General features: G+C 61.2%; 49 protein-coding genes and 2 tRNA genes (1 of these 51 only partly in view). 36 read left to right on the top strand and 15 right to left on the bottom strand.

Annotation, left to right across the window (positions count from 1 at the left end; all coding sequences use genetic code 11):
• The 3 genes from ACFOGH_RS05010 to ACFOGH_RS05000 all read left to right on the top strand — a co-directional run.
• On the top strand, positions 1 to 730 hold the 3' portion of the coding sequence (locus ACFOGH_RS05010) for a pirin family protein (protein WP_380071964.1). The gene continues 200 nt to the left of window position 1, outside the view; 730 of the gene's 930 nt are visible here — the last part of the coding sequence; its start codon lies off the left edge, out of view; it ends in the stop codon at positions 728 to 730.
• A gap of 97 nt (positions 731 to 827) precedes the next feature.
• Positions 828 to 904, top strand: a tRNA-Asp gene (locus ACFOGH_RS05005).
• 36 nt (positions 905 to 940) lie between these two features.
• Positions 941 to 1,017 (top strand) — tRNA-Asp (locus ACFOGH_RS05000).
• 137 nt (positions 1,018 to 1,154) lie between these two features.
• Here the strand turns inward: ACFOGH_RS05000 and ACFOGH_RS04995 are convergent.
• Positions 1,155 to 1,598: a GNAT family N-acetyltransferase gene (locus ACFOGH_RS04995; RefSeq protein ID WP_380071963.1), complete on the bottom strand. Its 444-nt coding sequence runs from the start codon at positions 1,596 to 1,598 to the stop codon at positions 1,155 to 1,157.
• A gap of 220 nt (positions 1,599 to 1,818) precedes the next feature.
• Here ACFOGH_RS04995 and ACFOGH_RS04990 point away from each other — a divergent pair, with 220 nt between their 5' ends.
• Positions 1,819 to 2,082, top strand: coding sequence for a DUF1344 domain-containing protein (locus ACFOGH_RS04990; protein WP_380071962.1), 264 nt, complete (start codon positions 1,819 to 1,821; stop codon positions 2,080 to 2,082).
• A 49-nt stretch (positions 2,083 to 2,131) separates the two neighbouring features.
• On the opposite strand, the gene ACFOGH_RS04985 is transcribed toward ACFOGH_RS04990, so the two are convergent.
• On the bottom strand, positions 2,132 to 3,502 hold the full coding sequence (locus ACFOGH_RS04985) for a M20/M25/M40 family metallo-hydrolase (protein WP_380071961.1): 1,371 nt from the start codon (positions 3,500 to 3,502) through the stop codon (positions 2,132 to 2,134).
• Between the two features lie 121 nt (positions 3,503 to 3,623).
• Here ACFOGH_RS04985 and ACFOGH_RS04980 point away from each other — a divergent pair, with 121 nt between their 5' ends.
• The 4 genes from ACFOGH_RS04980 to ispG all read left to right on the top strand — a co-directional run bounded on the left by ACFOGH_RS04980 (position 3,624) and on the right by ispG (position 7,915).
• Entirely contained in the window at positions 3,624 to 4,028 is a 405-nt protein-coding gene (locus ACFOGH_RS04980; protein ID WP_380071960.1) for a hypothetical protein, read from the top strand.
• A 109-nt stretch (positions 4,029 to 4,137) separates the two neighbouring features.
• The gene (gene hemA / locus ACFOGH_RS04975) at positions 4,138 to 5,361 is read left to right on the top strand and encodes a 5-aminolevulinate synthase (RefSeq protein WP_380073970.1); all 1,224 of its coding nucleotides are present in this window, start codon (positions 4,138 to 4,140) and stop codon (positions 5,359 to 5,361) included.
• Positions 5,362 to 5,476: 115 nt separating this feature from the next.
• On the top strand, positions 5,477 to 6,700 hold the full coding sequence (locus ACFOGH_RS04970) for a helix-turn-helix domain-containing protein (protein ID WP_380071959.1): 1,224 nt from the start codon (positions 5,477 to 5,479) through the stop codon (positions 6,698 to 6,700).
• Positions 6,701 to 6,790: 90 nt separating this feature from the next.
• Positions 6,791 to 7,915, top strand: coding sequence for a flavodoxin-dependent (E)-4-hydroxy-3-methylbut-2-enyl-diphosphate synthase (ispG, locus tag ACFOGH_RS04965; protein WP_380071958.1), 1,125 nt, complete (start codon positions 6,791 to 6,793; stop codon positions 7,913 to 7,915).
• Between the two features lie 35 nt (positions 7,916 to 7,950).
• Here ispG and ACFOGH_RS04960 read toward each other — a convergent pair whose 3' ends face one another.
• A complete protein-coding gene (locus ACFOGH_RS04960) occupies positions 7,951 to 10,491 on the bottom strand; it encodes a beta strand repeat-containing protein (RefSeq protein WP_380071957.1) in 2,541 nt (846 codons plus the stop codon).
• Positions 10,492 to 10,599: 108 nt separating this feature from the next.
• Positions 10,600 to 11,361: a DsbA family protein gene (locus tag ACFOGH_RS04955; RefSeq protein WP_380071956.1), complete on the bottom strand. Its 762-nt coding sequence runs from the start codon at positions 11,359 to 11,361 to the stop codon at positions 10,600 to 10,602.
• A 92-nt stretch (positions 11,362 to 11,453) separates the two neighbouring features.
• On the opposite strand from ACFOGH_RS04955, the gene ACFOGH_RS04950 reads away from it, so the two are divergent.
• The 5 genes from ACFOGH_RS04950 to ACFOGH_RS04930 all read left to right on the top strand — a co-directional run bounded on the left by ACFOGH_RS04950 (position 11,454) and on the right by ACFOGH_RS04930 (position 18,554).
• Positions 11,454 to 12,620 carry a pyridoxal phosphate-dependent aminotransferase gene (locus ACFOGH_RS04950; RefSeq protein WP_380071955.1) on the top strand — a complete coding sequence of 389 codons (1,167 nt, stop codon included), beginning with the start codon at positions 11,454 to 11,456 and terminating at the stop codon, positions 12,618 to 12,620.
• 57 nt (positions 12,621 to 12,677) lie between these two features.
• Complete coding sequence (locus ACFOGH_RS04945; protein ID WP_380071954.1) at positions 12,678 to 13,826, top strand: N-acetylmuramoyl-L-alanine amidase; 1,149 nt, start codon at positions 12,678 to 12,680, stop codon at positions 13,824 to 13,826.
• A 120-nt stretch (positions 13,827 to 13,946) separates the two neighbouring features.
• Entirely contained in the window at positions 13,947 to 16,496 is a 2,550-nt protein-coding gene (locus ACFOGH_RS04940) for a penicillin-binding protein 1A (RefSeq protein ID WP_380073969.1), read from the top strand.
• 71 nt (positions 16,497 to 16,567) lie between these two features.
• Complete coding sequence (gene prfB / locus ACFOGH_RS04935; RefSeq protein WP_380071953.1) at positions 16,568 to 17,695, top strand: peptide chain release factor 2; 1,128 nt, start codon at positions 16,568 to 16,570, stop codon at positions 17,693 to 17,695.
• An 85-nt stretch (positions 17,696 to 17,780) separates the two neighbouring features.
• Entirely contained in the window at positions 17,781 to 18,554 is a 774-nt protein-coding gene (locus ACFOGH_RS04930) for a DUF2189 domain-containing protein (protein WP_380071952.1), read from the top strand.
• On the opposite strand, the gene ACFOGH_RS04925 is transcribed toward ACFOGH_RS04930, so the two are convergent.
• The 5 genes from ACFOGH_RS04925 to ACFOGH_RS04905 form a co-directional block, all read right to left on the bottom strand.
• A complete protein-coding gene (locus ACFOGH_RS04925; RefSeq protein WP_380071951.1) occupies positions 18,551 to 20,014 on the bottom strand; it encodes an MFS transporter in 1,464 nt (487 codons plus the stop codon). The genes ACFOGH_RS04930 and ACFOGH_RS04925 overlap by 4 nt on opposite strands.
• A 10-nt stretch (positions 20,015 to 20,024) precedes the next feature.
• Complete coding sequence (locus ACFOGH_RS04920) at positions 20,025 to 20,534, bottom strand: bactofilin family protein (protein WP_380071950.1); 510 nt, start codon at positions 20,532 to 20,534, stop codon at positions 20,025 to 20,027.
• On the bottom strand, positions 20,524 to 21,852 hold the full coding sequence (locus ACFOGH_RS04915; RefSeq protein WP_380071949.1) for a DUF5930 domain-containing protein: 1,329 nt from the start codon (positions 21,850 to 21,852) through the stop codon (positions 20,524 to 20,526). Before ACFOGH_RS04915 ends, ACFOGH_RS04920 begins: the two co-directional genes overlap by 11 nt.
• 188 nt (positions 21,853 to 22,040) lie before the next feature.
• On the bottom strand, positions 22,041 to 22,832 hold the full coding sequence (locus ACFOGH_RS04910; protein WP_380073968.1) for a ferritin-like domain-containing protein: 792 nt from the start codon (positions 22,830 to 22,832) through the stop codon (positions 22,041 to 22,043).
• 17 nt (positions 22,833 to 22,849) lie between these two features.
• Positions 22,850 to 23,311, bottom strand: a complete 462-nt coding sequence (locus ACFOGH_RS04905) for a peroxiredoxin (RefSeq protein WP_380071948.1) — start codon at positions 23,309 to 23,311, stop codon at positions 22,850 to 22,852.
• A gap of 159 nt (positions 23,312 to 23,470) precedes the next feature.
• Here ACFOGH_RS04905 and ACFOGH_RS04900 point away from each other — a divergent pair, with 159 nt between their 5' ends.
• The 6 genes from ACFOGH_RS04900 to ACFOGH_RS04875 all read left to right on the top strand — a co-directional run bounded on the left by ACFOGH_RS04900 (position 23,471) and on the right by ACFOGH_RS04875 (position 32,584).
• Positions 23,471 to 26,863 (top strand): YhdP family protein, encoded by a 3,393-nt coding sequence (locus tag ACFOGH_RS04900; RefSeq protein ID WP_380071947.1) that lies wholly within the window; start codon positions 23,471 to 23,473, stop codon positions 26,861 to 26,863.
• On the top strand, positions 26,860 to 27,891 hold the full coding sequence (gene queA, locus ACFOGH_RS04895) for a tRNA preQ1(34) S-adenosylmethionine ribosyltransferase-isomerase QueA (RefSeq protein WP_380071946.1): 1,032 nt from the start codon (positions 26,860 to 26,862) through the stop codon (positions 27,889 to 27,891). Before ACFOGH_RS04900 ends, queA begins: the two co-directional genes overlap by 4 nt.
• Positions 27,892 to 27,969: 78 nt before the next feature.
• Positions 27,970 to 29,196 carry an MFS transporter gene (locus ACFOGH_RS04890; RefSeq protein WP_380071945.1) on the top strand — a complete coding sequence of 409 codons (1,227 nt, stop codon included), beginning with the start codon at positions 27,970 to 27,972 and terminating at the stop codon, positions 29,194 to 29,196.
• 64 nt (positions 29,197 to 29,260) lie between these two features.
• Positions 29,261 to 29,848 carry a DUF924 family protein gene (locus ACFOGH_RS04885; RefSeq protein WP_380071944.1) on the top strand — a complete coding sequence of 196 codons (588 nt, stop codon included), beginning with the start codon at positions 29,261 to 29,263 and terminating at the stop codon, positions 29,846 to 29,848.
• Positions 29,849 to 29,923: 75 nt separating this feature from the next.
• Positions 29,924 to 31,318: a dihydrolipoyl dehydrogenase gene (gene lpdA, locus ACFOGH_RS04880; protein WP_380071943.1), complete on the top strand. Its 1,395-nt coding sequence runs from the start codon at positions 29,924 to 29,926 to the stop codon at positions 31,316 to 31,318.
• A 90-nt stretch (positions 31,319 to 31,408) separates the two neighbouring features.
• Positions 31,409 to 32,584, top strand: a complete 1,176-nt coding sequence (locus ACFOGH_RS04875) for an MFS transporter (protein ID WP_380071942.1) — start codon at positions 31,409 to 31,411, stop codon at positions 32,582 to 32,584.
• Here the strand turns inward: ACFOGH_RS04875 and ACFOGH_RS04870 are convergent.
• Positions 32,558 to 32,866 carry a rhodanese-like domain-containing protein gene (locus ACFOGH_RS04870; protein ID WP_380071941.1) on the bottom strand — a complete coding sequence of 103 codons (309 nt, stop codon included), beginning with the start codon at positions 32,864 to 32,866 and terminating at the stop codon, positions 32,558 to 32,560. The genes ACFOGH_RS04875 and ACFOGH_RS04870 overlap by 27 nt on opposite strands.
• Positions 32,867 to 33,037: 171 nt before the next feature.
• Here ACFOGH_RS04870 and uvrA point away from each other — a divergent pair, with 171 nt between their 5' ends.
• Entirely contained in the window at positions 33,038 to 35,896 is a 2,859-nt protein-coding gene (uvrA, locus tag ACFOGH_RS04865) for an excinuclease ABC subunit UvrA (protein WP_380071940.1), read from the top strand.
• Here the strand turns inward: uvrA and ACFOGH_RS04860 are convergent, their stop codons facing one another.
• The gene (locus tag ACFOGH_RS04860) at positions 35,897 to 36,397 is read right to left on the bottom strand and encodes a hypothetical protein (protein WP_380071939.1); all 501 of its coding nucleotides are present in this window, start codon (positions 36,395 to 36,397) and stop codon (positions 35,897 to 35,899) included. It abuts the gene before it with no gap.
• Positions 36,398 to 36,598: 201 nt separating this feature from the next.
• Here ACFOGH_RS04860 and ACFOGH_RS04855 point away from each other — a divergent pair, with 201 nt between their 5' ends.
• Complete coding sequence (locus ACFOGH_RS04855; protein ID WP_380071938.1) at positions 36,599 to 38,029, top strand: NCS1 family nucleobase:cation symporter-1; 1,431 nt, start codon at positions 36,599 to 36,601, stop codon at positions 38,027 to 38,029.
• Between the two features lie 37 nt (positions 38,030 to 38,066).
• Here the strand turns inward: ACFOGH_RS04855 and ACFOGH_RS04850 are convergent, their stop codons facing one another.
• Both ACFOGH_RS04850 and ACFOGH_RS04845 read right to left on the bottom strand, forming a co-directional pair.
• A complete protein-coding gene (locus ACFOGH_RS04850) occupies positions 38,067 to 38,258 on the bottom strand; it encodes a YgaP family membrane protein (protein WP_380071937.1) in 192 nt (63 codons plus the stop codon).
• A 123-nt stretch (positions 38,259 to 38,381) separates the two neighbouring features.
• On the bottom strand, positions 38,382 to 39,881 hold the full coding sequence (locus ACFOGH_RS04845; protein ID WP_380071936.1) for a CoA-acylating methylmalonate-semialdehyde dehydrogenase: 1,500 nt from the start codon (positions 39,879 to 39,881) through the stop codon (positions 38,382 to 38,384).
• A gap of 194 nt (positions 39,882 to 40,075) precedes the next feature.
• Between ACFOGH_RS04845 and ACFOGH_RS04840 the strand changes: the two genes are divergently transcribed.
• The 8 genes from ACFOGH_RS04840 (at position 40,076) to iolB (ending at position 48,528) form a co-directional block, all read left to right on the top strand.
• Entirely contained in the window at positions 40,076 to 40,963 is an 888-nt protein-coding gene (locus tag ACFOGH_RS04840) for a LysR family transcriptional regulator (protein ID WP_380071935.1), read from the top strand.
• Positions 40,964 to 41,015: 52 nt separating this feature from the next.
• On the top strand, positions 41,016 to 41,450 hold the full coding sequence (locus ACFOGH_RS04835; RefSeq protein ID WP_380071934.1) for a CBS domain-containing protein: 435 nt from the start codon (positions 41,016 to 41,018) through the stop codon (positions 41,448 to 41,450).
• Positions 41,451 to 41,514: 64 nt separating this feature from the next.
• Positions 41,515 to 42,018 (top strand): pantetheine-phosphate adenylyltransferase, encoded by a 504-nt coding sequence (gene coaD, locus ACFOGH_RS04830; RefSeq protein ID WP_380071933.1) that lies wholly within the window; start codon positions 41,515 to 41,517, stop codon positions 42,016 to 42,018.
• A 64-nt stretch (positions 42,019 to 42,082) separates the two neighbouring features.
• Complete coding sequence (locus tag ACFOGH_RS04825) at positions 42,083 to 42,910, top strand: MurR/RpiR family transcriptional regulator (RefSeq protein ID WP_380071932.1); 828 nt, start codon at positions 42,083 to 42,085, stop codon at positions 42,908 to 42,910.
• Between the two features lie 94 nt (positions 42,911 to 43,004).
• Positions 43,005 to 44,906 (top strand): bifunctional 5-dehydro-2-deoxygluconokinase/5-dehydro-2-deoxyphosphogluconate aldolase, encoded by a 1,902-nt coding sequence (locus tag ACFOGH_RS04820; protein ID WP_380071931.1) that lies wholly within the window; start codon positions 43,005 to 43,007, stop codon positions 44,904 to 44,906.
• A complete protein-coding gene (gene iolD, locus ACFOGH_RS04815) occupies positions 44,903 to 46,726 on the top strand; it encodes a 3D-(3,5/4)-trihydroxycyclohexane-1,2-dione acylhydrolase (decyclizing) (RefSeq protein ID WP_380071930.1) in 1,824 nt (607 codons plus the stop codon). Before ACFOGH_RS04820 ends, iolD begins: the two co-directional genes overlap by 4 nt.
• 33 nt (positions 46,727 to 46,759) lie before the next feature.
• A complete protein-coding gene (iolE, locus tag ACFOGH_RS04810) occupies positions 46,760 to 47,656 on the top strand; it encodes a myo-inosose-2 dehydratase (RefSeq protein WP_380071929.1) in 897 nt (298 codons plus the stop codon).
• A gap of 56 nt (positions 47,657 to 47,712) precedes the next feature.
• On the top strand, positions 47,713 to 48,528 hold the full coding sequence (gene iolB / locus ACFOGH_RS04805; RefSeq protein ID WP_380071928.1) for a 5-deoxy-glucuronate isomerase: 816 nt from the start codon (positions 47,713 to 47,715) through the stop codon (positions 48,526 to 48,528).
• Between the two features lie 4 nt (positions 48,529 to 48,532).
• Here the strand turns inward: iolB and ACFOGH_RS04800 are convergent, their stop codons facing one another.
• Entirely contained in the window at positions 48,533 to 48,892 is a 360-nt protein-coding gene (locus tag ACFOGH_RS04800) for a hypothetical protein (RefSeq protein WP_380071927.1), read from the bottom strand.
• Between the two features lie 182 nt (positions 48,893 to 49,074).
• Between ACFOGH_RS04800 and ACFOGH_RS04795 the strand changes: the two genes are divergently transcribed.
• The 7 genes from ACFOGH_RS04795 to phoB all read left to right on the top strand — a co-directional run bounded on the left by ACFOGH_RS04795 (position 49,075) and on the right by phoB (position 56,469).
• Positions 49,075 to 50,103, top strand: coding sequence for a sensor histidine kinase (locus tag ACFOGH_RS04795; RefSeq protein ID WP_380073967.1), 1,029 nt, complete (start codon positions 49,075 to 49,077; stop codon positions 50,101 to 50,103).
• Positions 50,104 to 50,322: 219 nt separating this feature from the next.
• Positions 50,323 to 51,378: a PstS family phosphate ABC transporter substrate-binding protein gene (locus ACFOGH_RS04790; RefSeq protein ID WP_380071926.1), complete on the top strand. Its 1,056-nt coding sequence runs from the start codon at positions 50,323 to 50,325 to the stop codon at positions 51,376 to 51,378.
• Between the two features lie 84 nt (positions 51,379 to 51,462).
• Positions 51,463 to 52,911, top strand: a complete 1,449-nt coding sequence (pstC, locus tag ACFOGH_RS04785; protein WP_380071925.1) for a phosphate ABC transporter permease subunit PstC — start codon at positions 51,463 to 51,465, stop codon at positions 52,909 to 52,911.
• The gene (pstA, locus tag ACFOGH_RS04780; protein ID WP_380071924.1) at positions 52,908 to 54,263 is read left to right on the top strand and encodes a phosphate ABC transporter permease PstA; all 1,356 of its coding nucleotides are present in this window, start codon (positions 52,908 to 52,910) and stop codon (positions 54,261 to 54,263) included. Before pstC ends, pstA begins: the two co-directional genes overlap by 4 nt.
• Before the next feature lie 10 nt (positions 54,264 to 54,273).
• Positions 54,274 to 55,068 (top strand): phosphate ABC transporter ATP-binding protein PstB, encoded by a 795-nt coding sequence (pstB, locus tag ACFOGH_RS04775; RefSeq protein ID WP_380071923.1) that lies wholly within the window; start codon positions 54,274 to 54,276, stop codon positions 55,066 to 55,068.
• Positions 55,069 to 55,078: 10 nt separating this feature from the next.
• Complete coding sequence (gene phoU / locus ACFOGH_RS04770; RefSeq protein WP_380071922.1) at positions 55,079 to 55,783, top strand: phosphate signaling complex protein PhoU; 705 nt, start codon at positions 55,079 to 55,081, stop codon at positions 55,781 to 55,783.
• The gene (gene phoB, locus ACFOGH_RS04765; protein WP_380071921.1) at positions 55,783 to 56,469 is read left to right on the top strand and encodes a phosphate regulon transcriptional regulator PhoB; all 687 of its coding nucleotides are present in this window, start codon (positions 55,783 to 55,785) and stop codon (positions 56,467 to 56,469) included. Before phoU ends, phoB begins: the two co-directional genes overlap by 1 nt.
• A gap of 125 nt (positions 56,470 to 56,594) precedes the next feature.
• On the opposite strand, the gene ACFOGH_RS04760 is transcribed toward phoB, so the two are convergent.
• Positions 56,595 to 57,047 (bottom strand): NADAR family protein, encoded by a 453-nt coding sequence (locus ACFOGH_RS04760; RefSeq protein ID WP_380071920.1) that lies wholly within the window; start codon positions 57,045 to 57,047, stop codon positions 56,595 to 56,597.
• Between the last annotated feature and the right edge of the window lie 27 nt (positions 57,048 to 57,074).

Genomic DNA, 57,074 nt, shown 5'->3' with positions numbered 1-57,074 from the left:
CGTCGATGTGCGCCCGCATCCGCATATTGGTCTTTCGACTGTCACCTATCTTCTGAAGGGCCGGATGCATCACCGCGATTCGCTCGGTACTGATGCTTGGATCGCGCCCGGTGAGGTCAATCTGATGCAGGCGGGGCACGGCATCACCCATTCCGAGCGCACTGACGGGGCGTTGCCGCAGACCTTGTTCGGTTTGCAGACTTGGCTGGCACTGACTAAGGCGCAGGAAGACGCACCGCCCGCGTTTCACAATCTGGGCGTGGATGCGCTGCCGTTTCTGGAAGCCGAGGGTAAGCAGGTGCGGTTGATTCTGGGCTCTGCTTGGGGCGCGAAGGTGCCACTGGATCTGTCCTCCGAGACGTTCTACGCCGATGCAACGCTGGCACCGGGGGCGAGCCTGCCGCTGCCCGACGAGCATGAAGATCGCGGCGTCTATGTGCTGGCGGGTGAAGTCAGCCAAGGCGGGCAGACCCACGGCGTAGGCGCGATGCTGGTGTTTCGTCCCGGTGATGGCATTTCGGTGAAAGCCGGGGCCGAGGGCGCACGCATCATGCTGTTGGGTGGGGCCACGATGGATGGGCCGCGGCATATCTGGTGGAACTTTGTGGCCTCGTCAAAAGAGCGGATCGAGGCCGCGAAAGAGGCGTGGCGGGCAGGGGATTGGGCGCATGGGCGGTTTCAACTGCCGCCTGCCGACAATGCAGAATTCATCCCGGCACCAGATCATTGAAAAACCTGTCGGAACCTGCTTGACGCCGCTTGGCCCCTTGCGTAATACCCCGACACGTTCAAGAGATTGAACGCCTCGGGCAACCGGGGGCAAGGCGGCGGTGGTAGCTCAGTTGGTTAGAGTACCGGCCTGTCACGCCGGGGGTCGCGGGTTCGAGCCCCGTCCACCGCGCCACTTGCCTCTGATTGATCGTTGACCGAAGTGAAAAGCGCGGTGGTAGCTCAGTTGGTTAGAGTACCGGCCTGTCACGCCGGGGGTCGCGGGTTCGAGCCCCGTCCACCGCGCCATTTCACTCGATTTCCCAACCTCTATGCTTGATACCTTCGCTTTCTTCATGCGCGTGCGTGAGGTTTTGCACCTCACACTCCGCAGAGTATTTCTGCCAATGTGAAGCGCAATTTGAATCAAACTTTGGGCGAATTGCTTACAGTTTCATCCGATAGCGCACATGGCCGTCGCTGGGGGTAAAGCTGTCATATAGGCGGCGCGCGGTCGCGTTGCCTTCATCGGTGTGCCAATACAGCCGGTGCCAGCCGTTGGCTTTGGCCAAAGCGGCAAGGTCTTGGATCAGCGCGCGGCCGACGCCTTTGCCGCGGGCATCGGGGCTGACGAACAGATCCTCCAGATAGCAATCCTCGCCCATCACCCAGGTTGAAGGGTGGTGCAGATGCACGGCAAAGCCCAGAATCGTGCCCTTTTCAACCGCCACACGGATTCGCATCGGGCTGGCGGGGTCATGTGCGCGCGCCCAGGTGTTTGCGGTGACTTCAGTGGCAAGATCGACCTTGTAGAAGGCCAGATACTGCGCCCAGAGCGCGCGCCATTCTGCTTCATCCTCCGGCGCAGTATTACGAATTTGAAGCGTCATTTCAGGGCCTTCCGCCTAAGGGATCACGTAGAAATCTCGCAGCTTTCACAGCGCTTCACAAGCCGGTGCCCCCCGATTTCCTTTCGCTTTGGCGGGTGTATAAAACCCGTGAAGCCGGGATCTGCCGGACGGAAAAACCTCCGCCGACGCGACAGACCAAGACGGTTTCGACATATGACTGAAGGGGTGCGCCCCCGGTCCAAAATTCGGAGTTACGCAGATGCGTGCTTTTATGCTACCCGCCGCGATTGTTCTTTCCCTCGGTGCAGGCTCGATCGCCATGGCCGCGCCGACCACCACCGATGGGGTGATCAAATCGCTGGATATGAAAACCCACACCATCACTTTGGCTGATGGCACGGCCTATATGCTGCCGAAGGGCTTCAAGGATCCGGGGTTGAAGGTGGGCGAAAAGGTTGCCGTGGTTTGGGAACTGAAGGGCAAGGTCCACGAGGCCAGCGCCGTCAGCATGGTCAAAAGCTGACATCAGCCGCAGGGCTGGGGGGATGGGGGCCAGTTGGCCCCCATTTTCTTTAGGCAAGTTTCTGCAGGATGCGCGCCCATGAACGGATGCCCTTGTGGAAACATTCCAGATCATACTTTTCGTTCGGCGAATGGATCTGATCATCATCGCGGCCAAAGCCGATCAGCATCGCATCCATATCCAGATAGGTCTTGAAATAGCCCGCAATCGGGATCGAACCGCCGCAGCCGATATAAGCGGCAGGCACGTGCCATTCGTCGGTCAGGGCTTGACGCGCAGCCTCAAACGCAGGGTCGGTGATCGACATCACGCTGGCACCGCCGCCGCCGTGGCCTTTCCATTCGACCCGACAATCGGCGGGAACTTGTGCTTCGACCCAAGCGCGGAAATTGCTGCGGATCGCGTCGGCATCTTGATCACCGACCAAACGGAATGAGACTTTCGCATGTGCCTGCGCGGGCAGCACGGTTTTGAAGCCTTCGCCGGTATAGCCGCCCCAGATGCCATTGATTTCCGCCGTGGGGCGCGACCACAGCATTTCCAGCGGCGTGCGGTCTTGCTCGCCAATCGGAATCGATAGCCCGACGTCGCCGAGGAATTTCGCGTGATCGAACGACAGTGATTGCCATTGCTGGCGGATGGAATCGGGCAGTTCTGTGACGCCATCATAAAAGTTCGGGATCACGATGCGGCCTGTTGCATCGGTCAGATTGCCAAGGATTTTCGACAGAATCTTGATCGGGTTCGCCGCCGCCCCACCGTAAGAGCCGGAATGCAGATCTTTGTTGGCGGCGTGGATGGTCAATTCCTCGCCCAGCAACCCGCGCAGCATGGTGGTGATGGCGGGGGTATTGTCATCGAACAGGCCGGTGTCGCAGATCAGCGCGATATCAGCCTTCAATTCGGCAGCATTGGCTTGCATGAACGGAATCAAGCTGGGCGAGCCGGATTCTTCTTCGCCCTCAAGGAAAATTGTCAGCTTGCCGGGCAGGGTGCCATGTACGGCTTTCCAGGCGCGGCATGCCTCTAGGAAGGTCATCAACTGGCCCTTGTCGTCGGCAGCACCACGACCACGGATCACTTTGCCCGTCGGGGTATCTTGCACGGCCGGATCAAACGGGTCGCGGTCCCACAGGTTCAGCGGATCGACCGGCTGCACATCATAATGGCCGTAAAACAGCAGATGTTTGTCGCCCGATCCGCCATGCGCCACTACCATCGGATGGCCGGGGGTCGGGCGCGAAGCAGCCTCAAACCCCAAAGACTTAAGATCTTCGACCAACCAGTCTGCGGCGCGGGCGCAATCGGGCTTGAAGGCCGGATCGGTGGAAATCGACGGGATTCGCAAAAGCTCCAGCAGACGGTGCAGCGCCTGCGGCAGATCGGTGTCGATGCGGGACAGGACGGCATCCAGGCTCATCGGGCTCTCCTTGATATATCGGCAAATATTGGCACGGCAGAGCCTAACAGGACGGGGGGGACTGTCCAGTGGCGGCGGGCTGCGATAGACAGGGGCAAATTCAGACAGCCGGAGATGGGGCATGATGAAATATATCGGGGCTGGCATGGCTGTGGCCATGGCACTGGCAACTGCGGGCGCCGCCGAGGCGGTCAAGACCGAGACGGCAGAGTTGGGCGACTCGAGCATCACCCTGCATCTGCAACCGTTCCTGACCGAGACCGAACTTGCAACCCTGCGTGTGGTGTTGACCAACCCGGAAGCGCTGGCAATTTTTGTGCCCGACAGCAGCAAGGGTTACGCGGCGCTGGCGGTTTCGCCCGATGACGGCTTCCTGCCCGCAGGCGCGCCGGCCGCCTCGGCACAGGCCATCGGCGGATTGCCGGATCAGGCGACAGCGGCGAAAGATGCGCTGGCGGCCTGTGACAAATTGCGCAAGGGTGAGGCCACTTGCGTGTTGGTGTTGGAGATTGCGCCGAAAGGCTGATACATGCGGCGTGGCAAATTGCCGTCTTTCGTCCGCCGCCGATTTGACGCACATCAAGGTATCTTGCGGCCATATGTTTTAGCAGGGCAGCAGGATGATGGAGAAGATGATGAACTACGACGCCGCCCTTGATACCGCGATTGGCCGTTTGCATGACGAGGGCCGCTACCGCACCTTTATCGACATCGAACGCCGCAAGGGGGCATATCCGCATGCGGTCTGGAGCAAGCCTGATGGGGCCGAGGCCGATATCACAGTCTGGTGCGGCAATGACTATCTGGGCATGGGGCAGCACCCAGTGGTGCTGGCGGCGATGCACGAGGCGCTGGATGCTACCGGCGCAGGGTCGGGCGGCACGCGCAATATCTCGGGCACCACGGTTTATCACAACCAGCTTGAGGCCGAGTTGGCCGATCTGCATGGCAAAGAAGCGGCCTTGGTGTTCACCAGCGCCTATATCGCCAATGACGCGACGCTTTCGACGCTGCCCAAGCTGTTCCCCGGCCTGATCATCTATTCGGATGCGCTGAACCACGCCTCGATGATCGAAGGTGTGCGGCGCAACGGTGGGGCAAAGCGGATATTCCGGCACAATGACGTGGCGCATCTGCGCGAATTGCTGGCGGCGGATGATCCGGCCACGCCGAAGCTGATCGCGTTTGAATCGATCTATTCGATGGATGGCGATTTCGGCCCGATCAAGGCGATCTGCGATCTGGCGGAAGAGTTCAACGCGCTGACTTATATCGACGAAGTGCATGCCGTTGGCATGTATGGCCCGCGCGGGGCAGGGGTGGCGGAACGCGATGGTTTGATGGGCCGTATCGACATCATCAACGGCACTTTGGCCAAGGCTTATGGCGTGTTCGGCGGCTATATTGCTGCAAGTGCGAAGATGGTGGATGCAGTGCGTTCCTATGCGCCTGGCTTCATCTTTACCACCTCTTTGCCGCCTGCGGTGGCAGCGGGGGCTGCGGCCTCGGTGCGGTATCTCAAGACCGCGCAACACCTGCGCGATGCCCAGCAAACCAATGCCGCGATGCTGAAGCTGCGGCTGCGCGGTCTGGGCATGCCGATCATCGATAATGGCACGCATATTGTGCCCGTGCATGTCGGCAACCCCATCCATTGCAAGATGCTGTCGGACATGCTGCTTGAGCAATTCGGCATTTACGTGCAGCCGATCAACTTCCCGACCGTGCCGCGCGGCACCGAACGGCTGCGGTTTACCCCGTCCCCGGTGCATGATTCGAAGGCAATTGACGCAGTTGTGAAGGCGATGGACGCCCTTTGGGGGCAGTGTGCGCTAAATCGTGCCGAAGCTGTGGCGTAAATGTCTTTCTGCACATGCAGAATCGCTTGCCGCGTGCTAGGTTTTGCCCAATAGACAAAACATGAGTCGCCCTTAAGGGTGGCAGGGGATACGGGGCAGATATGGGGCTCAGCGCATGATCGGGCGGAGAGTGAAAACTCCGGCAGCCGAATTGGATAAGCCGAAGGGCTTTGATGATTTCGAGCTGCGCTTGGGCGACCTGATGCGGGGCGAACGCGCCACGCTGGGCAAAAGCCTGCTGGATATTCAGCGCGAGTTGAAGATCAAGGCCACCTATATCGCCGCGATTGAAAATGCCGATGTTTCGGCGTTTGAAACCCCCGGTTTCATTGCGGGCAACGTCCGGTCTTACGCACGTTATCTGGGGATGGACCCGGACTGGGCCTTTGCCAAATTCTGCCGTGAAGCGAATTTTGAAGTGGCGCATGGCATGTCGGCTGCGGCCTCGTCGGTGTCGATGACGGCAATGCGGGCACGGCAGGTGGCGAACGAAGGCCGCGAAGCCTTTGGCGATCTGAACACGGCGTTTATTCCACGCAACGAAGGTCTGTTTGCCCGGGTTGAACCCGGTGCGATTGGTTCTCTGGCGGTGCTGGTGGCGTTGATCGGGGCGCTTGGCTATGGCGGCTGGTCGGTGTTGCAGGAAGTGCAGCGCGTGCAGCTTGCCCCGGTAGAGCAAGCCCCGGTGGTGGTGGCCGAATTGGACCCGCTTGCAGGCGTGAAAGCCGCGCCGGAGCAGGTTGCCGATGCAAGTGGCGACGTGCAGCCGGCTGCGGATACCCAAGCAGGCAGCGATCAGTTGGATCGACTGTATCAGCCCGAGGCGCTTGAGGCTCCGGTTCTGACGGCGCGCGATGGCCCGATTGGCACGATTAACCCGCGGGTGGCAGGCGTGTTGACGGCGGATGCTGGGGCAGCAGCCGCACCGCAAGACAGCCTGCAGCAGGCGATTGACGATACAGTGCAGGTTGTGGCCGAGGCCAAACCGGGTGTTGAAGTGCTGGCCGTGCGCCCGTCGTGGGTGCGGGTGTCGGCAGCCGATGGCACCGTGCTGTTCGAGAAAATCCTAGATGCGGGTGAACGTTACGCCGTGCCGCCGTTGCAGCAGGCAGCCGTCTTGCGTTCTGGCAATTCGGGGTCGATCTATTTCGTGGTGAACGGCAAAACCTATGGCCCCGCAGCGCCCGGCGCGCAGGTGGTCAAGAACGTGGCCTTGTCGGCCGAGGCGCTGACCACTGGCTATCAGACCGCCGACATCAGCGGCGATGCCGATCTGGCGCAGTTTGTGAATGTGGCAGACGCCAGCGCCCCTGCTTCGGTCCCGGTACCCTCGGAATAGAGCAGCGCAAAGTTGATGCGGCCAATGGCCCCGGACGGTTGCTCCGGGGCTTTTGCTTGTCTATCTATAGGCCGACAGAAGGAGCCTGCGATGACCCATAATCCGATCCGCCCTTGGCGCAATATCGAGCGGCGGGTGTCGCGGCAGATCCGTGTCGGCAAGGTGCTGGTGGGGGGCGATGCGCCGATTTCGGTCCAGACCATGACCAACACCCTGACCACCGATGTGGCGGCAACGATTGAGCAAATTCAACGCTGTGCCATTGCGGGTGCCGATATCGTGCGGGTGTCGACGCCGGACGAGGGCAGCACCTTTGCGCTGCGTGAGATCGTCAAGGAATCGCCAGTGCCGATCGTGGCGGATATTCATTTCCACTACAAACGCGCGATTGAGGCGGCAGAAGCGGGTGCCGCTTGTCTGCGCATCAACCCCGGCAATATCGGCAATGCGCAGCGCGTGCGCGATGTGGTGCAGGCGGCGAAAGACCACGGCTGTTCTATCCGCATCGGTGTGAACGCGGGCAGTCTGGAAAAGCATCTGCTGGACAAGTATGGCGAGCCTTGCCCGGATGCGATGGTGGAAAGCGGGATGGATCATATCCGCCTGTTGCTGGACAATGACTTCCACGAATTCAAGATTTCGGTGAAAGCGTCGGATGTGTTCATGGCCGCTGCCGCCTATCAGCAACTGGCAATGGCCACCGATGCGCCGATCCATCTGGGCATCACCGAGGCCGGGGGGCTGGTGTCCGGCACGGTGAAATCGGCGATTGGCCTCGGGAATCTGCTGTGGTCGGGGATTGGCGATACCATTCGGGTCTCACTCTCTGCCGATCCGGTCGAGGAAGTGAAAGTCGGCTTTGAGATTTTGAAATCGCTGGGCCTGCGGCATCGCGGTGTGACGATCATCTCGTGCCCATCCTGCGCGCGGCAGGGGTTTGACGTGATCAAGACCGTTTCGGCACTGGAGGATCGGCTGGCACATATCACCACCTCGCTCAGCCTGTCGATCATCGGCTGCGTGGTGAACGGCCCCGGTGAGGCGCTGATGACAGACATCGGCTTTACCGGCGGCGGGGCAGGGTCGGGGATGGTGTATCTGGCGGGCAAGCAGGATCACAAGCTCGGCAATGAGGGCATGGTCGATCATATCGTCGCGCTGGTGGAAAAGCGCGCAGCCGAGATTGAGGCGGCCAATGCCGAGGCCGAAGCTTAGCCCCATAAGGTTTGGCCCCAGAAGGCCAGCCCCGTTCAGATGATCAGAAAATCCTCGGCCCCGATCAGCGTGTGATCAAAGTTCAGCAGCGTGACGCGTGTCGTGCCGAATATCAGCAGCGTGTCGGCACCCGAATCCTGCACGGTGACAGCGCTGAACGGGGTCGATGTGCGGATCAGGTCCAAGCCATTCTGGAAATCTGCAATCACATCCGTGCCGTCACTGCTGGTGAACACAAACAGATCACCATCAGCGCCACCCGTCAGTTGATCATTGCCGGTGCCACCGATCAACGTGTCGCCCCCGGCTCCACCAGATAGGGTATCGTTGCCTGCGTTGCCAATCAGCATGTTATGTGTGCCATTGCCGGTCAGACAATCAGCGCCTGCGCCGCTGGTGATATTTTCGATCCCCACGATCACGTCCAGCCCATAGCCCGTGTCTTGTGCCCGCGTCAGCCCCAGATTGACATTGACTGCGGTTGCGGCGGTGAACACCAGGGTGTCGATATCCGCACCGCCATACAGCGCGTCATTTCCTGCGTCACCGCGCAGGGTGTCGTTGCCTGCGCCTGCGTTCAGCGTGTCATTCCCGCCTGCGCCAAACAGATCATCATTGCCATTGCCGCTGGTCAGCACGTTATCGACGCTGTTACCCCGCAGCACATCCGCGCCGTTGCCGGATTGGACATTCTCAACGGCCGCGATCTGGTCGAAGCCAAGCCCGGTGTTTTGCGCGGTGGTAACGGCAAGATCGACCCGCACCGCGTTCTGGCCGCTGAACAAAGCCGTATCAATGCCCGTTCCGCCGTAGATCAGATCATTCCCCGCATCCCCGCGCAGGGTATCATTGCCATCGCCCCCTTGCAGCGTGTCGTTGCCTGCATTTCCCAGCAGGATATCATTGCCCGCCATGCCCAGCAGCCAATCAACCCCTGATGATCCGGTCATCTGGTTGTTCAGCGCGTTGCCGGTGCCCTTCAGGCCGGCGACAAGCAGCCGCAGATTCTCGACCTCGGCGGCCAGAGTATAGTTGACGGTGACATTTGCGGCATCAATGCCGTTGCCTGCGGTCTCGATCACCTGCGTCGTCACATCGTTGATGATATAAAGATCACCGCCCACGCCGCCCGCCAGCGTGTCATAGCTGCCAAAGTCGCTCAGAATGTTGCCACCGCTGTTGCCCGTGATCAGATTGCGCTGCGCGTTGCCACTGCCGCTGAAGTTTCCGGTGCCGGTCAGCGTCAGGTTTTCGACATTGTCGTAGAGTGCCAGCGTCATGGTATCGGCGCTGAACACCGTATCGGTGCCGCCATCGGCCAGTTCGACGACGTAATCAAGCAGAGTATAGGTGTAGGTGCGGTGGACGACATAGCTGTCATCGCCCGCGCCACCGACCAGCGTATTGATGCCGCCACGGCCATCCAGCCAGTTGGCGTCGGCATTGCCCTCAAGGCGGTTGTCCAGCACATTGCCATAGCCAGAGGCAGCCCCGGAAGCGGCAGTGAGCACCAGATTTTCAAGGTTGTAGCCCAAGGCGTAGGAGCGGTCGCTGATCACCGTGTCATTGCCTTCGCCCCAAAGCTCGACCACTTCGGCGTCGCCGTGCAGCAGATAGGTGTCGTTGCCGGTGCCGCCTGCCAACAGATCGGCAATGTAGTCGATATTGCCGTTGCCGCCTGCATCCAGCCGATCATCGCCCGCGCCGCCGTAAAGCGCATCCGCTCCGACGCCGCTGATCAGCGTATCAGCCCCGCCGCCACCTTCAAAGCTGATGCGCGCCTGATCACCCAGCGTAAACGCATTGCCCGCGCGCATCGTATCGGCCTCGGCGGTGCCTACGAAACGCTCAATGCTTTGCACGTTGTCGATGGCTTGAGTGGAGACGGTGCCGTCATAATAATCGGTGTAATAAAGCGTGGCGCGGCGTTGGGTCAGATCGACATCGACATGATAGGCGCCCGTGCCGGTAAATGCGTAATCAGCATAGCTGGTGGTATCAAAGCCCGCGCCGCCATCAAGGCTGTTGGTGCCCAAGCCACCGATCAACGTGTCATCACCATTGCCACCGATCAGCGTGTCATCACCGGATGCGATGTTGAGATCGCCTTGAGCCGACAGATCGGCATCGCCCCACAGGATATCATTGCCATCGCCGCCATCAATCTGGTCGCTGCCACCCATGCCATACAGCCTGTCATCGCCACCAAGGCCCGCGATGTAGTCATCGCCACCTGGAGCATCGCCCCAATCGCCATAAATGATGTTGGCCGATCCGTTGCCCGAATAGGCTTCGCGCCCATTCGCCCCCTGAATGTTCTCGATCACGCCGGTAAACTGCACCGGTGTATAAACCAAAAAAGGATCGGTCTGCATCCATTCCGCATAGGCGCGACCTTCCTGAAAGGTGGTGGTGGTCAGGAAGACACGCACGGCATAATTGCCGGTGTTGATGGCCGCTTGGCTGATCGTGCGCACGGTTTGCAGCGTGATCCAATCCTGCCCCGTGCCGTCATCGGTCACATAGCGCGTTCCCGCCGCAACAAGTGCGTCAAAATCATAGACGTTGTCTGCCATCTTCGGCCTCTGAGCTGGTCATTGCAAAATTAGTCGCCCGCAGGCGTTTGAATATGCAAAGACTAGCCGTCGGTTAGCCTCGGGCAAGTGACAAATCAGGTCAGGAAATCAACTTTTGCGTTCTTGCGCCACGATCTGCTGCATTCCATCCAGCGGCACATAGCCACGCAGCATCTGGCCGTCGATCACGAAAGTCGGGGTGCCGCTGATCGCCATCTTGTCGCCAAGCGCCTGATTTTGCGCGATAACGGCGCTGACTTCGGGCGAGCCCATCTTGGCCAGCACCGCTTGCACATCAAGCCCCAGATCAGTGGCAAGACGCCCCAAAGTGCTGGCATCGGGCGTCCCGCGCAGGGTGATCAGTGCGTCATGGGCTTTCTTGTAGGCGTCATTGCCATGCAGTTGCAGCACGGCGATGGCAAAGCGCGCCGAGGTGACCGAATCCTCGCCCAGGATCGGATATTCTTTCAGCACAAGGCGGATATTGCCGTCGGCTTTCACCAGATCCTCGACCTCTTGATAGGCCTTGCGGCAATAGCCGCAGCGGTAATCCATGAACTCGACGACAGTGATATCGCCATCCGGGTTGCCACCCACCCACGAGGCCTTGTCGGCAAACAGATCAGCCTTGTGGTCGATCACCAACTGCTTGTCATTGGCCTGTTCAGCTTGCGCCTGACGGTCTTGCAGCACATTCATCGCATCGACCAGCACTTCGGGGTTTTCCAGGAGGTAGGCTTTCACCTCGGCGCGGAAGGCTGCGCGCTCGGCCTCTGTCATCGACTCCAGCCCCTCGGCAAAGCTGGGGGCGACGAGGGCGCAAGAGAGCAGGGCAGCAAGAATGGGCAGGCGTTGCAGGAACGGGCGCATCGGGGAAACCTCGGGGTGGGCCGGACGGGTCGGCCGGGGTTGACGAACGCCTTCTAGGCGACACTATTGGCGGCAACAATAGGGGCAGGGCGATGGATAGATCAAGCCGGGGTCAGGTTGATCCCTTCATTGTGATGGATATGGTCGCCGAAGCCGCAAGGCTAGAGGCGGCGGGTCAGCGGATCATCCATATGGAGGTGGGCCAGCCATCTACCCCGGCTCCGCAGGGCGCGATTGCGGCGCTGTCGGCGCGGATGGGGACGGATGCCTTGGGCTATACGGTGTCGCTGGGCATTCCCGAACTGCGCGCAGGGATCGCGGCATTATATCAACGCTGGTATGGGGTTACGCTGAACCCCGACCGGGTGATCGTCACCGCCGGATCTTCTGGCGCGTTTCTGCTGGCCTTCACCGCGCTGTTTGAGGCAGGCGACCGGGTGGGCATGGGCGAGCCCGGCTATCCGTCTTACAGCCAGATCCTGAAGGCGCTGTCGCTGCAGCCCGTGGGAATTGCGACGCGGGCACAGAACCGCCTGCAACCAGTGCCTGCTGATCTGGACGGTGTGAATATGAAGGGTCTTATCGTCGCCTCACCGGGCAATCCGTCAGGCACGATGCTGTCGAAAGACGCGCTGGCGGCGTTGATCGGATATGCGCATCAGCGCGGCATCAGCTTTGTCTCGGACGAAATCTATCACGGCCTGCATTACGGCGAGCGTGCGCATTCGGCGCTGGAAATCAGCGATGATGTCTATGTGATCAACAGTTTTTCGAAGTATTTCAGCATGACCGGCTGGCGGGTGGGCTGGATGGTGGTGCCCGAGGATCACATCCGCACGGTTGAGCGGCTGGCGCAGAACATGTTCATCTGCGCACCGCATGTCAGCCAGGTGGCAGCACTGGCCGCGCTGGATTGCATTGATGAGATGGAGGCCAACCGCGCGGTTTACGCCGAGAACCGCCGTCTGATGCTGGAAGGCCTGCCGCGTGCGGGGTTTGACAAGATCGCACCGCCAGATGGCGCCTTCTACATCTACGCCGATGTCAGCGCCTTCACCGAAGATTCATTGGCCTTCGCCCGCGACATCCTGCACAACGCCGGGGTAGCGGTGACGCCGGGCTTGGACTTTGACCCTGTGCGCGGGCGGCAGACCCTGCGATTTTCTTACGCGCGCGGGACTGCTGATATCGTTGAGGGGCTTGCACGGCTGACGGCGTATATGGGGCAGAGTGCGGGCGCCTCCGGCGGGAGTATTTAGACCAAGATGAAGGCGCTTTTCGGTCTTGTTTTTTGGATATGTGCGCTTGCCTTGCCAATGCAGGCGCAGCAACTCTCTGGGCTGGCGAAGTTTCAGCCGGGAGTGTCCGAGATCGTGGATGCGGGATCGGGCGTGCAAATTGATCTTGGCCTGTCGCAGGCAGTGCCGTGGCGCGTGCGGGTGCTGGATGATCCCGCGCGATTGGTGGTCGATTTCCGCGAGGTAGATTGGACGGGCCTTGCCGATATGCCACAGGCCAGCGATGCGGTTGTCGCGATGCGGGCGGGTGTGTTCCGCCCCGGTTGGTCGCGGCTGGTGCTGGAATTGGCCGCCCCCATGCAGGTCACATCTGCCGAGATGCGCACCAAGGGCGCGGTCGGCGTGCATCTGCGGCTGGAACCCATCACCGAAGCTGCGTTTGCCGCCCTTGCAGCTTTGCCCGAGCCTGCGGAATGGACCCTGCCGCAGGCGGCGGTGTTGCAGCCCGCACCGAAGAAACCCGGCAAGCTGGTGGTGGTGCTGGACCCCGGCCATGGCGGCATTGATCCGGGGGCGGAGCGCGACGGGCAGAACGAAAAGACCTTGGTGCTGAAATTTGCCCGCGAGTTGAAAGAGGCGCTGCTGCGCGATGGCGGCTTTGACGTGGTGATGACGCGCGACGAGGATGTATTCGTTCCGTTAGAGACCCGAATTTCGATTGCGCATCAGGCTGGGGCCAGCGTTTTCCTGTCGCTGCATGCCGATGCGATTGCCGAAGGCGATGCGGTGGGGGCGACGATCTATTCGCTGGCGGCAGATGCCAGTGACGAGGCCTCGGCGGCATTGGCGGAACGCCACGACCGCGATGATCTGTTGGCCGGGGTCGATCTGAGCCAGCAGGATGATCTGGTCGCCGAAGTGCTAATGGATATGGCGCGCACCGATACCAGCCCGCGCACCGAGCGTCTGGGCATGGCGCTTGAGACCGCGATCAAGGCGCAAGGCGTGAAGATGCACCGCCATCCGCGCCAGCAGGCGAGTTTCTCGGTGCTGAAATCGGCGGATATCCCCTCGATCCTGCTGGAACTGGGGTTCTTGTCATCGGAACGCGATCTGAAGCGGCTGAATGATCCGAAATGGCGTGAAACGATGGCGGCGGCGGTGGTCTCTGGCCTCAAGGCCTGGGCCAAGCAGGATGCGGGCTTGCAGGCGCTTCCCTTGAAGTGACGGCGGCACTTCGCCCGTGATCAAAAATCGCAGCGGAGTGTTTTGACCTTTCCGCCCACCCGCGTGTATAAGCGCGCGTGCGCGGGCAGGGTGCCTGTCGCGATTGCGGGAATGACAAGCGTGCTCAGGTTTATCGGCTCTTTCTTCGGGGGCATTTTCACGACGATCACGCTTGGTCTGTTGTTCGGGGCGCTGACCTTGGGCGCAGTGTTCTGGATGTATTCGGCTGACCTGCCGAGCCATGACAGCCTTGCGCAATACTCCCCCCCGACGATCAGCCGGATTTACTCTGGAGAGGGCAAGATCGTTGACGAATTTGCCAAGGAACGTCGGCTTTTCGTGCCGATCGAAGATATTCCGGTGCTGGTGCGCGATGCCTTCATCTCGGCCGAGGACAAGCATTTCTACACCCACAAGGGCTATGACGTGCAGGGCATGATCTCGGCGGCCTGGGATGCGATCAAATCGGGCGGCCGCAATGCGCGCGGGGCCTCCACCATCACCCAGCAGGTGATGAAGAATTTCTTGCTGGATGGCTCGCGCTCGGTGGAACGCAAGGTCAAGGAATTGATTCTGGCATCCCGGCTGGAGCAGACCCTTTCGAAGGATAAAATCCTTGAGCTTTATCTGAACGAGATTTTCCTTGGCCAGAACAGCTATGGTGTAGCCGCTGCCGCCCAGACTTACTTCAACAAATCGCTGGATCAACTGTCGCCCGCCGAGGCCGCGACACTGGCCTCGATGCCAAAAGCGCCCAGCGACTATAACCCGGTGACGCAGAAAGAACGGCTGACCGCGCGGCGCAATTATGTGCTGAACGAGATGTTACAGAACGGCTACATCGACAAGCCCACCTATGAAGAGGCCCGCAATGAGCCTTTGAAATCGGTGCAGAACGGCGATTATCCGGCGTTCCGCGAGGCTTTGCCCCCGCGCGATTACTTTACCGATGAAATCCGCCGGCAACTGTCGGGCACCTTTGGCGAGGAAGAATTCTTCGGCGGTGGTCTGTCGATCCGCGCCACCGCCGACCCCGAACTGCAAGAAATCGCCGCCACCGCGCTGCGCCGGGGCCTCGAGAAATACGACCGCAATCAAGGCGTATGGCGCGGCACGGGCAAGACCCTGCCAACTGAAGTGTTGGGGGATGAGGCCGCATGGCGCAAGGCTCTGTCCGAGGTCAAGGATATGCCGCGCGATGTGACAGGCTGGCATGTCGCTGTGGTGCTGTCTTTGGGTGAAAAGACCGCCGAAATCGGCATCGAGGGCGTGGATGGCACCCAAGAAATTCCCGCGACCGACGTGACTTGGGCGCGCAAGCGGCTGGAGGGCGGCAAGCTGGGCAAGAAAGCCCGTGTGCCTTCCGATCTGGTCGACGTGGGCGATGTGGTGATGGTGCGGCAGATCACCGACGACAAGACGGGTGAATTCGTGCGTTGGTCTCTGCGGCAGGTGCCCGAAGTGCAGGGCGGTTTCATGGCGATGGACGTGAACACGGGCCGCGTCATGGCGATGCAGGGCGGGTTCAGCTATCAGGCTTCGGTGTTCAACCGGGCCACGCAAGCCACACGGCAGCCCGGCTCCAGCTTCAAGCCCTTCGTCTATGCAGCGGCTTTGGATTCCGGCTTTACCCCCGCCACCATCATCGTTGACGCCCCGATCGAGGTGGAAACCCCGCAAGGGCTGTGGACGCCGAAAAACTCGACCAACAAATTCTACGGCCCCACGCCGATGCGCACCGGGATCGAACAGTCGCGTAACCTGATGACCATTCGAATCGCGCAGGAAATCGGCATGCCGCTGGTGGCGACCTATGCCGAAAAGTTCGGTGTTTACAAACCGATGCAGCCGTTCTTGGCCAATGCCCTGGGCGCGCAGGAAACCACGCTTTACAAGATGGTCGCAGCTTACGCGATGTTCGCCAATGGCGGCGAGCGGGTAGAGCCGACCTTGGTGGACCGCGTGCAAGACCGCTATGGCAAGACGATCTATCGCCACGATCAGCGCACCTGCGAGGATTGCAACTCGCCGCGCCTGCCTAAGGGCGAGGGCGTCAAGATCGACAGCAACCGTGAGCGCGTGATGGATGCGATCACTGCCTATCAGTTGACCTCGATGATGCAAGGCGTGATCCAGCGCGGCTCGGGCACCGGCGTCAAGCTGCCGGTGCCGGTGGCGGGCAAGACCGGCACGACCAATGATGCCAAGGACGTGTGGTTTATCGGCTATACCTCGAATACGGTGGCGGGGTGCTACATGGGCTTTGACCAGCCGCGCACCCTCGGGCCGGGGGCGTTCGGCGGCACGTTGTGCGTGCCGATCTTTCAGGAATTCATGAAAGAAGTGGTCAAGCGCCGGGGTGGCACCGCGTTCAAAGTGCCGCCGGGTGGTTACTTCCAGAACATCGACCGCTTTACCGGCGCGCTGCTGGGCCCGGATGCCTCGGGCTCGAACGTGGTGGCCGAATACTTCCGCGAAGGCGAAGAGCCTTTGTTCGCCTTGGGCGAGGTGATCGACGGCGGTTTTGCCATGGGCTCGAACCTGCCGCTGTTTGCCAATGGCGAAAGCGATGCGGGGGGCGCGGATACCGTGACCACCTCGGATGGTCAGACCAAATCCGTGCCGAAGAAGGCCAATTTCGGCACGCTATCCTCGGGCGGGCTGTATTAGCGGCGCTTGCCGCTTGCAGCCGACCGCGCTATCACCGCCGCCAAATACCGATCTGTTAAGGACTCCGCCTCATGCGCACCGAGACGCAATACAATGTCGATGCCATCACCAAATCCCTCCGCCTGCTCGGTCAACGGATGGATTGGGAGACGGCTGCGCATCGGTTGGAAGAATTCGACGCGATGATCGAAGCCCCCGATCTGTGGAATGACCCCGCTAAGGCGCAAAAGCTGATGCGCGAACGTCAGGGGCTGATCGAACAGATCTCCACCTATAAGCTGATCGAAAGTGGTCTGCGCGACAATGTCGATCTGATCGAACTCGGCGAGGCCGAGGGCGATGAAGAAATCGTCACCGAGGCCGAAGAGGCGCTGAAGGGGCTGGTCGAACTGGCCGGTGCCAAGGAACTCGAGGCTTTGCTGAACGGCGAGGCGGACGGCAACGACACCTTCCTTGAAATCAACGCAGGCGCGGGCGGGACAGAGTCCTGTGACTGGGCCAGCATGTTGGCGCGCATGTATGTCCGCTGGGCCGAGAAAAAGGGCTACAAGGTGGAATTGCAGTCGGAATCGGCGGGCGATGAAACCGGCATCAAATCGGCGGGCTACAAGATTTCCGGCCTCAATGCCTATGGCTGGCTGAAATCGGAATCCGGCGTGCACCGCCTGGTGCGGATCAGCCCCTATGGCTCTGCCGACAAACGCCAGACCTCTTTTGCCTCGGTCTGGGTCTATCCGGTGGTCGATGACAATATCGAGATCGACATCCCCGACCGCGACATCCGCATCGACACCTATCGCTCATCGGGCGCGGGCGGCCAGCACGTCAACACCACCGACTCGGCGGTGCGGATCACCCACTTGCCGACCAATATCGTGGTGACAAGCTCGATGAAATCGCAGCACCAGAACCGCGAGGCCTGCATGAACGCTTTGCGCTCGCGGCTGTATCAGTTGGAGCTCGACCGCCGCAACGCCTCGATCAACGCGCAGCACGACGCCAAGGGCGATGCGGGCTGGGGCAACCAGATCCGTTCTTACGTGCTGCAGCCCTATCAGATGGTGAAAGACCTGCGCACGGGGCACGAGACCTCGGACACCGGCGGCGTGCTGGACGGTGATCTCGACAAGTTCATGGCCGCAACGCTGGCGATGGACGTGGCCGGAAAATCCCGCGCCGAGGCCAATGCCGAGGATTAAGGGTCGCCCTTAATGCCTTGTTGGAAATACATCTTCTCTGTGATCCAGTTCCGCGCATAGTCAGACCCAAAGCGGGGGGAGAAGCATGGAACAACGACAGGCAGAGCGGCCAGAGGTGATGCATGTCGAGGTCAGTGATCTGACGGCGGCCTTGCGGGCGGGGTGGCAGGACTTTCTGGCAGCCCCACATTATGGCCTGCTCTTCGCCTGTATCTACGTGATCGGTGGCTGGCTGATCTACTTTGCCGTTACCGGGGCCGGTCAGTTGTGGTGGACACTGCCCGCCGCTGCAGGTTTTCCGATTCTGGGGCCATTCATCGCCTGCGGCCTTTACGATGTCTCGCGCAGGCTAGAGGCCGGGCTGCCGCTGGATCGCCATGCCACGCTGCTGGTGATCTTCCGGCAGAAAGACCGGCAAATCCCGTCCATCGCGGCGGTGATCGTGGTGTTCTTTCTGTTCTGGAACTTCCTGTCGCATATGATTTTCGCGCTGTTTCTCGGCAATGCGGTGATGACCAATGTTTCATCCTCCTTCGCCGTGTTCGCCACGCCTGCGGGGTTGACGATGCTGGCCGTCGGCACGGCGATTGGTGCGGTGTTCTCGACGCTGTTGTTCTGCCTGACGGTGGTCAGCCTGCCAATGCTGCTGGAACGTGAGGTCGATTTCGTCACCGCCATGCTGACTTCTTGCGCGGTGGTGGCGGAAAGCCCGCTGGTGATGCTGGCTTGGGGGGCGTTCATCGCGACCGCCTTGTTTGTGGCGATGCTGCCGGGCTTCTTCGGCCTGTTCCTTGCCTTGCCGGTGCTGGGCCACGCCAGTTGGCACCTCTATCGCCGCGCCGTCAGTTGGCCTGCCTAAGCGCCCCGTCTTAATCCCCAGGCCGACACCAGCGCCGAGGCCAGCGACGCCGCTGCCGCCAGCACGGCGATATGGGCAAAGCCCACGCCAGTGGCTGCGACATGTGCAGGCGTCGCGGCAATCACACCGAATCCCGGCGTATCAGGGCCAATCGCGCCATACCCCGCCGCCGCCATCCGCCCCATCAGTGCCACTGCAAGCAGGCTTGCCGCCCGCGCCACCGCGTTGTTGATGCCCGAGGCTGCACCCTGATCGGCATCGCTGGCCGAGGTCATCACCACCGTCGTCAAGGGGGCGACCAACAGCGCCATGCCGAACCCCGATAGCCACATCAGCGGCACAGCGCGGGTCCAATACAACGCTTCATGCGCGCTTACGGCCAATCCCGCCTGCGCCAGCGCCACCAGCACAGCCCCCACCACCAGAAACCGCGCGGGTCCCAGCCGGTCGGCCAGCTTGCCCATCCGGGTGGACAGCAGCGCAATCATCAGCGCGCCGGGCAGAAACGCCGCCACCATCGCCAACGCATCCGCCCCCCAGGCCGACACAGCAGTCATCGGCAGATAAAACCCGATGCCGGTGACGGCGAAATACAACAGGAACGTCGCAAGATTGATCGCAGAAAACCTGCGCACCCGGAACATGCTCAGCCGGATCATCGGGGCAGGGCAGCGCGCCTCCCACAGCAGAAAGCCTGCCAGAACAGCAAAACCAACCGCCATCAGCTCCAGCGATTCCCCGGTTTCAGCACTCAGGCCATAGGCGACAAGACCAAAGCCCACCGTCGCCAGACCCGCACCGACAATATCAATCGGCACGCCGGGGCGGCCCGGATCGGGCAAGGCATAGCGCGCCAGCAACCACAGCGAAACACCCCCCAGCGGCAGGTTCAGCGCGAAAATCCAGCGCCAACCCGAAACCGGATCCACCATCAGGCACAACCCGGCCAAAATCGGCCCCGCTGACGCGGTGGCAATCGACGCCGCAGCCCACAGCCCAAGTGCCGCCCCGCGTTCTTCACGCGGAAACGCTTTGCCAATCAACGCCATCGACCCCGGCACCATCAGCGCCGCCGCCACACCCTGCAACCCGCGCGCCACGATCATCGTCTCGGGGCTGAACGCCAGCGCACAGCCCAGCGAGCTGACCGTGAACAGGATGATGCCCAGCCCAAAGCCGCGCGCGGTGCCAAAGCGATCCCCCAGCGCGCCGCCCACCAGAATAAGCGCCGTCAGCGCCAGCAGGTAAATGCCGCTGAACCATTGCGCCTGTGTCAGGCTGGCCCCCAGCGCCGCCCGCATCGCTGGCAAGGCATTGGCTGTCACCGAAGAATCGATGAACCCCATGGACGACGCCAGAATCGCTGCCCACAGCATCGCGCGGCGGTGTTCGGGGGCGCAAATGACAACGGGCACCAGAGATTGCTCTGGTGCCCGCCCTGTCACATCCATGTCGGACATCTGTATAAGTTCAGGCTTCTTCGCTGGAAATCGGGGTCTGCACGATGCGGCTGGCCGGGGCTGCTGCACGGCCCGTCGACAGCGGGTCATCCTGACGCTGCACCGAGCCTTCGAAATGCGCGCCCGATTCAATCGCAATGGTCTTGTGAATGATGTCGCCTTCGACCTTCGCGGTCGAGGTCAGGCGCACTTTCAAGCCACGCACACGGCCAATCACGCGGCCATTTACAACGATATCATCTGCGACAATCTCACCACGGATGGTTGCGGTTTCGCCCACAGTCAACAAATGCGCGCGGATATCGCCCTCAACCGTGCCTTCGACCTGAATATCGCCGGTGGTGCGCAGATTGCCCACCACGGTCAGATCGGCGGAAAGCACCGAAGCCGCCACTTTGCCCTTGGGCGCAGAAGGCGTAAAATCCATCGAGGGTTTGGTCACAGGTGCCTCCGGCGCTTTGGGCTTATCGGTCTCGCCCGCTTTGGGGCCCGGTTCGTTGATGCGGCTCTTAGAAAACATTGCTGGCTGCCTTTATGAAGGTCATCGGATTTATCGCGGATCCGCCGATACGGATCTCGTAGTGAAGGTGAGTGCCGGTGGACCGGCCCGAGTTGCCCATATCACCGATCCTGTCGCCGCGCGATACCCTTTGACCAACTTCGACTCTGATCTGCGAAAGATGGCCATAGCGGGTTTCGATGCCAAAAGCGTGCTGGACCTTGATCAGGCGACCATAGCCGTTTTCCCAACCGGCATAGGTCACAACCCCGTCAGCGGTGCTGTAGATCGGCGCGCCATAATCGCCCGCCATATCCTGCCCCTCGTGACGGCGAAAGCCACGCCCCAGCGGATCATTGCGCCCGCCAAAGCCAGAGGTATAGCGCACAGCGGTTTTCACCGGCATCCCGAACGGTGCCTTGAAGGCGGCAATGCGATACATGTTCATGTTATCAAGGCTTTTCAGAATCGCGTTGGCGCGGGTTTCATCTGCCGACGGCGCCATGCCCGACGTCGACAGCGAAATCGGTGTCAAAGGCCCGCCTTGGCCGCTGTAACCCTTGCGCACCGCCGACAGCAGATCATCCGGCGACAGGCCAGCGGCGCGGAACATCTTGTCCAAAGGTTCGACCGAGACATTCATCGCCTGCTCCAACTGCGCGAAGATCGCGTCGTTGCGGGCTTCAAGCTGTTGTTTCTCCTGCGCGATCTTGTTGGTGCGCGCCTCGGCCTTTTCGGCTTCGGTCTGCATCTGGTCGCGCGCCTGCGCGGTTTCGCCCAAAGAGGCGGTCATCATCTCCAGCGTCGCATCGGCATCCGCCAGACGCTCGGCTTCGGTCCGGCCTGCGGTGGGGGCGGTGGACAGCGAAGCCACCTGTTCGCGTGCCTGATCGCGTTCCTTGATCACGCCGCGCAGGGTGTTCTGGATCACGTCGATCCCAGTCTCCAGCTCGCGCCGCCGATCTTCCGAGGCCAGCAGTCGCGCCTGCATCTGGGACACTTGTGCGAGTGCAAGGTTGAAACGCCCTTGAGCCGATGCAGCCTCGTCCGCACGCAGATCGCGGTCAGCCGACAGATCGTTCAGGCGTTGTTCATAAAGCGCCTGTTGGCGGGCGACCTGCTGACGCGAGGTGCCTGCCGAAATCGAATCGAGCAACAAGATCGCGGTCGCCAGAATCGTCCAGGCCAAAGCCAAAGCGCCAAACACCAGCGCGATGGCTTGGGTGCTCGGGCGCAAGCGGATGAAGCGCGTCTCGGTATCAGATTTCAAAAACAGACGTTGCTCGGGCAGATACCGCTCCAACGTGGTATGAATCCGATAGGTGAGGCGTGTCAGCACAGCGGCGCGTTCCGGTTCTGTAAATGCTCAGGGCAAAGGGCACAGGGCGGGTGAGGGCGGATGAGAGACCCATTCGCCGGGCTGCTGACTGATTAGCCAGCGGTCGGCGCGGTCGCAACAAATTTGACCAAAACGCTGGGAACCGGGGCGGAAACCTGCCCATCTCGGCGGGATTCCGCCGATATTGCTCAGGTGTTCTCGACCAAGGGCCAATAGAAATCGGGCGGCAATCCGGCGTCGGCGCGCTTTTCTTCGTTGAACGGCGGCTTCAGATTGCCATGGAAATACTGCCGCACCAGCCGGTGAAACGCGGGCTTCGGATCATCTCCCGCGCGCCCGCACAGCCAGTTGAACCATTTCGAGCCATAGGCCACATGGGCGACTTCCTCGGCATAAATCGTGTTCAGGGCGGCAACGGCGGCGGTCTCCTTGGCTTGGGTGAACAGCGCAATCATCCCCGGTGTCACATCCAGCCCCCGCGCCTCCAGCACCATCGGCACCACGGCCAGCCGACCCAGCAGATCGCTGGCGGTATCTTCGGCGGCCTGCCACATGAAGGCATGGGCGGGCATCGCGCCGTAATGGCTGCCCAACCCCTCGAGGCAATCGCACAGCAGGTTGAAATGCTTGGATTCGTCATCCGCCGCCTGCACCCAGTCGTCATAAAACCCCAACGGCATCGGCGTATCGGTGAACCGCGCGATGATGTCCCAGTGCAGATCAACCGCGTTCAGTTCGATATGCGCCACCGCGTGCAGCAAGGCGATGCGCCCCAAAGGCGAGCCGGGGCGGCGGCGCGGCACCTCGCGCGGGTCCAGAAGGTCAGGCTTTACGGGCCGGGCAGGGCGCAGCGGCGGGCTCGCGTGGCCGATCGCCAACGGCACCCCCGCCGCCCGTGCCGCACGCCAGCTGGCGGCATGGGCGTGCGACAGCGCGGTTTTCGCGCGCCCGTCGGCGGTGGTCAAAACCTGCACCGCCATTTTCGCCAGCGAAAGCGTCAAAGCCCGCGGACCGCCGCCAGAACCGCATCGGCATGGCCCTTGACCGAGACCTTGTTCCACACCTGCGCCACTTGACCTGCGCCATCAATCAGCACGGTCGTGCGCTCGATTCCCATATAGGTCTTGCCATACATGCTTTTTTCCAGCCACACGCCATAGTCTTCGCAGGTGCTGCCCGCCTCATCCGAGGCCAGAATGATCGACAGCCCGTGCTTCTTGCAGAACTTGTCATGCGCCTTCACCGAATCCTTGGAAATCCCGATCACGGTGCAGCCCGCCGCGGTAAAATCTGCCAGCCGTGCGTTGAAATCCTGCGCCTCCAGCGTGCAGCCGGGGGTGTCGTCTTTGGGATAGAAATACAGCACCACCTTGCCGGGGCGAAAGGCTGACAGGGTGACAGTGCCACCGCCATCGCGCGGCAGGGTGAAATCGGGGGCGGTTTGACCAACGGCAATCATGCGCGGCTCCTTGCTATTTGAAGTTCAACCCTTTGCGATCTAGTTGCCTTTGGGCAAAGATAAAGGCAAGCCCTGAGCGCGCAGAGCCAAATCTGCGACAGGATCATGCAGACGGCACCGGCGGCAAACGTCGGGCATGTGGAAAGGCTTGGGGCATAGATGGTAGCTGACGCGCAAAACGAGGCAGGGGCCGATCCGGTCGCAGCCGATGTTGCGCCTGCCGCCAGCGCGTCATCTGTGCCGCCCACCAAACCGCGCAAGCGCCACCGCACCGGGCTTTTCGCCCGTCTCAGCCTGCTGCTGATCATCTTCGGGCTGATCTTTGCCGCCCTTGGCCTGAGCGGCAAACCGATTCCGATGCCGGTCTGGGTGGTGGCCGAGGTTGAACAGCGCGCCAATACCGCCCTGTCCAAAGCTTTGCCCGAGGCCGCGCTCGCCCTTGGCGGCGTTGAGATCACCGTTGAAGATTGGGTGCCGCGCCTGCGGTTGGACGATCTGCGCCTGCTGCGCGCCAATGGCCAGGCCCTGCTGACGCTGCCCGATCTGCGGTTGACGCTCGATCCCGGATCGCTGCTGCATGGCCAGATTCGCGCCCGCAGTCTGAAACTGGTCGGCGCACATGTGCAGATGACCCGCGACCGGGATGGCAACTTCGATCTCTCGCTGGGTGGCAAACCGATGCAGCCGCCAATCCGCAACCTGCCGGAATTGTTTGATGCCGTGGACAGCGCCTTCAGCAGCCCCGCCGCCGCGTCGCTCACCACCATCGAGGCCGAGGCGCTGACGCTCACCCTGCTAGACCAAAGCTCGGGGCGGCAGTTTGATCTGGGCGATGGCCGGGTGCGGCTGGAAAACCGCGCCAAAGAGGTCGCAGCCGAAGTCAGCCTGTCTCTGATCAGCGGTGCGACCCCGGCGCGCGCCGTTCTGACCATCGTGTCGCAGAAAACCGACGATCAGGCGCGGATTTCAGCCCAGATCGAAGGCGTCGCCGCCAAAGACATCGCCGCGCTGGCTGCGCCCTTTGCGTGGGCCGGTGTCCTCGATGCGCCGATCTCGGGCGAGATTCACACCACCCTGCGCGCCGAAGGGGTGGCCGCGCTGGAGGCCAGCCTCGCCTTTGGCAAAGGTGCGTTGCAGCCCAGCCCCGAAGCCCGCCCGATTGCCTTTGACAGCGCCAGCATGGCGATGCGCTTTGTGCCCGCACAGGGCCGCATCGACCTGACCGCGCTTTCGGTGCAAAGCCCGACGCTGCGGGTCAAGGCCACTGGCCACAGCTATCTGACCCGCGCCGATGGCAGCCGCATTCTGGGCGTGCTGGCGCGTGAGGTGCCGGATGCCTACCTGACCCAGCTGGAATTCAGTCAGGTGATGATCGACCCCGAAGGCTTGTTTCAGGAACCTGTCCAGTTCAGCCATGGTGCGCTTGATGCCCGGATGCGCCTGCGGCCGTTCTCGCTGGAAATCGGTCAGGTCGCCCTGACCGAAGCCGAGCGGCGGTTGTCTGCCTCGGGCCAGATCGGGGCCGATCAGCAGGGCTGGCGCGCATCGGTCGATCTGGTGCTGAACGAGATTCAGCATGACAGATTGGTCGCCCTTTGGCCGGTGACGCTGCTGCCGAACACCCGGCTTTGGGTCGACAAGAATGTGCTCAGCGGCTCGCTCACCGATGTGCGCGCGGCGTTGCGGATCGCACCGGGTGCTGCCCCGCGCCTGCATCTGGGCTATAACTTCAACGATGCCGATGTGCGCTTTCTGGCCACGCTGCCGCCGATCAAGGCCGGTGACGGCTATGCCACGGTGGATGGCCAGACCTACACGATGGTGCTGGCGCGCGGCACCGTCACCCCGCCCGAGGGCGGGCAGATCAATGTCGCAGGCTCGGTCTTTGCGATTCCTGATGTGACGCAAAAACCCGCCATCGCCGAGATCACGCTGAAAACCCAATCCAGCCTCACCGCCGCCCTGTCACTGCTGGATCAGCCACCGTTCCACTTCATGACAAAGGCCGATCAGCCGGTGACTTTGGGCGAGGGGCGCGCGCAGATCGAAACCCATCTGCGTCTGCCCTTGCAAAAGAAGATCGCGCTCAAGGATGTGGCCTATCAGGTTGCAGGCACGGTTTCGGGGTTTTCCTCGGCCACCGTTGTGCCAGGGCGCAAGATCGCCGCAGACAGCCTTGCGGTTTCCGCCGATACAAAGGGCCTCACCATCGCAGGCGCGGGCCAGATTGGTGCCGTGCCGTTTGACGTGACCTATCGCCAAGGCTTTGGTCTTGACCAAAGAGGCCGCGCCCGCATCGAAGGCGCTGTAACCCTGTCGCAAGCCACAGCGTCCGAGTTTGGCCTTGGCCTGCCCGATGGCATGGTCTCGGGGCAGGGGCGCGGGCAAGTCAAGATTGATCTGGTGCGCGGCCAGCCGGGGCATCTGTCGCTGGTGTCAGACCTCGCCGGCATCGGCCTGACCATCCCCGAGGTGGGCTGGTCAAAACCCAAAACCGCCAAGGGCACGCTGACGGCCGAGGTGCGCTTGGGCAAGCCGCCGCTGGTGGAAAGCATTGCGCTGAAGGCCGCAGGCCTTGATGCCACAGGCTCTGTCACCATGAAGGCGGGCGGCGGGCTGGATGTCGCGGCCTTCAACCGCGTCCGGCTGGGGGATTGGCTGGATGCGCCGCTGGAAATCAAGGGGCGCGGGCAGGGCAAGCCGGTGGGTCTGGCCCTGACCGGCGGCAGCGTCGATATGCGCAAGATGCCACCCGCCTCGGCGCGCAAATCCAGCGGCAAATCCGGTGGCAGCCCGCTGTCGCTGCGGCTTGAACGCTTGCAGGTCTCGGAAAGCATCGCGCTGACGGCATTCCGTGGTGATTTCTCGCTGGCCGGTGGCCTGAATGGCAACTTCATCGCCGGGATCAATGGCAAAGCCCAAGTCAAAGGCACCGTCGTGCCCGCCCGCAATGGCACCGCGGTGCGGCTGCTTTCTGATGATGCCGGGGCTGTCATGGCAGCGGCGGGCATCTTCGCCTCGGGTCGCGGCGGAAGCCTGGATGTCACCCTGCAACCCCGAGCCGAACCGGGCAGCTATGATGGCCTTGTCCGCATGGGTGCCCTGCGGGTGCGCAACACCAATGTGCTGGCCGAACTTCTGAACGCGATTTCGGTGGTGGGCATCCTTGAGCAGTTGAACGGCGAGGGGCTTTTGTTCAACGATGTCGAGGCAGGCTTTCTGCTGACCCCCAACGCAGTGCAGGTGCGCTACGGCTCGGCCATCGGCGCCTCGCTTGGGGTCTCGATGGCGGGCGTTTACAAAAGCTCCAGCGCGGAATTGTTCATGCAGGGCACGATTTCGCCAATCTACATGCTGAACGGCATCGGTGCCATGCTGACCCGACGCGGCGAGGGGCTGTTCGGCTTTAACTATGAACTCAAAGGCACCGCCGCCAATCCGCAAGTCAGCGTCAACCCGCTCTCGATCTTGACGCCGGGCATGTTCCGCGAGATTTTCCGCAGCCCCCCGCCGGTGATCGGCAGCAAAAACCCGGAAGGAAACGGCGGATGAACCTGTCGGATTTCGACTTTGATCTGCCCGAAGCGCTGATCGCCACGCGGCCCGCGCGCCCGCGCACCTCGGCACGCCTGCTGCTGGCCGAAGGCGACACCATCCGCGATCTGCACGTCTTTAACCTGATCGACATCTTCCGCCCCGGTGATCGGCTGGTGCTGAACAACACCCGCGTCATCCCCGCCCGCCTGTTTGGCACCCGCCAGCGCGGCGAGGCTGTGGCCAAGGTGGAAATCACCCTGCTAGAACCGCAGCCGCAGGGTTGGCGTGCCTTGGCCAAACCCCTGCGCAAGGTGCAGCTGGGCGAGGTGATCCGCTTCTCCGATCAGCTATCCGCCACTGTCGCCAGCAAATCCGAAACCGATCTGGTGCTGGCCTTCAACCTTTCGGGCGATGATTTCGACGCGGCGCTGAACGCAGCCGGTGCCATGCCGCTGCCGCCCTATATCGCCGCCAAACGTGCCGCCGATGCGCAGGACGCAACCGACTATCAAACCGTGTTTGCCCGCCACGCCGGGGCTGTGGCCGCCCCCACCGCCAGCCTGCATTTTGATGCCGAATTGCTGGCAGCACTCGTCGCCAAGGGTGTCACCTTCACCGAAGTCACCCTGCATGTCGGCGCGGGCACTTTTCTGCCCGTGAAGGTCGAAGATGTGACCACCCACAAGATGCACGCCGAATGGGGGCAGGTGACGCCACAGGCCGCGGCCGAGATCAACGCCACTCGCGCCGCATGTGGCCGCGTGATCCCGGTTGGCACCACAGCCCTGCGCCTGATCGAATCGGCAGCCACCAGCGGCCATGTCGCCGCGTGGGAGGGCACGACCGATATCTTCATTTACCCCGGCTACCAGTTCCGCGTCACCGATGCGCTGATGACCAACTTCCATCTGCCGAAATCCACCCTGCTGATGCTGGTTTCCGCCCTGATGGGCAAGCCGCGGATGGACCGGATCTATGCCCATGCCGTGCAACAGGGCTATCGGTTTTTCTCTTACGGCGATGCCTCGCTTTTGATCCCGTAACCGCTTGCCAGCCTGTCAAAAATAAATCACTCAGCAAGGCTTACCATGCTACCTTGCCGCCGAAACCCGGAGCCTTGAATGCTGAAAGTCCTCGCCCAATCCTGGCCCTTGCTGCTGGGTGTCATGCTGCTGATGGTCGGCAACGGCGTGCAAGGCTCGCTCTTGGGCATCCGGGGCGCGCTGGAAGGCTTCAGCACCTTTGAACTTTCCGTCGTGATGTCGGCGTATTTTCTGGGTTTTCTCGGCGGCTCGCGTCTGGCCCCCGAAATGATCCGCCGCGTCGGCCATGTGCGGGTGTTCTCGGCGCTTGGGTCGATGATTTCCGCCGTGCTGGTGCTTTATCCCTTGCTGCTGGATTGGCAGGCTTGGGCGCTGATGCGCGTGCTGATCGGGTTCTGCTTTTCCGGCGTCTATGTCACCGCCGAAAGCTGGCTGAACAACACCGCCAGCAACGAAACCCGCGGTCAGGCGCTGTCGGCCTATATGATCGTGCAGATGTTGGGCATCATCGCCAGCCAAGGCTTGCTGGCGATGGGCGATCCCAGCGGCTTTGGTCTGTTCATTATCCCCTCGGTTCTGGTGTCGGTGGCGTTCATGCCGATCCTGCTGGCGGACACACCCGCACCGACCTTCGCCACCGTCAAACGGATGAGCTTTGGGCAGTTGTTCCGCACCTCGCCCTTGGGTTGCGCAGGGATGCTGCTGACCGGCGGCGTATTCTCTGCGATGTTCGGCATGGCCTCGGTTTATGGTGCCATGTCCGCGATGACGATCGCGCAGATCGCCATCTTTGTCGCGGCAATGTATGTCGGCGGCCTTGTGCTGCAGTATCCGGTGGGATGGCTGTCAGACCGCGCCGACCGCCGCGTGTTGATCCTGTGGATGTCCACCGCCGGGGCCGTGGTGATGGCCGTCGCCGCCGCCGTGCCCTTGCCCTTCGTGCTTGAGGTGTTGGTGGCAGGCCTGCTCGGCGGCATCATAAACCCACTTTATTCGCTGCTGATCGCCCACACCAACGACTACCTTAGCAAAGAGGATATGCCCGGTGCCTCGGCTGGCCTGATCTTTCTGAACGGCTTTGGCGCGATCTTTGGCCCGCTTCTGGCCGGTTGGCTGATGGGGATGATTGGCCCGAAAGGCTATTTCCTGATCATCGGCGGTTTTTTCGCAGCCCTTGCCGCCTATGCGGGCTACCGGATGACCAAACGCGTCGCCCCCGTGCAAACCAACACCTATGCAGGTTTGACCCCAACCGCTTCGGCCCTTGCCGTTGATGCCGTGCTGCAAGAAGAACCGCGCCGCTAAGCACTCCCAAAGCGGTTGCGGAGGGCCTCTGAACCTGCCACGCTGCAATCCAAGGGGGATGCTTATGTCTGATCCGATTGAGATTCTCGATTTCTGGCTGGGCGATATCGGCCCCGACGGCTGGTATGCGGGCGGTGACGATCTGGATGCCACCATCCGCGACCGTTTCGCCGATATCTGGCAAGCAGCAGCCGATGGCGGGCTGGAACATTGGGTCGAAGGCACCGTCGGCACCTTGGCCTATCTGATCCTGTGCGATCAACTCTCGCGCAACATGCACCGCGGCACGCCCAAAGCCTTCGCCACTGATCCGCAGGCCCTTGCCGCCGCCAAACAGGCGCTGGCGCAGGGCTGGGACATGAACGCGCCCGAGCCTGAACGGCAATTTTTCTACATGCCGTTTGAGCATTCAGAGAATCTGGCCGATCAGGATCAGGCCGTGACCCTGCTGACCGAGCGGATGGCCTCTGACCCCGAAATGGCGCTGCACGCGCAGGCGCACCGCCAGATCATCGCCCGCTTTGGCCGCTTCCCTAACCGTAACGCCGCCTTGGGGCGCGAGAATACCGCGGATGAGGCCGCTTTTCTGGCCGAGGGTGGCTATGCAGCCGTGGTTCAGGCACTGAAAGACAGCCATGCAGCCAGCGCATAGGCCTGCAGCGCCCCCGTCGTTGCTGGCGGTTCGGATATAGTTTAATGGCAAACTACTTTTTCAAGGGAGGGAAAGATGGCTGCTTTGAATTTTGACGTGATCGTGATCGGCGCAGGTCCGGGGGGCTATGTCGCGGCCATCAGGGCCAGCCAGTTGGGCCTGAAAGTGGCGATTGTCGAACGGGAAAACCTCGGCGGCATTTGTCTCAACTGGGGCTGCATCCCGACCAAGGCGCTGCTGCGCTCGGCCGAAGTGTTTCACCTGATGCACCGGGCCAAGGAATTTGGCCTGTCGGTCACAGGCGCTGATTTCGATCTGAACGCCGTCGTCGCCCGCTCGCGTGGGGTGGCCAAACAGCTTTCCGGCGGCATCGGCCATCTGATGAAAAAGAACAAAGTCACCGTGTTCATGGGCACAGCGACCCTGCCGAAACCGGGCAGCGTCAGCGTGAAAACCGACAAAGGCACCGAAGAACTCACCGCCAAGTCGATCATCCTCGCCACCGGCGCCCGCGCCCGCGAGTTGCCGGGGCTGGAGGCCGATGGTGATCTGGTCTGGACCTATCGCCACGCGCTGCAACCCAAGCGGATGCCGAAAAAGCTGCTGGTCATCGGATCAGGCGCTATCGGCATTGAATTCGCCAGCTTCTTCAACACTTTGGGCGCAGATACCACCGTCGTCGAAGTGATGGACCGCGTGCTGCCGGTGGAAGATGCCGAGATTTCGGCCTTCGCCAAAAAGGCCTTCGTCAAGCAAGGCATGAAGATCCTTGAAAAAACCACGGTGAAGAAACTCGACCGCAGCCCCGGCAAAGTGGTGGCGCATCTCGAGGCCGATGGCAAAACCAGCACGCAGGAATTTGACACGGTGATTTCCGCCGTCGGCATCATCGGCAATATCGAAAACCTCGGGCTTGAGGCGTTGGGCGTCAAGATCGACCGCACCCATGTGGTGACGGATGAATTCTGCCGCACCGGAATCGAAGGCCTTTTTGCCATCGGCGACATCGCAGGCGCGCCGTGGCTCGCGCACAAGGCCAGCCATGAAGGCGTGATGGTAGCCGAATTGATCGCGGGCAAACACCCGCATCCGATCAAGCCGAACTCGATTGCCGGCTGCACCTACTGCCACCCGCAAGTGGCCAGCGTCGGGCTCACCGAAGCGCGCGCGAAAGAGGCGGGGTTTGACATCAAGGTTGGCCGCTTCCCCTTCATCGGCAACGGCAAGGCGATTGCCTTGGGCGAGGCCGAGGGTTTCATCAAGACCATTTTCGATGCCAAAACCGGCGAGATGCTGGGTGCCCATATGGTCGGCGCCGAAGTGACCGAGCTGATCCAGGGCTATGTCGTGGCACGCGGGCTTGAGACCACCGAAGAAGATCTGATGAACACCGTGTTCCCGCATCCGACCCTGTCGGAAATGATGCACGAATCTGTGCTGGACGCTTACGGGCGCGCGCTGCATATCTAAGCGCGATTTCCCGCGGAAATCAGGGGGGCTTCCGCCCCCCTCGGACTGCGTCCTCACCCCCTGAGGATATTTAAGCAGAGAGGATGACCCATGCGGGCAGTTCTGACCGTGCTGGCGCTTTGGGCGGCGGGCTTGGGGGCGGCGGCGCAGTTCGGCAAGATTTCCGTTCTGTATCAAACGCTTCAGACCACCTATGCCGCCCATGCCGGGGTCGGGATTGGGCTGATGGTGTCGATTGTCGGCATTGTAGGTCTGATCTTTGGCACCACCGCGGGTCTGCTGGTGGCGCGCATCGGTCCGCGCCGCGCCATCCTGTCGGCATTGGCTTTGGGCGCTGTGGTCAGCGCGGTCCAATCGACCTTCCCAAGCTATCCGCTGATGATGCTGACCCGCGTGCTTGAGGGCGTGTCGCATTTGACCATCGTGGTCGTCGGCCCCACCGCGATTGCGGGGGTCACTTCGGCCCGCCATCAGGGCTTGGCGATGACGCTGTGGTCGTCGTTTTTCGGCGTGACCTATGCCGCCTTGGCCTATTTCGCTCCGGGTTTGATCGCGGAACATGGTGCGGGCGCGCTGTTTCAACTGCATGGGCTTTGGATGATCGCCTGCTTTGCGGCGCTGTTCCTGCTGATGCCGCGCGACCCTGTGCATGTGCTACAAACCGGGCAGGGCAATCTGCTGGCGCAGCACGCGGCGATCTATGCATCGCCATTTATCGCCGCGCCTGCGATGGGATTCGTTTGCTATACAGTGACTTACGTGGCGGTGCTGACGCTTTTGCCCGCCATCGTCACCCCCGGTTGGGGGCCATTCGTGGGGGTGTTGATGCCGTTGGTGTCGATCACCGTATCGCTGACCTTGGGCGTCTGGCTGCTCTCAAAGCTGCCCGCCTTCCGTCTGGTGCAAGCGGGCTTTGCCGTCGCCATCCTGGCCAGTTTCGGTCTGTGGCTGACATGGGGGCAGGGCGCGGCCGAGGCCAGTTTTGCTCTGCTGATGGCCGCAGCTTTGGGCGTGGTGCAGGGCGCGAGTTTCGCTAGTCTCGCGCAGATCAATCCCACGGCCAAGGATCGTGCGCGCGGGGCTGGCGCGATTGCGCAACTGGGCAATCTGGGCACCACCACCGGCACGCCGCTGCTGGCGCTGATCATCGCGCAGGCCGGGGCGGCGGGGCTGGCGCTGTTTCTGATCTGCTTTTCCGCGCTTGGCATTGTCCTTCACAGCCTGCAAGCGCGGCGCAGATCAGCGGCTGACCGCACCGCCGGCTGAGGCCCAATCGCTGAACCCACCGATGCTTTGCGCGTCATACCCCAGATCGCGCAGCGCCTGCGCCGCCATGCCAGCCCGGCCCCCGACCGCGCAATAGACCGCCACAGGTTTGGATTTATCCAGTTTTTCCGCAGCTTGCAGCGCAACAAGTGCCAGCGGTATATGCAGCGAGCCAGCCGCCGTGCCGGTCTGCTGCAATTCGGACGCTTCGCGCACATCCAGAACGGTGATTTCGCCTGCCGCGGCTTTGGCAACGGCTTGAACGGCAGTCAGTTGGGTCATGATTTGGCTTTCCTGTTTAAACATTCATTTATATGAATGTATGGACGGTGTAAAGCCAAGCCAAGGCCGGAAAATCGCGTAACTTTCCGTCAAGTTCATACTTCGTTCACATTTTTCGGTTGGAGACTCGGCCCACACGCCCTATCTATACCGCGTCATCTGGGGTGGGTCATGGCCGAACATAAGTTCATCGAAGTGCGCGGCGCGCGCGAGCATAACCTGAAATCGGTCGATGTGGACATTCCGCGCGATCAGTTCGTGGTCATCACCGGGCTGTCGGGGTCGGGCAAATCCAGCCTGGCGTTCGATACGATCTATGCCGAAGGCCAGCGCCGCTATGTCGAAAGCCTGTCGGCCTATGCGCGGCAATTCCTTGATATGGCAGGGAAACCTGACGTGGACCATATCAGCGGCCTGTCGCCTGCGATCTCGATTGAGCAGAAAACCACCTCGAAAAACCCGCGCTCTACCGTGGGCACTGTGACCGAGATTTACGACTATCTGCGTTTGCTCTTCGCCCGCGTTGGCACCCCGTTCAGCCCGGCCACGGGCCTGCCGATCACCGCGATGCAGGTGCAGGATATGGTCGATGCCGTGATGGCGATGCCGGAAGGCAGCCGCGCCTATCTTCTGGCGCCGATCATTCGTGACCGGAAGGGCGAATACAAGAAAGAATTCATTGAGTTGCGCAAGCAGGGCTTCCAGCGCGTCAAGGTGAACGGCGAATTCTACGAATTGGAAGAACCGCCCGTGCTGGACAAGAAATTCCGCCATAACATCGACGTGGTGGTGGATCGGATCGTGGTCCGCGAGGGGTTGGAAACCCGGCTTGCCGACAGCTTCCGCACTGCGTTGAACCTCGCCGATGGCATCGCCGTGATCGAAACCGCCCCAGCCGAGGGTGAGCCTGAACGCATCACCTATTCCGAGAAATTCGCCTGTCCGGTTTCCGGCTTCACCATCGCCGAAATCGAACCGCGGCTGTTTTCCTTCAACGCTCCCTACGGCGCTTGCCCGGTCTGCGATGGCTTGGGGATGGAGCTGTTTTTCGACGAACGCCTCGTGGTGCCCGACCAGTCGCTGACCCTGCTCGGCGGCGCAATTGCGCCATGGTCGAAATCGAAAAGCCCGTATTTCACCCAGACCATCGACGCGATTTCCAAGCACTATGGCTTTGACAAGAAAGCCAAATGGAAAGACCTGCCCGAAAACGTCAAGCAAGTTTTCCTGCGCGGCTCGGGCGGCGAGGAAATCTCGTTCCGCTACGATGAAGGTGGCCGCGTCTATCAGGTCTCCCGCGTGTTCGAAGGCGTCATCCCCAACATGGAACGCCGTTACCGCGAGACCGATAGTTCCTGGAGCCGTGAGGAAATGGAGCGGTTTCAGAACAACCGCCCCTGCGGTGCCTGTGGCGGCTACCGTCTGAAACCCGAGGCGCTGGCGGTGAAGATCGGCGGCCTGCATGCGGGGCAGGTGGTGCAGATGTCGATTTCCGAGGCGCATGACTGGATCACCGCCGCCCCGGAACATCTGACCAAGCAAAAGAACGAAATCGCCAAGGCGATCCTGAAGGAAATCCGCGAGCGTTTGGGGTTCCTCGTCAACGTCGGCCTGAACTACCTGACCCTGTCGCGCAACGCGGGCACGCTGTCAGGGGGCGAATCCCAACGTATTCGCTTGGCCAGCCAGATTGGCTCTGGCCTCACAGGTGTGCTATATGTGCTCGACGAACCCTCCATTGGCCTGCACCAGCGCGACAACGACCGCTTGCTCACCACGCTGAAAAACCTGCGCGACGCGGGCAACACCGTCTTGGTGGTGGAGCATGACGAAGATGCCATCCGTGAGGCGGATTATGTGTTCGACATGGGGCCGGGCGCAGGCGTGCATGGCGGCTATGTGGTCAGCCACGGCACTCCCGCCGAAGTGGCCGCAGATGCCAACAGCTTGACCGGCCAGTATCTTTCCGGCGCGCGCGAGATCAAAGTGCCGAAAACCCGGCGCAAGGGCAATGGCAAGAAACTGACCGTGGTCGGCGCCACCGGCAACAACCTGAAAAACGTCACCGCCGAATTCCCGCTGGGCATGTTTGTCTGCGTCACCGGGGTTTCGGGCGGCGGCAAATCCACGCTCACCATCGAGACCCTGTTCAAGACCGCCGCCAGCCGCCTGAACGGCGCGCATGAAACCCCTGCGCCCTGCGAGACGATCAAGGGCTTTGAACACCTCGATAAGGTCATCGACATCGACCAACGCGCGATTGGCCGCACGCCGCGTTCCAACCCCGCCACCTATACCGGGGCGTTTACCCCGATCCGCGATTGGTTTGCGGGCCTGCCCGAGGCTAAGGCGCGCGGCTATCTGCCGGGTCGGTTCAGCTTTAACGTCAAGGGAGGGCGCTGCGAGGCTTGCCAAGGCGATGGCGTCTTGAAGATCGAGATGAACTTCCTGCCCGACGTTTACGTCACTTGCGAGACCTGCAAAGGCGCGCGCTATAACCGCGAAACTCTGGAAGTTAAGTTCAAAAACAAAAGCATCGCCGACGTTCTTGATATGACCTGTGAAGATGCGCAAAGCTTCTTTCAGGCCGTGCCCAGCATCCGCGAAAAGATGGACGCGCTGTGTCAGGTCGGCCTTGGCTATATCAAGGTCGGCCAGCAGGCGACCACGCTTTCGGGCGGCGAGGCGCAGCGGGTCAAGCTTTCCAAGGAGCTCAGCCGCCGCGCCACCGGCCGCACGCTTTATATTCTCGATGAACCCACCACCGGCCTGCATTTCGAAGACGTGCGCAAACTGCTCGAGGTGCTGCACGAACTCGTCGATCAGGGCAACACCGTCGTGGTGATCGAGCATAACCTTGATGTGGTGAAAACCGCCGATTGGGTGATCGACATCGGCCCCGAGGGCGGCGACGGCGGCGGTCAGATCGTGGCCACCGGCACGCCGGAAACCATCGCAAAAACCGCGGCCAGCCACACCGGGCGCTATCTGAAAGACCTGCTGACACCAAGGCGGGCAGCGGCGGAGTGATCAGCCGGGTGGATCACCAATGCCGATGATTTTGCGCGTTGCGGGATCAATGCGCAAATAAATATTTTCCACGCGGCAGTAGGTTTCGCCCCGCAGGCTGCGGTATTTGCCAAAGGATACAACCGGACAATCAGCGCCGACGGTGTCGCCGATACGCAGGGGATTGAACTGCGGAGTTGGTGCCACCAAGGCAGCGTCTCCACCCAACGGATCGCTCTTGCCGCAGCGGTTAAGCTCTGACACGCACAAATCCGCAAGCGGCCTGTCCTGCAGCGTGTCAAACCGCAACGCGCCGGGCACGTCGGCGAAGGCTGCGCCAGCCATCAGCGGCAGACTGAGAAGCCAGATTTCCGATATCCGCCGCTGCATCTTGGCTGCCCCTTTATTGACGATGTGTGCGTAAACGCGGCTTTTCAGCCGCCGTTCCCACAACTTTCGCTCAAACCAAGCTAATTCATCGCAGTTGACCGAAACATTTTCAATATTCTCCGAAAGGTCCATTCCAGATTAACCTGATTGTGCCAGATGCCGTTCAGGCGCAGGTTGCGCGCGGGAACTTGGCACAAGACCGGGCCCGCGACCGAAAGCCAACAGCCAGTCGGTAAACCAACACAGGGCCAAAAGGCCATCACGGTTTCGCAAATGCGACGGGCGCCTTGGCGCGCCGCGCGCGTATCTGCGCTACAGGATAGGGACAGCACAATGCAACTTACCAACCCGTCACCCTCGCTGCATAACGAGGATCTGGCACCCGCAACCGAACGAAAATGGGGCGCGTTCTCGATTTTCAACGTCTGGACTTCGGACGTTCACAGTCTGTGGGGCTATTACCTTGCCGCCAGCCTGTTTCTGCTCTGCGGCAGTTTCGTCAACTTCGTGATCGCCATCGGGGCAGGGTCATTGGTGATCTTTGTGCTGATGAGCATGGTCGGCAATGCAGGCGTGCGCACCGGCGTGCCGTTCCCGGTGTTGGCGCGGGCAAGCTTTGGCACTTTCGGGGCCAATGCCCCGGCCTTGGTGCGGGCGATTGTCGCCTGCTTCTGGTATGGCGCGCAGACTTCGGCGGCTTCAGGTGCCATCGTGGCCCTGCTGATCCGCAGCCCCGGCATGCTGGAGTTTCACACCAATTCCCACATGCTTGGCCACTCGACGCTGGAAGTGATCTGTTACTTCGTCGTCTGGTGCCTGCAACTGTTGATCATCCAGCGCGGCATGGAAACCGTGCGCAAGTTTCAGGATTGGGCAGGCCCGGCGGTCTGGATCGCCATGCTGCTGCTGGCGGTCTATCTGGTGGTCAAGGCTGGCACCTTCTCATTCGGCGCCGAAATCCCGCAAGACGTGCTGCTGGCTGCCACCGCCGATGCAGGCGTGCCCGGCGTGCCCGGATCACCCGCAGCGCTCGCCGCCGTGGCGGCAACCTGGATCACCTATTTCGCAGCACTTTACCTGAACTTCTGCGACTTCTCGCGCTACGCCACCTCGGAAGCCGCGCTGCGCAAAGGCAACCTCTGGGGCCTGCCGATCAACCTGCTGGCGTTCTGTCTGGTCGCAGGCATCACCACCACCGCCGCCTTCACCGTCTACGGCGAAGTCTTGCTGCACCCGGAACAGATCAGCGCCAAATTCGACAGCTGGTTCCTTGCTGCCCTCGCAGCACTGACCTTCGCCGTCGCCACCCTTGGCATCAACGTGGTGGCGAACTTTGTCTCACCGGCCTTCGACTTTGCCAACGTCTTCCCGCGCCACATCAGCTTCAAACGCGGCGGCTATATCGCGGCGGCCATCGCGCTGATCCTGTATCCTTGGGCCCCGTGGGAGACGGGTGCCGCGCATTTCGTCAACTTCATCGGCTCCACCATGGGACCGATCTTTGGGATCATGATGGTCGATTACTACCTGATCCGCCAAGGCAAGCTGGACGTGAACGCGCTCTATCAGGATAACGGCGAGTTCAAGTTTGACGGCGGTTGGCACGTCAAGGCCTTCGTGGCCCTCGCCATCGGCATGGTGTTCTCGTCGATCCTGCCCACCTTCACCACCATCCTGCCGGCATGGTGGGGCACCTATGGCTGGTTCTTCGGCGTCGGCATCGGCGGGGCGGTGTATTACGTCCTGCGCATGGGCGCGAGATAACGAAAAGGGGCGGGATCATCTCCCGCCCCTTTTTCATTCAGGTCCGCAGACCCAACACCGTATACAGCGGGCAAGTGCGCAGTGCCGCCGTCGCAATCGCCACAAGGCCGATCAGCTTGGCATAATGCCAAAAGCCTGTGCCTTGATCCAAAAAGAACCACAGCAACAGGCCCAGACCAATCACAAGGCGAAAGCTGCGATCCAGCGTGCCGATATTGGTTTGCAACATGGGTTTTCCTTTCAAACCGCAGCGCCAACCTCGGCGCTTGGTCAAAACGTAACCCATATCTCGCATATCTACTTTGATCTGACCCCGGATTTCCGGGATCAGATCAGCGATCAGATCAGCAGATCACTCCATCTGCTTGAAGTTGAACTCGCCACCTTCCTTGATCCCCGACGGCCAGCGCGCGGTGATCGTCTTGGTGCGGGTGTAAAACCGGAACGCATCCGGCCCGTGCTGGTTCAAATCGCCAAACGACGATTTCTTCCAGCCGCCAAAGGTGTGATAGGCCAGCGGCACCGGGATCGGCACGTTGATCCCGATCATGCCCACATTGACACGTGCGGCAAAGTCGCGCGCGGTGTCGCCGTCGCGGGTATAGATCGCGGTGCCGTTGCCATATTCATGGTCCATCGCCATGCCGATGGCTTCCTCATAGGATTTCGCACGCACCACCGACAGCACCGGCCCGAAGATTTCCTTGCGGTAAATCTCCATATCCGTCCTCACTTTGTCGAACAGATGCGGGCCGACAAAGAAGCCGTCCTCATAGCCCTGCAATTTGAAATCGCGGCCATCGACCACCAACTCCGCCCCTGCAGCCACGCCCGATTCCACCAGTTTCAGGATGTTGGCCTTGGCAGCACCCGTTACAACCGGGCCGTAATCGACATCATTGCCTGCGGTATAGGGGCCAACCTTCAGCTTTTCGATCCGCGGGATCAGCTTGGCTACCAACGCATCGGCGGTCTTTTCGCCCACCGGCACCGCCACCGAGATTGCCATGCAACGCTCGCCAGCCGCACCATAACCTGCGCCGACCAAAGCATCCGCCGCCTGATCCATATCGGCATCCGGCATGATGATCATGTGGTTCTTGGCACCGCCAAAGCACTGCACGCGCTTGCCGTTCGCCGTGCCGCGCGCATAGATATACTGCGCGATCGGGGTCGAGCCGACAAAGCCCACACCCGAAATCACCTCATTATCAAGGATCGCATCCACCGATTCCTTGTCGCCGTTGATCACCTGCAACACGCCATCGGGCAGGCCCGCTTCTTTCATCAAAGCCGCCAGCATCAACGGCACCGTCGGCGCACGCTCAGAAGGCTTCAGGATGAAGGCGTTGCCGCAAGCCAGCGCCGGGCCCATTTTCCACATCGGAATCATCGCCGGGAAGTTGAACGGCGTGATCCCCGCCGCCACGCCAATCGGCTGACGCATCGAATACATGTCAATGCCGGGGCCAGCCGAGTCGGTGAACTCGCCCTTCAGCAGATGCGGCGCACCGATGCAGAACTCGATCACTTCCAGCCCGCGCTGAATGTCGCCCTTGGCATCGGGAATGGTCTTGCCGTGTTCAATCGACAAAGCCTCGGCCAGCTTGTCCATATCGCGGTTCAAGAGGCCCACCATCGCCATCATCACTCGCGCGCGGCGCTGCGGGTTGGTAGCGCCCCATTTCACCTGCGCCTTGGCAGCATCGGCGGTGGCGGCGTCCAGCTCGGCCTTGCTGGCCAAAGCCACCCGCGCTTGCACTTCACCCGTCGCCGGGTTGAACACATCGGCAAACTTGCCCGAGGTGCCCGCAACCAGCTTGCCGTTGATCCAGTGACCGATCTCTTTCATCGCATTTCTCCCAAAAGTTGCCGCCAAAATAGCCTTGCGAAATCGCCAAGGGTAGCGGTAAGATTTCAAACAGGTTTTGCATTTTTGCAAGGGTTGCGCGATGCGTCACAACATCTGGTAGAAAGCGCCAGAAAAAGCCGCCGCAACCACAAGTCATTCCCATCTGGGAAAACAGTCTCTGAAAGGCCGCAGCGATGGATTGGGATGATTTGCGGGTGTTCTTGGCCGTGGCGCGCAGCGAAAGTCTGTCCGGGGCAGGGCGACGGTTGAAAATCGACCCCGCCACAGTGGGCCGCCGCATCGCCCGTCTGGAGGAATCGATGGATGCGCGCCTGTTCGCGAAAACGCCGCAGGGCTACAGCCTGACCGAACAAGGCACCCGCCTGCTGACCCACGCGATCCGCACCGAGGCCGCCATCGACGGCGCATCCGAGGCGCTTTCCGGCCCCGAAGGCCTCACCGGGCAAATCCGCATCGGTGCCCCCGACGGCTGCGCCAACTACCTGCTGCCCCAAGTCATCGCCCGCATCTGCGACGCCAATCCGGGGCTGGAGGTGCAGATCGTGGCGTTGCCCCGCGTCTTTAACCTCTCAAAGCGCGAGGCCGACATGGCCATCGCCGTCTCGCGTCCCGAAGCGGGTCGCCTGACCGTGCAAAAGCTGACCGACTATCACCTGCATCTGGCCGCCAGCCACGCGTATCTTGCCACACATCCGCCGATTGGCAGCCTTGCCGATCTGCAAGCCCACCGCCTTGTCGGCTATATCCCCGACATGATCTTCGACAAGGAACTCGATTACCTCACCGAAATCGGTGCCTCTGCACCGCCCTTGGCCAGCAATTCCGTCTCGGTACAACTGAACTTCCTGCGCCACGGGGCAGGGATCGGCGTTGTGCATGATTTCGCGCTGCCCGCCGCCCCCGAACTGACTCGCATTCTGCCGCAGCACATCCACCTGACCCGCAGCTTCTGGCTGATCCGCCATGCCGATGATGGCCGGGTGGAGCGGCTGAACCGCTTTGCCGCGCAACTTATGCTAGAGGTTAAGAAAGAAATGCAAAGGCTTGAAGCAATTCCTTGACAGAATCTTACGCTGCCTTGACGCTAGTCCTGACAGATAGGGAGGATTCTTCATGCTTGTCAGCCAAATCCTGAAATCGAAATCCGATGATGGCGTCGTCACCCTGCCACCCGGCACCGCAATCAGCCGCATCGCCGAAGTGCTATCCGCCCGCCGCATCGGGGCCGTGGTGATCTCGCCCGATGGCAAAAAGCTGGCCGGAATCGTGTCCGAACGCGACATCGTGCGCGAAATCGGCCGCCGCGGCGGTGCCTGCCTGAACGAAAACGTCGACACCATCATGACCGCCAAAGTCGTCGCCTGCGCGCGGAATGACAACGCCAACGACGTGCTGCAAAAGATGACCGACGGCCGCTTCCGCCACATCCCGGTCGTCGAGGGCGAAGAGTTGATCGGCCTGATCTCCATCGGCGACGTGGTCAAAGCCCGTCTGGCCGAACTGCATATGGAGAAAGACGCGCTGGAAGGCATGATCAAGGGTTTCTAGAATACCGCTTGCATCCCGGCACGCAATATTGTTGCGTGTCGCGGACTTAGGCGAGGAACATGCCATGCGTATCGGTCTCTATCCGGGCACATTTGACCCGATTACTTTGGGTCATGTCGACATCATCCAGCGCGCAATGGCGCTGGTTGATCGCTTGGTGATCGGTGTTGCCATCAATCGCGACAAAGGCCCGGCCTTCACACTGGAAGAACGGGTGGCGATGGTCGAAGCCGAATGCGCGGGCATCCTCGCCAAAACCGGCGGCGAAATCGTTGTGCATCCGTTCGAAAACTTGCTGATCGACTGCGCCCGCGATGTGGGCGCCTCGGTGATCGTGCGGGGCCTGCGGGCCGTTGCGGATTTTGAGTACGAGTTCCAGATGGTTGGCATGAACCGCGCCATGGATGCCTCGGTGGAAACCGTGTTTCTGATGGCCGATGCCCGCAGGCAAGCGATTGCCTCAAAGCTTGTGAAGGAAATCGCGCGTCTGGGCGGCGATATCTCGAAATTCGTGACCCCTCCGGTGGCCGAGGCTCTCGCCCGCCGCTATCCGCAGCCCGCGAAATAGCTGTTGGAATGTTTGTTCCACAGCGTTACCCTGTGATGACCCATCGCAGTATAAAGCCGCGCTCATGACCGTCACCGACGCAGACGACCTGACACCCCCCGCCACGATCGAGGAATTCCGCGAGCGTCTTGCCGCAATTTCCGATGGCCTGCCGCGCCGCTTGCGCCAATGCGCCGATCATATCGCCGCCAACATCGACCGGATTGCGGTCTCGACAGTGGCTGAACTGGCGGCGGGGGCCGACGTGCCGCCCTCAGCGCTGATGCGGTTTTGTCAGATCTTGGGCTATTCCGGCTTTTCCGAGATGCAAAAGCTGTTCCGCGATGCCTATGCGCCTGGATTTCCCGACTATTCCACCCGTCTGGAAAACCTCAAGCAAACTGGCACAGGCACACCATCAGCCCTGCTGGGCGAATTCATCGAAGCGGGCCGTTTGTCACTGGAAGCGCTGGCGAAATCGGCGGATGAGGCGGCTTTGGCGCAGGCCGTCAAACTGCTGGCCGCCGCCGATACTCTGCATGTGATCGGCTTGCGACGCGCCTATCCGGTGGCGTCTTATCTTGCCTATGTTTTTGATAAGATGGCGGTTCCCGCTATGCTGCACGAGGGGACCGGCAAACTTGATCACCGCCATGCCCTGCGCCCCGGCGATGCGGTGCTGGCGATCACCTTCGCGCCCTACTCTGAGGAAACCATCGCGCTTGCCGCGGATGCCCGCGCCCGCGGCTTGCCGGTTGTGGCCCTGACCGACCGGATCACCAGCCCGCTGGCCCGCACATCTGACGCGATTTTGACGGTGCCGGAGGTCGATTTCGGCGCGTTCCGCTCGCTTTCCGCCACTCTCGCGCTGGCAATTGCGCTTGCTGTTGCTGTGGGTTCAGCGCGCGGCTAAGCTTCAAAGAAATCGCTTCCCGTCGCGGCCAAAATGGAATATTTATTCCAAATAGCGCGGCGAGGTGAGTCTCGCCAATCCTCGGGAGGGGCCCATGAAGACGCTCGACACGATCACCATCGGCCGTTCCTCGGTCGATCTTTACGGCGCGCAGATCGGCGGGCGGCTGGAAGATATGGCCAGTTTTCAGAAATACATCGGCGGATCGCCCACGAATATTGCCGCTGGCACGGCGCGGTTGGGGCTGAAATCGGCGCTAATCACCCGCGTTGGCGACGAACATATGGGCCGTTTCATCCGCGAAGAACTGCTGCGCGAAGGCGTCGATGTGCGCGGTGTGAAAACCGATCCGCAGCGGCTGACCGCCCTCGTGATCCTTGGCATCCGTGACGAGACGCAGTTTCCGCTGATCTTCTACCGCGAAAACTGTGCCGACATGGCGCTGTGTGAGGATGATATTGACGAATCCTTCATCGCCGAAACCCGCTCGCTGATCGTCACCGGCACGCATCTGTCGCATGCCAACACCGAGGCCGCCGTGCTGAAGGCGCTGAAACTGGCGCGCAAGCATGGTGCCAAGACCGCTTTGGACATTGACTATCGCCCGAACCTTTGGGGGCTGGCAGGGCATGGTGATGGCGAGTCCCGCTTTATCGAATCCGCAGCCGTCACCGCTAAGTTGCAATCCAGCTTGCATTATTTCGATCTGATCGTCGGTACTGAGGAAGAATTCCACATCGCGGGCGGCTCCACCGACACCATCACCGCACTGAAAGCTGTGCGCAAAGTCTCCAACGCCACGCTGGTCTGCAAACGTGGTGCCGCCGGTGCCGCCGCCTTTGATGGGGCGATCCCCGACAGCCTTGATCAGGGCCAGACCGGCCCCGGTTTCCCGATTGAAGTGTTCAACGTGTTGGGCGCGGGTGATGGTTTCATGTCGGGCCTGACCAAAGGCTGGCTGGATGGTGAAAACTGGCCGACGGCGCTGAAATACGCCAATGCCTGCGGCGCTTTCGCGGTATCGCGCCACGGCTGCACCCCGGCCTATCCCAGCCTTGAGGAGTTGAATTTCTTCCTTGAACGCGGTGTGAAAACCCCGGCCTTGCGCAAGGATGCCGAGCTTGAGCAAATTCACTGGTCCACCAACCGCCGCAAGCAATGGTCCGAAGTGCGCGCCTTCGCCTATGATCACCGCTCGCAACTGGAAGAAATCCCCGGCGCTAATCCCGAAAACATTGGCCGTTTCAAAGAGTTGTGTCTGGAAGCTACCATATCCGTCTCTCAGGGGTGCGAAGGATATGGCCTGCTCTGCGATAACCGTCTGGGCAAATCGGCGCTGCATAAAGCCTCCGGCCAAGGCCTCTGGATCGGTCGCCCAGTCGAATGGCCCGGCTCGCGTCCCTTGACCTTGGAGCCTGAAATCGGCCCCGATTTCGGCGGCCTGTCGGAATGGGCGCTGGAGGATGTGGTCAAGGTGCTGTGCTTCTGCCACCCCGATGACCAACCTGAAATGCAAGCACAGCAAGAGGCCGTGATCACCCGGCTGTTCCACGCTTGCCGTCGTAACCGATTGGAAATGCTGCTGGAAATCATCCCGTCGAAAGTCGGCCCGGTCGATGATTTCACCAATGCCAAGCTGATCAGCCAGTTCTACGACATCGGCATCTACCCCGATTGGTGGAAGCTGGAGCCGATGCAGACGCGCGAGGCATGGGCTGCCACCTGCGACGCCATCACCAGCCGCGACGCCCATACCCAAGGCATCGTCATTCTGGGGCTGGGGCAATCCGAGGCTGAACTGGCGTCCTCCTTCAAACTCGCCGCCGATTTCCCGCTGGTGAAGGGGTTTGCGGTGGGCCGCACCATTCACGCCGACGTGGGCCGGCAATGGATCGCGGGTCAGATTGACGATGCCACCGCCGTTGCCACAATGGCCGAAAACTTCCGCCGCCTTTGCGGCATCTGGGATGCAGCCCGCGCAGGAGCAAAAGCATGAACACCATCCGTTTGACCGCAGCGCAAGCCATGGTGCGCTGGCTTTCCGTGCAGATGACCGAGGACGGTGAGCGCTTTATCGAAGGCATCTGGGCGATCTTTGGTCACGGTAACGTGGCCGGGATCGGTGAGGCTTTGCACGGCGCGAAGGACACATTCCCAACCTGGCGCGGCCATAACGAACAGACCATGGCCCACGCCGCCATCGCCTATGCCAAGGCGAAAAAGCGCCGCCGTGCGATGGCCGTGACAACCTCTATCGGGCCGGGGGCGTTGAACGTGGTGACAGCGGCGGGCGTGGCCTTTGCCAACCGCTTGCCCGTGCTGATCATTCCGGGCGATGTGTTCGCCAATCGCGCGCCCGATCCGGTGTTGCAGCAGTTGGAGGATTTCAACGACGGGACCATCAGCGCCAATGATTGCTTCCGCCCGGTCAGCCGTTATTTTGACCGTATCTCGCGCCCAGAACATATCCTGACAGCCCTGCCGCGGGCCTTGCGGGTGATGACCGACCCCGCCGACTGCGGTCCGGTGACTTTGGCCTTCTGTCAGGATGTGCAGGCCGAAGCCTTTGATTACCCCAAATCTTTTTTCACGCCGAAAGTCTGGAAAATCCGCCGCCCCGAAGCCGATGCCGATGAGTTGGCTGCGGCCATCGCTGCCATCCAATCCGCCAAATCCCCGGTGATCGTCGCCGGCGGTGGTGTGATCTATTCCGGCGCCGAGTCCGCCTTGGCCGCCTTCGCCTCCGCCCACAATATCCCCGTGGTGGAGACGCAAGCCGGGAAATCCAGCCTCGATTTCGACCACGCGCTGAACTTCGGACCTGTTGGTGTGACGGGGGCGTCTAGTGCCAACACGGTCTGCGAAAATGCCGATCTGGTGATTGGTCTTGGCACAAGGTTTCAGGATTTCACCACAGGATCGTGGTCGCTGTTCAAAAACCCGAACCGTCGCATCCTGTCGATCAACGTCGCGGCCTATGATTCCTATAAACACGGCGCTTTGAACCTTACATCCGATGCGAAGATCGCGCTGCAAGCCATTGGTAAGGCTTTGGGATCGCAGAAATGGCCTGCTATCCCCGGCCTGCAAGCCGATTGGGCGGCGGCCACCGCAGCGGTCAAGGCAGCACCTAGCAGCAACGCTTTGCCGACCGATATGCAGGTGATTGGTGCTGTGCAGCGCACCGCCAGCAAGGCCACGGTGGTGATGTCTGCCGCTGGCACCATGCCGGGCGAGTTGCACAAGATCTGGGATGCGCCTGTGGGTGGCTACCATATGGAATATGGCTTTTCCTGCATGGGCTATGAGATTGCCGGGGCGATGGGCATCAAGATGGCGCGGCCCGACGCCGACGTGATCTGTATGCTCGGCGATGGCAGCTATATGATGGCAAACTCAGAACTCGCCACCGCCGTGATGATGGGCGTGGCGTTCACCGTGGTGATTACCGATAACCGTGGCTATGGCTGCATCAACCGGCTGCAAAAGGGCACTGGTGGGGCAGGGTTCAACAACCTTTTGGATCAATCCTATCACGTCAACCACAGCCACATCGACTTTGCCGCCCATGCTGCCGCGATGGGGGCGAATGCGGTGAAAGTCACGACGATTGCGGAGTTGGAAGCTGCGCTGCATGCTGCCAAGGGCGCCAAAATCCCGCAAGTGGTGGTGATCGACACCGATCCATGGCCCGGAACCGAGGCCGGTGGTACGTGGTGGGATGTCGGGGTGCCGGAAGTTTCGACCCGCGCCGAGGTAAACGCCGCGCGGCAAAATTACGAGAATAAACTGAAAGATCAGCGGCTTGTGGACTGAAGTTCGGGCAGCGATTAAAATTTGAGGGATATCATGATCCAATACGGCACCAACCCGATCGCATGGACCAACGACGACGACCGCAGCCTTGGCGCGCATATCAGCCTGGAGCAATGTCTGGATGAAACTGCCGCAATTGGCTTTGATGGCATCGAAAAGGGCCATAAAATGCCGCTGACGGTGGACGGTTTGAACGCGTTGTTCCAACCGCGCGGGCTGAAATACATCTCGGGCTGGCACTCGACCAACCTGTTGGTGAACAGCATCGAAGACGAAAAGGCCGCGATGCAGCCCTATCTTGACCTGCTGAAAGGCATGGGCTGCAAGGTGATCATCGTTTGCGAGACCTCAAACGCCATCCACGGCGATGACGCCAAAGCGGTGAATGACCGTCCGCATCTGCCCGATGCCGCGTGGAAGAAGTTCGGACAAGGCATTGAAGCGCTCGCAGAATTTAGCGCTTCCCAAGGTATCAAACTGGTCTACCATCACCACATGGGCACCATTGTCGAGGCCGAGTGGGAGATTGATCGCCTTATGGCCGAAACCGGCCCGCACACCCATCTGCTGCTGGACACCGGCCACTGCTATTTCGGCGGCGGTGATCCGGTGCGGGTGGCGAAAAAGCACATGGCGCGCGTCGGCCATATCCACGCCAAAAACGTCCGCCCTGCCATTGCGGCAGAAGTGCGTGAGCAGGGCCTGTCCTTTCTGGAAGGCGTGCGCCGTGGCAGCTTTACCGTGCCTGGCGATGCCGAGGGGGCGGTGGATTTCTTCAGCGTTCTCGAAGTGGCGGCCCAGCACAACTATTCTGGCTGGCTGGTGATCGAAGCCGAGCAAGATCCATCTGTCCGGGTGCCGATGGAATATCAAAGTCTTGGCTTGCGCAGTCTGAAGGGGTTCGCCAAGCGGGCGGGTCTGGATAAGTAAAAGGCTGGGGGCTCGCCCCCCAGACCCCGGAGGATATTTGAGCAGAGAGGATGACCATGACTCAGTTGCTGCGGAAACCGAATGGAACTTCGGGCAAGGTGCATGACATCACGCCCGAAAGCGCGGGCTGGGGCTATGTCGGCTTTGGACTTTACCGCTTGCAACCGGGGGAATCAGCCGCCGAGATTACTGGCGACCGTGAAGTGATCCTCGTGCTGGTCGAAGGCAAGGCACATATCCGTGCCGCAGGCCAAGATTGGGGCATCCTCGGCGATCGTATGGATGTCTTCGAGAAAACCCCGCCGCATTGCCTCTATGTCCCGAACGGCAGCGACTGGCACGCCACCGCCACCACGGCCTGCACGCTGGCGGTCTGCACCGCTCCCGGTAAGTCCGGCCACAAAGCGGCGCAGATCGGCCCCGCAGGCATCACGCTAACCCAGCGCGGCATCGGCGCAAACACGCGCTTTATCAACAACATCGCGATGGAGGCGCTGGATGTCGCCGATAGCCTGTTGGTGACAGAGGTGTTCACCCCGCAAGGCAACTGGTCATCCTATCCCAGCCATCGTCACGACGAAGACGATTTCCCCCGCATGACCTATCTGGAGGAGACCTATTACATGCGCCTGAACCCGGCGCAGGGCTATGGCATCCAGCGCGTCTACACCGAGGATGGGTCTTTGGACGAAACCATGGCGGTGAAAAACCACGATGTGACGCTGGTGCCAAAAGGCCATCACCCCTGCGGCACCCCCTATGGCTATGAGATGTATTATCTGAACGTCATGGCGGGGCCCCGCCGCAACTGGCGGTTTCAGAACGACCCCGATCACGACTGGATCTTTCAGCGTGATAACCCGGCGGTATGACGCCTTAATTCAGCGGCGCGTCCGAAGTCAGCAGTTGAATCTCCATCTCGCCGCGATGGCTGCGCAGTTCGGCCTCGATCAGGTGCGGCTTCGGCAGGCGCGGCGTCAGCACCAGACAGCGGCCGCGATAGCCCAATTCATTCAAACGGGTCAGAATCACCACCGCATCCAAAGTGGCACTGAACAGCGGAAACACCACCAGATCAGGCGCGATGCGGGCAAGTTCTTCGGGGCAAAGCTGATGGAAGGGTAGGGAGAAAATCATCGCATCCGGCGATGCGGGCGCGTCCTCGCCCCCTGCGAGATAAAGGATGCGGCGGCCTGTCGGGCCTGCGTCAGCAGACTGCCCCTGTTGCGGTGGCATAGCCCCCCACTCCATTGCGGCGATTTGCTTGGCGCGCGACAAGACCTGCGCCTACAGCCAAAACGCGAAAAAATGTTACAGAACTCGCCTCATGTTAGCGCAGACACAGCCGTATGGGCAAGTGCCAACTGGCATGATCAGTTTACAACGGTTAGAGGTTTAGAAAGACCAAGGGGGCTATGATGGATCAGGCAGGCACAAAGGCCATATTGGGTGGGCTGCCCTTTCCGGTGATCCTGATCGCGGCGGATGAGCGGATCGTGCAGGCCAACACTGCCGCCATAGCGATGTTTGGCGCCGCTTTGCTGGATCGCCATCACGCGCTCAGCTTTCGCCAGCCCGAATTCCTCCGCGCCATCTCGCGCGCCATGCAGCAGGGTGAAAGTGGTCGCGTGCGCCTGACGCTGGCTGGGGCTGGGCAGGACACGATCTATGACGTGACCGTCAGTCCGCTGCCGCAGGGGGTGCTCTGCGCCTTCGAGGATCGCTCGGCATGGGAGCAGATGGACCAGATGCGGCGCGATTTCGTTGCCAATGTCAGCCACGAATTGCGCACGCCGCTGACGGCACTTTTGGGCTTCATCGAAACCCTGCGCGGCCCTGCCCGCAACGATGCGGCGGCACGGGAGCGGTTTCTGGCCATCATGGCGAGCGAGGCCGAGCGGATGAACCGGCTGGTGCGCGATCTCTTGCATCTCAGCCGGGTTGAGGCCGAAGAACGGGTTTTGCCGGGCGACGATGTTGATATCGCCGGGGTGCTGAGCGCAACGGTGGTCAGCCTGCGCCCGGTGGCCGAAGCCGCCAAAGTTTCGATTCGGGTAGAGGGCGCGGACCATCCGCTGATCATTCGCGCCGATCACGATCAGATGACGCAGGTGTTGACAAACCTCGTTGAAAACGCAGTGAAATATGGCAGCCCCGCCGGGGCAGAGGTGCGGGTGGCGCTGGCCCGGGAAATAGGCCCGCGCGGGGCACAGTTGCGCATCTCGGTCAGCGATCAGGGCGAAGGCATTGACCCCTTCCACATCCCCCGCCTGACCGAACGCTTCTACCGCGTCGATGGCCACCGCTCACGCGAGAAGGGCGGCACAGGGCTGGGGTTGGCCATCGTCAAGCATATCGTCAACCGCCACCGCGGCAGGCTGATCATCGAAAGCGAAAAGGGCAGGGGCAGCCGATTCTCGGTGCTGCTGCCGCTCGAGCCGCGCTGAATAAAGGTGCGGGTTGCGGCTTCATCTTGGCGAAAATACTCCCGCCGGAGGCTCCACCAGTGCCGCAATCCAGCCGTTTCAGACCTGCTGCGCCGCGACAACCCCGATCCGTCATATAACTGTTACAAAACTGTCGCAAAACATATGAACAACCGGCCTAGACGGGGCGGCGAAGGGCAAGCCATCCGGGCCGCCCTCGGGAATTAACTGGAGAGCAACATGTCTCTGATCAAACTGATCCCTTCCGCCGTGGCGATCCTCGCCGCTTCGACCGTCATCGCCTCGGCGCGTGACCAGTTGCAAATCGCGGGTTCGTCCACCGTGCTGCCCTATGCCACCATTGTGGCCGAGGCTTTTGGCGAAAACGGCGATTTCAAGACTCCGGTCGTGGAAGGTGGCGGTTCGGGCGCTGGCCGCAAGAAGCTGTGCGAAGGCGTGGGCGAAGCCACCATCGACATCGCCAACTCGTCGTCGCGCATCACCCAATCCGACCTTGACCTGTGCAAGACCAATGGCGTCACCGACATCATGGAAGTGCGCATCGGCTATGATGGAATCGTGTTCGCCTCTGACATCAACGGCCCGGATTTCGTGCTGACCCCGGTTGACGTTTACAACGCCATCGGTGCGCAAGTCGCCAAAGACGGCGCGCTGACCGCCAACACCGCCAAGACCTGGGCTGACGCCAACTCTGCCCTGCCGGCACAAGACATTCTGGCCTTCATCCCCGGCACCAAGCACGGCACCCGCGAAGTGTTCGACACCAAGGTGCTGCTGGAAGGCTGCAAAACCAACGGCGCTTACGATCTGTTCCTCGCCGCTTCGAAAGAAGCCGATGATGGTGCCAAGAAGAAAGACGCTGAAAAGCAGTGCTTCACCACCCGCTCGGATGGCACCTCGGTTGATATCGACGGCGACTACACGGAAACCCTGTCGCGCATCGACGCCAACAAGAACGCCGTCGGCGTGTTCGGCCTGTCGTTCTACGAAAACAACACCGACAAGCTGAAAGTCGCCACCGTGAACGGCATCGTCCCGAGCGTCGAGACGATCTCGAAAGGCGAATATCCGGTATCGCGTCCGCTGTATTTCTACGTCAAGAAAGCCCATATCGGCGTGATCCCCGGCCTGAAAGAATACATCCAGTTCTTCGTCTCGGATGATATGGCTGGCCCGGATGGCAAACTGGCTGAATATGGCCTCGTGCCCGACCCGGAACTGGCTGCGACCCAAGCGGCAGTTGACGCCGAGACCGTTATGGGCCCGCTGCAGTAAGCACCCTTACCGAAACGGCGCGCGGGTCTGCTCGCGCGCCGTTTTGTCTTGACCACGCCCGTTCCTCTCATTGGCAGGATCCCCATGAGCCTCGGCCTTCTATCTCTGATCATTCTCGCGCTTGCCGTGTTTGGCTACGTGCTGGGCCGCCGCAAGGCTGTCGGCCAAGTTGAAGGCGACATTCGCAAACTGCATTCGCTGCCGCCGTTCTATGGCCGCATTACCGCTTTGCTGACCGCCGTGCCCGCGTTCTTCCTGATCGCCGCATGGCTTTTGGCGCAGCCGCTGTTTCTGGAAACCAAGGCGCTGAGCCTGATCAACCCGGCCGAGCTTCCGGCGGGCAAATCCGCCGATCTGGTGATGGCGGATGTCCGCCGTGTCGCCAACGGACTGAATATGCTGGCTGCGCGCGGCGATGATGTAACACCTTTGCTCGCCAGCCCGTCGGCTTTGAAAACCGCGCTGAACGATGCCGGTGTGGTGCTTGAAACCGAACCGACGCCTTCTACCCTTGCCGCTTCTGCGGCGTTGCGTGATGCGGGCGCGACGTCTCGTCTGGCAATGACCGGTGCGGCATTGCTGCTGGCACTTGGCGGTCTGGCCTTTGGTCTGTCGCGTATCACCCCCGAATACCGCGCCCGTAACGCCACCGAGCGTTTTTCGATGTGGCTGCTGATGGCGTCCTCGCTGGTCGCTGTGCTGACAACCGTCGGCATCGTTGCCTCGCTGCTGTTTGAATCGATCCACTTCTTCCGGCTCTATCCGGCCTCCGAGTTCTTCTTCTCAACCGTGTGGAAGCCGCAATTCGGCGGTGGCTCCTCGCTGGGTATCCTTCCGCTGCTGTGGGGCACGCTTTATGTCTCGCTGATCGCCCTCGTGGTGGCGGTGCCGATTGGTCTGATGTCTGCAATCTATCTGGCCGAATATGCCAACAAATCCACCCGCGCTTGGGTCAAGCCCGCGATTGAGATCCTCGCCGGTATCCCGACCATCGTTTATGGCCTGTTCGCGCTGGTCACGGTTGGCCCCTTGCTGCGCGATTACTTTGCCCAGCCCTTTGGCCTTGGCAATTCGTCCTCCTCGGTGATGACGGCTGGTCTGGTGATGGGCATCATGGTGATCCCGTTCGTGTCATCCCTGTCCGACGACATCATCAACGCCGTGCCGCAATCGCTGCGCGATGGCTCGCTCGGCCTTGGCGCAACACCTTCGGAAACCATCAAGCAAGTGGTGATCCCCGCAGCGCTTCCCGGCATCGTCGGTGCCGTGCTGCTGGCAGCCTCTCGCGCGATTGGGGAAACCATGATCGTGGTGATGGGGGCAGGGGCCGCCGCCAAACTGTCGCTCGACCCGTTCGAAGCCATGACGACGGTGACAGTGAAAATCGTCAGCCAATTGACCGGCGATACCGAATTCGCCAGCCCTGAAACCTTGGTCGCCTTCGCTCTGGGCCTGACATTGTTCTGCCTGACGCTGGGTCTGAACATCATCGCCCTGATGATTGTGCGTAAATACCGGGAGCAATACGAATGACCGCTTCAGCGCCCCTGAACCCGCGCGCGGCCCATGACACCCGCGCCTCTTTGCTGGTGCAAGACAAGCGCACCAAGGCACGCAATGCCACCGAGAAACGCTTCCGCGCCTATGGCCTGACCGCCATTATCGTAGCCCTGCTGGCGCTGGTCTGGCTCTTGGTCTCTATCTTCGGCAATGGCCTGCCGGCGTTCAAGCAAACCTTCATCACCATGCCAGTCACCCTGGACGCGGCTGTGCTGGACAAAGGCGGCAAGCGTGATCCGGCTGATCTGGCGAAAGCCACCACCGTCGCCTATGGCAAACTGCTGGCCAAATCGCTGGAGGCCGAGATTGCCGCCAAAGGCCTGTCCTTGGGAGAGGTCAAAGCCAAAGACCTGGCCAAGATGATTTCCGAGGAATCTGCAGCCACCCTGCGCAATCAGGTTCTGGCCAACCCCGCGCTGATCGGCAGCACCATAACCGTCAACGTCCTCGCTTCGGGCCGTATCGACGGCTACTACAAGGGCCGAGTGACGATGGCGTCGGCTGCGCTTGACAAGAACACCTCGCCCGAACAACTGGCCCTTGCTGATCAGTTGAAAACTGCAGGCGTGATCTCGATGCAGACCAACCCGGGCTTTCTGACGATGCCCGATGCGTCGGACAAACGTCCCGAGGCCGCAGGTCTGGGCGTGGCCATCGTCGGCTCGATCTACATGATGTTCGTGGTGCTGGTGCTGGCCCTGCCGATCGGCGTGGCAACCTCGGTCTATCTTGAAGAATTCGCGCCAAAGAACAAATTCACCGATCTAATCGAGGTGAACATCGCCAACCTCGCCGCCGTGCCCTCCATCGTCTACGGCATCCTTGGCCTGTCGATCTTCATCAACTTCGCAGGTCTGCCGCAATCCGCGCCCATCGTCGGCGGCCTTGTGCTGACGCTGATGACGCTGCCGCGCATCATCATCCCGACCCGCGCGGCCCTGAAAGCTGTGCCACCGTCGATCCGCGACGCAGCCCTCGGCATTGGTGCAAGCCGTTTGCAAACGATCACCCACCACGTCCTGCCCCTGGCAATGCCCGGTATCCTCACGGGCACCATCATCGGTCTCGCACAAGCCTTGGGTGAAACCGCACCGCTTTTGCTGATCGGCATGGTCGCCTTCGTCCGCGACTTCCCCGGCATCCCGCCCGAAGGCTTGTTCGACCCGGCTTCGGCCCTGCCGGTGCAGATCTACAACTGGACCCAACGCGGCGACCCCGGCTTTGTCGAACGCGCTTCTGGTGCCATCATCGTGCTGCTGGTGTTCCTGATCGCCATGAACGCCATCGCCATCTACTTCCGCCGTAAATTCGAACGCCGCTGGTAAGGGGGCTACAATGAAAGACCAAAGATTGGAGACCCGCGTGGAAACCCAGACCGTCAAGATCGAGGCCCGCAAAGCCCAAGTCTATTATGGCACCAACCATGCCATCAAAGATGTCGATGTCGATATTCTCGACAAGACCGTCACCGCCTTCATCGGCCCGTCGGGCTGCGGCAAATCAACCTTCCTGCGCTGCCTGAACCGGATGAACGACACCATCCCGTCCTGTCGCGTCGAAGGTTCGATCACGCTGGAAGGCGAGTCGATCTACGACCCCCGCGTCGACCCGGTGCAACTGCGCGCCCGTATCGGCATGGTGTTTCAGAAACCGAACCCGTTCCCGAAGTCGATCTACGACAATGTCGCCTACGGCCCGAAAATCCATGGTCTGACCCGCAACAAGGCCGAACTTGACGCCATCGTGGAGACCTGCCTGCGCAAGGCAGCACTTTGGAACGAGGTGAAAGACCGCCTGAACGCCCCCGGCACCGGCCTCTCGGGCGGCCAACAGCAACGTCTGTGCATCGCCCGCGCCATCGCCACCTCGCCCGAGGTGCTGCTGATGGACGAACCCTGCTCGGCACTTGACCCGATTGCGACTGCACAGGTCGAGGAACTGATCGACGAACTGCGCAGCCAATTCTCGGTGGTGATCGTCACCCACTCGATGCAGCAAGCCGCGCGTGTATCGCAGCGCACCGCTTTCTTCCACCTCGGCAATCTGGTGGAATTTGGTGAAACCGGGCAGATCTTCACCAATCCGAAAGATCCGCGCACAGAATCCTACATCTCTGGCCGGATTGGCTAAGGAGCAAAACATGTTGAATGATCGCCATATCGCCACCGTTTTCGACCGTGATCTTGAAGCGGTGCAAGCCATGATCATGAAAATGGGCGGGCTTGTCGAAGCCGCCCTGTCGGATGCCGCCAAGGCGCTCGACACGCAGGATGAAAGCCTCGCCAATCAGGTACGCAACAACGACACCGCGATTGATCAGTTGGAAGAAATGATCAACACCGAATGCGCGCGCCTGATCGCCCTGCGCGCGCCGATTGCCACCGATCTGCGCACCGTGCTGACGGTGATGAAAATCGCCTCCAGCCTCGAGCGTTGCGGCGACTATGCCAAGAACCTCGCCAAACGCGCGCTGGTGCTGAACGCGATGACGCCAATCCCCGGTGCCGCCGGTTCGATCCGTCGCATGGCGCGGCAGGTCGGCTTGCTTTTGAAAGACGCGCTCGATGCCTTTGTCGCCCGCGACGCTGGCCTTGCCGCCGAAGTGCGCCTGCGCGACGAGGAAGTGGATCAGATGTATAACGCGCTGTTCCGTGAATTCTTGACGCATATGATGGAAGACACCCGCAATATCTCGGCCTGTATGCACCTGCATTTCATCGCCAAGAACATCGAACGTGTCGGCGACCATGCCACCACCATCGCCGAGCAGGTGATCTACCTCACCACCGGCGCCTTGCCGGATGAGGCCCGCCCGAAAGCCGAACTCGCTGGGGGGGATGCCTGATGGCACCGCGTCCTTCGGTGTTGCTGGTCGAGGACGAGCCCGCACAGCGCGCCGTCCTGTCCTATAACCTCGAGGCCGAAGGCTTCGAGGTGCGCACCGCCGACAATGGCGAAGACGCATTGGCGCTGATCGCCGAGGAAGCCCCCGATCTGATCCTGCTCGATTGGATGATGCCGCATGTTTCTGGCATCGAGGTTTGCCGCCGCCTGAAAGCCCGCCCCGAAACGCGGGGGATTCCGGTGATCATGCTGTCGGCACGATCCGAGGAAGTTGATAAGGTGCGCGGGCTGGAAACTGGGGCCGATGATTACGTGATCAAACCTTATTCCGTGGTCGAGTTGATGGCCCGCCTGCGCGCGCAACTGCGCCGCGTGCGCCCCGCCACCGCTGGCCTGCTGTTGGAATGGGGCGATATCCGCCTTGATACAGAAACCCACCGCGTCTATCGCGGCGACAAGGTGCTGAAACTGGGCCCCACCGAGTTTCGCCTGCTGGCCACGTTCATGGAAAAGCCGGGCAGGGTGTTCTCCCGCGAGTCGCTTCTGGACCGCGTCTGGGGCCGCGACATCTACGTCGACACCCGCACCGTCGATGTCCACATCGGTCGTCTGCGCAAATCGCTCTGCACCTTCGGCGGCGACGACCCCCTGCGCACAGTGCGCGGCGCGGGATATGCGCTGGGGTAAACTTTTGGGGTAGGGTGCGTGCTTGCACGCACCTAACCTTGGTTGAGACGCTAAGAACATAGGGCGGCGCTACAGCGCCTTGACTCCGGGCGGGTGGGCTATTCGGGAGCCGCAAAACCTCGCGCTTAAGCCTCTTGCCTTAACTGATCTCTCACCGACATCAGAATCTGCCCCAGCCGGTTCAACCCAGCGCCATCTGGCCCGCAGCCCCAATAGCCGTCCCAAGGCGCGTTCTCGACAATCATCCGATCACCCGTCGACAACAGCAGTGCGGCCAGCTTGGCATGGGTCTTGAACTTTGCCAAAACCGCCCGCAGCATCACGGCGTCCTTGATCTCTTCCCAATCCGCTCGCAGCGGATAGGCCCTTGTCATTCCCAGCTCTTTTGCCGCTTTCGGGCGCAGCTCGCGCCGGATTTTCTCTCGGTAATCGGCATCCGCGAATTTTTGCGCTTGAAACAAATGCTCGGTGGTTGGCCACCAAACCCCGTCCAGCGCGACACCATAGGGGGCGAAGTTAGAGAACTCGGAATACGGGTCGGTCTGTGCGTAGAAGTAGACTGTGTCATCAGGAGACATTGCAAAACTTTCTGTCAGCCCCGGCTC

It is taken from the genome of Cypionkella sinensis, from assembly GCF_042646385.1.
GTDB classification, from domain to species: domain Bacteria; phylum Pseudomonadota; class Alphaproteobacteria; order Rhodobacterales; family Rhodobacteraceae; genus Cypionkella; species Cypionkella sinensis.
This window is presented reverse-complemented; position numbering and strand designations above follow the sequence as displayed.

Excerpts from the sequence above, each read along its gene's own strand:
- ACFOGH_RS04855 (WP_380071938.1), top strand. The coding sequence starts at position 36,599 with ATGCAACTTACCAACCCGTCACCCTCGCTGCATAACGAGGATCTGGCA.
- ACFOGH_RS04955 (WP_380071956.1), bottom strand. The coding sequence starts at position 11,361 with ATGCGCCCGTTCCTGCAACGCCTGCCCATTCTTGCTGCCCTGCTCTCT.
- pstC (WP_380071925.1), top strand. The coding sequence starts at position 51,463 with ATGAGCCTCGGCCTTCTATCTCTGATCATTCTCGCGCTTGCCGTGTTT.
- ACFOGH_RS04960 (WP_380071957.1), bottom strand. The coding sequence starts at position 10,491 with ATGGCAGACAACGTCTATGATTTTGACGCACTTGTTGCGGCGGGAACG.
- ACFOGH_RS04920 (WP_380071950.1), bottom strand. The coding sequence starts at position 20,534 with ATGTTTTCTAAGAGCCGCATCAACGAACCGGGCCCCAAAGCGGGCGAG.
- ACFOGH_RS04925 (WP_380071951.1), bottom strand. The coding sequence starts at position 20,014 with ATGTCCGACATGGATGTGACAGGGCGGGCACCAGAGCAATCTCTGGTG.
- ACFOGH_RS04870 (WP_380071941.1), bottom strand. The coding sequence starts at position 32,866 with ATGACCCAACTGACTGCCGTTCAAGCCGTTGCCAAAGCCGCGGCAGGC.
- ACFOGH_RS04930 (WP_380071952.1), top strand. The coding sequence starts at position 17,781 with ATGGAACAACGACAGGCAGAGCGGCCAGAGGTGATGCATGTCGAGGTC.
- ACFOGH_RS04945 (WP_380071954.1), top strand. The coding sequence starts at position 12,678 with ATGCAGGCGCAGCAACTCTCTGGGCTGGCGAAGTTTCAGCCGGGAGTG.
- pstB (WP_380071923.1), top strand. The coding sequence starts at position 54,274 with ATGAAAGACCAAAGATTGGAGACCCGCGTGGAAACCCAGACCGTCAAG.
- ACFOGH_RS04790 (WP_380071926.1), top strand. The coding sequence starts at position 50,323 with ATGTCTCTGATCAAACTGATCCCTTCCGCCGTGGCGATCCTCGCCGCT.
- ACFOGH_RS04875 (WP_380071942.1), top strand. The coding sequence starts at position 31,409 with ATGCGGGCAGTTCTGACCGTGCTGGCGCTTTGGGCGGCGGGCTTGGGG.
- phoU (WP_380071922.1), top strand. The coding sequence starts at position 55,079 with ATGTTGAATGATCGCCATATCGCCACCGTTTTCGACCGTGATCTTGAA.
- ACFOGH_RS04985 (WP_380071961.1), bottom strand. The coding sequence starts at position 3,502 with ATGAGCCTGGATGCCGTCCTGTCCCGCATCGACACCGATCTGCCGCAG.
- ACFOGH_RS04820 (WP_380071931.1), top strand. The coding sequence starts at position 43,005 with ATGAAGACGCTCGACACGATCACCATCGGCCGTTCCTCGGTCGATCTT.
- ACFOGH_RS04795 (WP_380073967.1), top strand. The coding sequence starts at position 49,075 with ATGGATCAGGCAGGCACAAAGGCCATATTGGGTGGGCTGCCCTTTCCG.
- ACFOGH_RS04900 (WP_380071947.1), top strand. The coding sequence starts at position 23,471 with ATGGTAGCTGACGCGCAAAACGAGGCAGGGGCCGATCCGGTCGCAGCC.
- coaD (WP_380071933.1), top strand. The coding sequence starts at position 41,515 with ATGCGTATCGGTCTCTATCCGGGCACATTTGACCCGATTACTTTGGGT.
- ACFOGH_RS04845 (WP_380071936.1), bottom strand. The coding sequence starts at position 39,881 with ATGAAAGAGATCGGTCACTGGATCAACGGCAAGCTGGTTGCGGGCACC.
- phoB (WP_380071921.1), top strand. The coding sequence starts at position 55,783 with ATGGCACCGCGTCCTTCGGTGTTGCTGGTCGAGGACGAGCCCGCACAG.
- iolD (WP_380071930.1), top strand. The coding sequence starts at position 44,903 with ATGAACACCATCCGTTTGACCGCAGCGCAAGCCATGGTGCGCTGGCTT.
- prfB (WP_380071953.1), top strand. The coding sequence starts at position 16,568 with ATGCGCACCGAGACGCAATACAATGTCGATGCCATCACCAAATCCCTC.
- ACFOGH_RS04950 (WP_380071955.1), top strand. The coding sequence starts at position 11,454 with ATGGATAGATCAAGCCGGGGTCAGGTTGATCCCTTCATTGTGATGGAT.
- ACFOGH_RS04990 (WP_380071962.1), top strand. The coding sequence starts at position 1,819 with ATGCGTGCTTTTATGCTACCCGCCGCGATTGTTCTTTCCCTCGGTGCA.
- ACFOGH_RS04860 (WP_380071939.1), bottom strand. The coding sequence starts at position 36,397 with ATGGACCTTTCGGAGAATATTGAAAATGTTTCGGTCAACTGCGATGAA.
- iolE (WP_380071929.1), top strand. The coding sequence starts at position 46,760 with ATGATCCAATACGGCACCAACCCGATCGCATGGACCAACGACGACGAC.
- ACFOGH_RS04835 (WP_380071934.1), top strand. The coding sequence starts at position 41,016 with ATGCTTGTCAGCCAAATCCTGAAATCGAAATCCGATGATGGCGTCGTC.
- lpdA (WP_380071943.1), top strand. The coding sequence starts at position 29,924 with ATGGCTGCTTTGAATTTTGACGTGATCGTGATCGGCGCAGGTCCGGGG.
- ACFOGH_RS04970 (WP_380071959.1), top strand. The coding sequence starts at position 5,477 with ATGATCGGGCGGAGAGTGAAAACTCCGGCAGCCGAATTGGATAAGCCG.
- ACFOGH_RS04885 (WP_380071944.1), top strand. The coding sequence starts at position 29,261 with ATGTCTGATCCGATTGAGATTCTCGATTTCTGGCTGGGCGATATCGGC.
- ACFOGH_RS04995 (WP_380071963.1), bottom strand. The coding sequence starts at position 1,598 with ATGACGCTTCAAATTCGTAATACTGCGCCGGAGGATGAAGCAGAATGG.
- ACFOGH_RS04905 (WP_380071948.1), bottom strand. The coding sequence starts at position 23,311 with ATGATTGCCGTTGGTCAAACCGCCCCCGATTTCACCCTGCCGCGCGAT.
- ACFOGH_RS04910 (WP_380073968.1), bottom strand. The coding sequence starts at position 22,832 with ATGGCGGTGCAGGTTTTGACCACCGCCGACGGGCGCGCGAAAACCGCG.
- ACFOGH_RS04980 (WP_380071960.1), top strand. The coding sequence starts at position 3,624 with ATGATGAAATATATCGGGGCTGGCATGGCTGTGGCCATGGCACTGGCA.
- iolB (WP_380071928.1), top strand. The coding sequence starts at position 47,713 with ATGACTCAGTTGCTGCGGAAACCGAATGGAACTTCGGGCAAGGTGCAT.
- ACFOGH_RS04850 (WP_380071937.1), bottom strand. The coding sequence starts at position 38,258 with ATGTTGCAAACCAATATCGGCACGCTGGATCGCAGCTTTCGCCTTGTG.
- ACFOGH_RS04890 (WP_380071945.1), top strand. The coding sequence starts at position 27,970 with ATGCTGAAAGTCCTCGCCCAATCCTGGCCCTTGCTGCTGGGTGTCATG.
- uvrA (WP_380071940.1), top strand. The coding sequence starts at position 33,038 with ATGGCCGAACATAAGTTCATCGAAGTGCGCGGCGCGCGCGAGCATAAC.
- queA (WP_380071946.1), top strand. The coding sequence starts at position 26,860 with ATGAACCTGTCGGATTTCGACTTTGATCTGCCCGAAGCGCTGATCGCC.
- ACFOGH_RS04825 (WP_380071932.1), top strand. The coding sequence starts at position 42,083 with ATGACCGTCACCGACGCAGACGACCTGACACCCCCCGCCACGATCGAG.
- ACFOGH_RS04760 (WP_380071920.1), bottom strand. The coding sequence starts at position 57,047 with ATGTCTCCTGATGACACAGTCTACTTCTACGCACAGACCGACCCGTAT.
- pstA (WP_380071924.1), top strand. The coding sequence starts at position 52,908 with ATGACCGCTTCAGCGCCCCTGAACCCGCGCGCGGCCCATGACACCCGC.
- ACFOGH_RS04840 (WP_380071935.1), top strand. The coding sequence starts at position 40,076 with ATGGATTGGGATGATTTGCGGGTGTTCTTGGCCGTGGCGCGCAGCGAA.
- hemA (WP_380073970.1), top strand. The coding sequence starts at position 4,138 with ATGAACTACGACGCCGCCCTTGATACCGCGATTGGCCGTTTGCATGAC.
- ispG (WP_380071958.1), top strand. The coding sequence starts at position 6,791 with ATGACCCATAATCCGATCCGCCCTTGGCGCAATATCGAGCGGCGGGTG.
- ACFOGH_RS04800 (WP_380071927.1), bottom strand. The coding sequence starts at position 48,892 with ATGCCACCGCAACAGGGGCAGTCTGCTGACGCAGGCCCGACAGGCCGC.